The 57428-nt window shown below is 67.0% G+C and carries 47 protein-coding genes (1 of these 47 running past the window's edge); 10 read left to right on the top strand and 37 right to left on the bottom strand.

All coding sequences use genetic code 11. From position 1 onward, the window contains the following. The 7 genes from ACFRJ8_RS21955 to ACFRJ8_RS21925 all read right to left on the bottom strand — a co-directional run. A protein-coding gene (locus ACFRJ8_RS21955) for an EAL domain-containing protein (protein WP_377988481.1) crosses the window boundary here: on the bottom strand, window positions 1–963 show its 5' portion. Its footprint begins 915 nt before the window's first position; only the first 963 of its 1878 coding nucleotides appear in the window; the start codon lies at window positions 961–963; its stop codon lies off the left edge, out of view. 297 nt (window positions 964–1260) lie between these two features. Then, window positions 1261–1665 carry a hypothetical protein gene (locus tag ACFRJ8_RS21950; RefSeq protein ID WP_377988480.1) on the bottom strand — a complete coding sequence of 135 codons (405 nt, stop codon included), beginning with the start codon at window positions 1663–1665 and terminating at the stop codon, window positions 1261–1263. Beyond that, complete coding sequence (locus tag ACFRJ8_RS21945; RefSeq protein ID WP_377988479.1) at window positions 1644–3605, bottom strand: multicopper oxidase domain-containing protein; 1962 nt, start codon at window positions 3603–3605, stop codon at window positions 1644–1646. The genes ACFRJ8_RS21950 and ACFRJ8_RS21945 overlap by 22 nt, the downstream gene beginning before the upstream one ends. Beyond that, window positions 3602–4309 carry a hypothetical protein gene (locus tag ACFRJ8_RS21940; RefSeq protein WP_377988478.1) on the bottom strand — a complete coding sequence of 236 codons (708 nt, stop codon included), beginning with the start codon at window positions 4307–4309 and terminating at the stop codon, window positions 3602–3604. Before ACFRJ8_RS21940 ends, ACFRJ8_RS21945 begins: the two co-directional genes overlap by 4 nt. Before the next feature lie 83 nt (window positions 4310–4392). After that, entirely contained in the window at window positions 4393–6528 is a 2136-nt protein-coding gene (locus ACFRJ8_RS21935) for a putative bifunctional diguanylate cyclase/phosphodiesterase (RefSeq protein ID WP_377988477.1), read from the bottom strand. Between the two features lie 104 nt (window positions 6529–6632). After that, on the bottom strand, window positions 6633–8966 hold the full coding sequence (locus ACFRJ8_RS21930; RefSeq protein ID WP_377988476.1) for an EAL domain-containing protein: 2334 nt from the start codon (window positions 8964–8966) through the stop codon (window positions 6633–6635). Between the two features lie 254 nt (window positions 8967–9220). Further along, window positions 9221–9703, bottom strand: coding sequence for a sensor histidine kinase (locus ACFRJ8_RS21925; RefSeq protein WP_377988475.1), 483 nt, complete (start codon window positions 9701–9703; stop codon window positions 9221–9223). Window positions 9704–10132: 429 nt separating this feature from the next. Here ACFRJ8_RS21925 and ACFRJ8_RS21920 point away from each other — a divergent pair, with 429 nt between their 5' ends. Continuing rightward, window positions 10133–10405 (top strand): hypothetical protein, encoded by a 273-nt coding sequence (locus tag ACFRJ8_RS21920; RefSeq protein WP_377988474.1) that lies wholly within the window; start codon window positions 10133–10135, stop codon window positions 10403–10405. Between the two features lie 213 nt (window positions 10406–10618). Then, complete coding sequence (locus tag ACFRJ8_RS21915; RefSeq protein WP_377988473.1) at window positions 10619–11488, top strand: oxidoreductase; 870 nt, start codon at window positions 10619–10621, stop codon at window positions 11486–11488. Between the two features lie 35 nt (window positions 11489–11523). Here the strand turns inward: ACFRJ8_RS21915 and ACFRJ8_RS21910 are convergent, their stop codons facing one another. The 4 genes from ACFRJ8_RS21910 to ACFRJ8_RS21895 form a co-directional block, all read right to left on the bottom strand. Beyond that, a complete protein-coding gene (locus tag ACFRJ8_RS21910) occupies window positions 11524–11904 on the bottom strand; it encodes a nuclear transport factor 2 family protein (RefSeq protein ID WP_377988472.1) in 381 nt (126 codons plus the stop codon). A 308-nt stretch (window positions 11905–12212) separates the two neighbouring features. Further along, window positions 12213–13385 carry a glycosyltransferase family 4 protein gene (locus tag ACFRJ8_RS21905; protein ID WP_377988471.1) on the bottom strand — a complete coding sequence of 391 codons (1173 nt, stop codon included), beginning with the start codon at window positions 13383–13385 and terminating at the stop codon, window positions 12213–12215. A 410-nt stretch (window positions 13386–13795) separates the two neighbouring features. After that, window positions 13796–14035, bottom strand: coding sequence for a hypothetical protein (locus tag ACFRJ8_RS21900; protein ID WP_377988470.1), 240 nt, complete (start codon window positions 14033–14035; stop codon window positions 13796–13798). Window positions 14036–14101: 66 nt separating this feature from the next. Beyond that, window positions 14102–15538: a flotillin family protein gene (locus ACFRJ8_RS21895; RefSeq protein ID WP_377988469.1), complete on the bottom strand. Its 1437-nt coding sequence runs from the start codon at window positions 15536–15538 to the stop codon at window positions 14102–14104. Window positions 15539–15859: 321 nt separating this feature from the next. Here ACFRJ8_RS21895 and ACFRJ8_RS21890 point away from each other — a divergent pair, with 321 nt between their 5' ends. Further along, window positions 15860–17353, top strand: coding sequence for a phenylacetate--CoA ligase family protein (locus ACFRJ8_RS21890; RefSeq protein WP_377988468.1), 1494 nt, complete (start codon window positions 15860–15862; stop codon window positions 17351–17353). Window positions 17354–17368: 15 nt separating this feature from the next. On the opposite strand, the gene ACFRJ8_RS21885 is transcribed toward ACFRJ8_RS21890, so the two are convergent. From ACFRJ8_RS21885 to ACFRJ8_RS21840, 10 genes are all read right to left on the bottom strand, one after another. Further along, complete coding sequence (locus tag ACFRJ8_RS21885) at window positions 17369–18313, bottom strand: HNH endonuclease (protein WP_377988467.1); 945 nt, start codon at window positions 18311–18313, stop codon at window positions 17369–17371. Between the two features lie 39 nt (window positions 18314–18352). Continuing rightward, window positions 18353–19567, bottom strand: coding sequence for a serine hydrolase domain-containing protein (locus ACFRJ8_RS21880; RefSeq protein ID WP_377988466.1), 1215 nt, complete (start codon window positions 19565–19567; stop codon window positions 18353–18355). Between the two features lie 124 nt (window positions 19568–19691). Continuing rightward, window positions 19692–20036, bottom strand: coding sequence for a ferredoxin (gene fdxA / locus ACFRJ8_RS21875; protein WP_377988465.1), 345 nt, complete (start codon window positions 20034–20036; stop codon window positions 19692–19694). Between the two features lie 6 nt (window positions 20037–20042). Continuing rightward, complete coding sequence (locus tag ACFRJ8_RS21870; RefSeq protein WP_377988464.1) at window positions 20043–21536, bottom strand: aldehyde dehydrogenase family protein; 1494 nt, start codon at window positions 21534–21536, stop codon at window positions 20043–20045. Window positions 21537–21589: 53 nt separating this feature from the next. Continuing rightward, window positions 21590–22378, bottom strand: coding sequence for an SDR family oxidoreductase (locus ACFRJ8_RS21865; protein ID WP_377988463.1), 789 nt, complete (start codon window positions 22376–22378; stop codon window positions 21590–21592). Further along, window positions 22378–23310, bottom strand: a complete 933-nt coding sequence (locus ACFRJ8_RS21860) for a dihydrodipicolinate synthase family protein (protein WP_377988462.1) — start codon at window positions 23308–23310, stop codon at window positions 22378–22380. The genes ACFRJ8_RS21865 and ACFRJ8_RS21860 overlap by 1 nt, the downstream gene beginning before the upstream one ends. 56 nt (window positions 23311–23366) lie before the next feature. Further along, a complete protein-coding gene (locus ACFRJ8_RS21855) occupies window positions 23367–24188 on the bottom strand; it encodes an enoyl-CoA hydratase-related protein (protein ID WP_377988461.1) in 822 nt (273 codons plus the stop codon). Further along, a complete protein-coding gene (locus ACFRJ8_RS21850) occupies window positions 24185–25459 on the bottom strand; it encodes a CaiB/BaiF CoA transferase family protein (protein WP_377988460.1) in 1275 nt (424 codons plus the stop codon). Before ACFRJ8_RS21850 ends, ACFRJ8_RS21855 begins: the two co-directional genes overlap by 4 nt. Next, complete coding sequence (locus ACFRJ8_RS21845; protein ID WP_377988459.1) at window positions 25456–26838, bottom strand: FAD-dependent oxidoreductase; 1383 nt, start codon at window positions 26836–26838, stop codon at window positions 25456–25458. The genes ACFRJ8_RS21850 and ACFRJ8_RS21845 overlap by 4 nt, the downstream gene beginning before the upstream one ends. A gap of 215 nt (window positions 26839–27053) precedes the next feature. Beyond that, window positions 27054–27662, bottom strand: a complete 609-nt coding sequence (locus tag ACFRJ8_RS21840; protein ID WP_377988458.1) for a helix-turn-helix domain-containing protein — start codon at window positions 27660–27662, stop codon at window positions 27054–27056. A gap of 583 nt (window positions 27663–28245) precedes the next feature. On the opposite strand from ACFRJ8_RS21840, the gene ACFRJ8_RS21835 reads away from it, so the two are divergent. Both ACFRJ8_RS21835 and ACFRJ8_RS21830 read left to right on the top strand, forming a co-directional pair. Continuing rightward, a complete protein-coding gene (locus ACFRJ8_RS21835; RefSeq protein WP_377988457.1) occupies window positions 28246–29553 on the top strand; it encodes an MFS transporter in 1308 nt (435 codons plus the stop codon). Window positions 29554–29669: 116 nt separating this feature from the next. Beyond that, window positions 29670–30122: a hypothetical protein gene (locus tag ACFRJ8_RS21830; protein ID WP_377988456.1), complete on the top strand. Its 453-nt coding sequence runs from the start codon at window positions 29670–29672 to the stop codon at window positions 30120–30122. Between the two features lie 299 nt (window positions 30123–30421). Here the strand turns inward: ACFRJ8_RS21830 and ACFRJ8_RS21825 are convergent, their stop codons facing one another. Further along, a complete protein-coding gene (locus ACFRJ8_RS21825) occupies window positions 30422–30907 on the bottom strand; it encodes a DUF4383 domain-containing protein (protein ID WP_377988455.1) in 486 nt (161 codons plus the stop codon). Between the two features lie 154 nt (window positions 30908–31061). On the opposite strand from ACFRJ8_RS21825, the gene ACFRJ8_RS21820 reads away from it, so the two are divergent. Beyond that, entirely contained in the window at window positions 31062–32381 is a 1320-nt protein-coding gene (locus ACFRJ8_RS21820; protein ID WP_377988454.1) for a DUF6350 family protein, read from the top strand. A gap of 59 nt (window positions 32382–32440) precedes the next feature. Here ACFRJ8_RS21820 and ACFRJ8_RS21815 read toward each other — a convergent pair whose 3' ends face one another. Then, on the bottom strand, window positions 32441–32872 hold the full coding sequence (locus tag ACFRJ8_RS21815; RefSeq protein ID WP_377988453.1) for a hypothetical protein: 432 nt from the start codon (window positions 32870–32872) through the stop codon (window positions 32441–32443). A 39-nt stretch (window positions 32873–32911) separates the two neighbouring features. Between ACFRJ8_RS21815 and purN the strand changes: the two genes are divergently transcribed. Both purN and ACFRJ8_RS21805 read left to right on the top strand, forming a co-directional pair. Further along, on the top strand, window positions 32912–33490 hold the full coding sequence (gene purN / locus ACFRJ8_RS21810; RefSeq protein WP_377988452.1) for a phosphoribosylglycinamide formyltransferase: 579 nt from the start codon (window positions 32912–32914) through the stop codon (window positions 33488–33490). A gap of 287 nt (window positions 33491–33777) precedes the next feature. Then, complete coding sequence (locus ACFRJ8_RS21805) at window positions 33778–34743, top strand: hypothetical protein (RefSeq protein ID WP_377988451.1); 966 nt, start codon at window positions 33778–33780, stop codon at window positions 34741–34743. A gap of 147 nt (window positions 34744–34890) precedes the next feature. Here ACFRJ8_RS21805 and ACFRJ8_RS21800 read toward each other — a convergent pair whose 3' ends face one another. Continuing rightward, window positions 34891–36243: an MFS transporter gene (locus tag ACFRJ8_RS21800; protein ID WP_277528109.1), complete on the bottom strand. Its 1353-nt coding sequence runs from the start codon at window positions 36241–36243 to the stop codon at window positions 34891–34893. A 151-nt stretch (window positions 36244–36394) separates the two neighbouring features. On the opposite strand from ACFRJ8_RS21800, the gene purH reads away from it, so the two are divergent. Next, complete coding sequence (purH, locus tag ACFRJ8_RS21795) at window positions 36395–38080, top strand: bifunctional phosphoribosylaminoimidazolecarboxamide formyltransferase/IMP cyclohydrolase (protein ID WP_377988450.1); 1686 nt, start codon at window positions 36395–36397, stop codon at window positions 38078–38080. 1169 nt (window positions 38081–39249) lie between these two features. On the opposite strand, the gene ACFRJ8_RS21790 is transcribed toward purH, so the two are convergent. After that, entirely contained in the window at window positions 39250–40257 is a 1008-nt protein-coding gene (locus ACFRJ8_RS21790) for a trypsin-like serine peptidase (protein ID WP_377988449.1), read from the bottom strand. A gap of 245 nt (window positions 40258–40502) precedes the next feature. Between ACFRJ8_RS21790 and ACFRJ8_RS21785 the strand changes: the two genes are divergently transcribed. Continuing rightward, window positions 40503–42725, top strand: coding sequence for an NADP-dependent isocitrate dehydrogenase (locus tag ACFRJ8_RS21785; protein ID WP_377988448.1), 2223 nt, complete (start codon window positions 40503–40505; stop codon window positions 42723–42725). A 175-nt stretch (window positions 42726–42900) separates the two neighbouring features. Here the strand turns inward: ACFRJ8_RS21785 and ACFRJ8_RS21780 are convergent, their stop codons facing one another. The 12 genes from ACFRJ8_RS21780 to ACFRJ8_RS21725 form a co-directional block, all read right to left on the bottom strand. Further along, entirely contained in the window at window positions 42901–43485 is a 585-nt protein-coding gene (locus ACFRJ8_RS21780) for an SRPBCC family protein (protein ID WP_377988447.1), read from the bottom strand. A gap of 214 nt (window positions 43486–43699) precedes the next feature. Further along, window positions 43700–44182: a mucin-associated surface protein gene (locus ACFRJ8_RS21775; protein WP_377988446.1), complete on the bottom strand. Its 483-nt coding sequence runs from the start codon at window positions 44180–44182 to the stop codon at window positions 43700–43702. 47 nt (window positions 44183–44229) lie between these two features. Next, complete coding sequence (locus ACFRJ8_RS21770; protein WP_377988486.1) at window positions 44230–45465, bottom strand: serine/threonine-protein kinase; 1236 nt, start codon at window positions 45463–45465, stop codon at window positions 44230–44232. Window positions 45466–46087: 622 nt separating this feature from the next. Then, a complete protein-coding gene (locus ACFRJ8_RS21765; RefSeq protein ID WP_377988445.1) occupies window positions 46088–47434 on the bottom strand; it encodes a hypothetical protein in 1347 nt (448 codons plus the stop codon). A 140-nt stretch (window positions 47435–47574) separates the two neighbouring features. After that, window positions 47575–48645 (bottom strand): Gfo/Idh/MocA family protein, encoded by a 1071-nt coding sequence (locus tag ACFRJ8_RS21760; RefSeq protein WP_377988444.1) that lies wholly within the window; start codon window positions 48643–48645, stop codon window positions 47575–47577. A 248-nt stretch (window positions 48646–48893) separates the two neighbouring features. After that, entirely contained in the window at window positions 48894–49601 is a 708-nt protein-coding gene (locus tag ACFRJ8_RS21755; RefSeq protein ID WP_377988443.1) for an ABC transporter ATP-binding protein, read from the bottom strand. A gap of 2 nt (window positions 49602–49603) precedes the next feature. After that, entirely contained in the window at window positions 49604–51010 is a 1407-nt protein-coding gene (locus ACFRJ8_RS21750) for an ABC transporter permease (protein WP_377988442.1), read from the bottom strand. A 290-nt stretch (window positions 51011–51300) separates the two neighbouring features. After that, complete coding sequence (locus ACFRJ8_RS21745) at window positions 51301–52401, bottom strand: substrate-binding domain-containing protein (RefSeq protein WP_377988485.1); 1101 nt, start codon at window positions 52399–52401, stop codon at window positions 51301–51303. Between the two features lie 65 nt (window positions 52402–52466). Continuing rightward, a complete protein-coding gene (gene mmsB / locus ACFRJ8_RS21740) occupies window positions 52467–53735 on the bottom strand; it encodes a multiple monosaccharide ABC transporter permease (protein ID WP_377988441.1) in 1269 nt (422 codons plus the stop codon). A 54-nt stretch (window positions 53736–53789) separates the two neighbouring features. Further along, window positions 53790–55346, bottom strand: coding sequence for a multiple monosaccharide ABC transporter ATP-binding protein (gene mmsA / locus ACFRJ8_RS21735; RefSeq protein WP_377988440.1), 1557 nt, complete (start codon window positions 55344–55346; stop codon window positions 53790–53792). Between the two features lie 130 nt (window positions 55347–55476). Further along, window positions 55477–56667, bottom strand: a complete 1191-nt coding sequence (locus ACFRJ8_RS21730) for an ROK family transcriptional regulator (RefSeq protein ID WP_377988439.1) — start codon at window positions 56665–56667, stop codon at window positions 55477–55479. A 71-nt stretch (window positions 56668–56738) separates the two neighbouring features. Further along, window positions 56739–57260, bottom strand: a complete 522-nt coding sequence (locus ACFRJ8_RS21725) for a gamma carbonic anhydrase family protein (RefSeq protein ID WP_377988438.1) — start codon at window positions 57258–57260, stop codon at window positions 56739–56741. Window positions 57261–57428 lie beyond the last annotated feature (168 nt).

The raw sequence follows: 57428 nt of genomic DNA, 5'->3' as shown, positions 1-57428 counted from the left end.
CGACTTCGAGGCCAGGCCCATGCTGACGCCGGGCCGGACCATGGAGCCGCCCACGCGCAGCGGCGCGTAGAGGGCCTCGGCGATCCGTTTGGCCACCGCGTCCGCGTTGAGGCACTCGGTCAGCAGCACCGCGAACTCGTCGCCGCCCAGCCGGGCCACGGTGTCGTGCGGGCGGACGCAGTTGCGCAGCCTGCTCGCCAGCTCCACCAGCAGCTCATCGGCCGCCGAGCGCCCCAGCACGTCATTGAGGTGCCTGAAGTCATCGAGGTTCAGCAGGAGGATGTCCACCGGATCGGGGCGGCGCAGGGCCGCGGCGAGCCGCTCGTTGAAGAGGGGCCCGTTAGGGAGCGCCGTGAGCGGGTCGCGGAGGGACCCGGCCTTGAGTTCGTCGTCGTGCTCGGCAAACGCCGCGGGAGCGGCGCTGCCCTTCAGTCCTCCAGAAACAGCGGTTCCCGCTGGACCAGGAGTAAGACGGCGGAGAAGGTCGCCGTTGAGGGGCCGGCCGGCGCTGTTGACACCGGGGTTCGTTCCAGGGTTTACCCCATGGTTCCCTCCGGGGTTCGCTCCGTGGTTCCCTCCATGATTTCCTGCGGGGCTCGCGCCGGCGGTGCCGCGGATCGAGAGGGCCACGGACGTTCCGGCGTCGGCCGTTCCTGCCGGGGCGGGGACAAGGGAGCACGTGATTTCGACCGGGAGTTCGGTGCCGTCGGCCCTGCGGCCCGAGCCGGTGAACTGGGGGCGGGCGCTGGTGGCCTTGCCCAGCGCGGCCAGGACACCGTGGAATTCCTCCCGCGAGGCCTCGGCCAGGAGCATGCTGTGGTCCGCGCCCATAAGCTGCGCCCTGGAGTAGCCGAAGAGCCGCTCCGCGGCCGGGTTGAGGAAGGAAATGGATCCGTCCGGGCCGACCAGCAAAAGTGCGTCCGGACTGTACTCCAGCAGTTGTTGTGCGAAACCAGCTTCCACGATGTCTAACAGCCCCCCAGGCAATGAATACGGATAGCGGACACCTTGCGGAGAGCAAAGCGCACTGCGCTGACTGAATCATATGCCGTGCCGGCTCACCGAACGTGATGGGCATCATGCCGCCACCAAATGTGTCGAACGCGCCAGACTTGAAGACCGACCCGGCGCCGCGACAGGGCAGCCAGCCGGCTACCCGGGCTGCGGTACGCCCGGCCGGCGGCGCGGTCCACGACGAGACGGTGACGATTAGACAGTGGCGACTGAACGGCGTCGAAAACGGCGTCGAAACGGCAACGACTAGACAACGATGATTGGAACCCTCCGGGTGAAGAGGACCTCCTCGGTGATCCAGTCCAGCAGGTCCACGGTGAGCCAGAACGTGCCGGCTGCCGGCGGGCGCAGAAGCATGTCGTAGCGTTCGGCGGCGCCGAAGTTGACCAGACTGGACCGCAGCGGGCTGGTGGCAGAAATCGGCACTGCCGGTCCGTTGGGGTTGGACGTGTCCCGGAACGGCCGTCCGTCGTGCGAGATGAGTTCAGCCATGGCAACCGGCTTGTTCGCGGAATCGGTGAAGCGCACGTTGACCGGGAAATAGTTGGCGTTTAGCAGCCGCAGCAGGGTGGGCTTGACGGCTCCTCCTGCCCTCTTGGCCCGGATGCGCTTAAGGCTGGTCGGGCCTTCTACTTTCGGGGGACGGGCCAATTCCCCGCCCAGCAGGTAGAAGTTCTTGGGGTTGAACTTGTCCAGTCCAACGTCCTCGCCCGAGAGCCCGGCGGCGTGGTTGAGCAGGTGCCAGCGGGGTCGACGGAATAAGGGACCAGGATGGTCTCGGTGTCGATGTCGTATTCCGGCCCGTCAACGAAGGCCCGCCTGGCGCCTTTGGTCACCGGAAAGGCCGGGTGGACCGGGGGGTCGATGATGAGCGGGCCGAACATGCCCATTTGTACGTGCAGCGTGGTGTTGACGTGGCAGTGGTAGAAGTACGTGCCGGAGGCACCCACGTTCGGGTTGCCGGGCTGCCCGCGTTCCGGCCGCCACTGGTAGGTGTAGCTTCCCGAGACCTCAAAGGAGGTGTGGCCGACGCCGTCGTTGCGTGGATCCGGCTCGATGCCGTGCCAGTGGATGGTGTGGACCTTCTTGCTCGGGAGGACTGTGCCGTGGAACAGTTGCCCCTCGGTGAGCCGGATCAGGGGTGCGGGGAAGATCCGCCCGGAGTTCTCGGTCTCGAATGTCCAGATCTCGAACTTGCCGCCGTCGTCGAACACCATTTCGCGGTTGAAGAACTTGAACTCCTTTTCCACGTCTGGATTCTGGCGGAACTCGGTTTCGGGGCTTCCCTCATGCATCTGATGGGAGCTGAAATCGACCTGGGTGCGGAAGAGTTCGTGCGGGGCGTCGCCGGTGCTTCCGGGCGGCGCTGCTACGGTCCAGTGGCCAACCAGGCCGCCGGGATACATGCCGCCCCTGGCTACCTGGGAGGGCTCGGCGTGGCAGTGCATCGGGTAGTCCCAGTCCTCGTTCCGGGCGTTCCACACCTCATCGATAACTTCCGGCGGCCGGCGCAGCGGGAGCATGGAGTCCTTGCGGTCCAGCGGGTGCATTTCGATGACGTCCTCCCACTGCTGCAGCACCACGTGCCCGTCCGCGTCAACGTTTCCGCCGGTACGCGGAAAGACGCCCCCGTTGCGGCTGACGGTCCAGAGGTGGTTTCCATGGAAGTGCAGCTGGTGGTGGACGACGCCGGCGTTGAGGAAGCGCATCAGCTGGCCGGTCCTCACGGTTCCTGCCCTGGCGCTCTGGCTGAAATTGCGGACGTCGACCTGCCGGGGCGAGCCTGACATCAGGGAGTCCTCTTCACGGACGCGGTTCAGCGCCTCGTCGGTGGACGCGGCCAGCGATTGGAAGCCGCTGCGGCCGTTGAGCGTGAAATACCGCGGAACCACAGGGGTCTTGTCGGGATCCACCGTTCCGTTGCGCGACGCGATGCCGGCCCAGACCGGGTCAACGTTGTGCAGCATCCACAACCACTGGCGTTCGAATTCCGGCCCTCTGGGCATGGGCAGCCACGGCGAGGCCGGATCCGTGACCAGCAAGGCGCCAAAGAGGCCCAGGACGCGCTGGACCGGGTCAGCGGTGGGATCGGCCGGGTCGGCGCCCGGATCGCAGTAAAGGTAGGTGCCTGCCTTGGGGGCCGGGAATACCAGGGTTTTGGTTTGACCGGGCCGGATCACGCCTGTGCCGACGTGGCTGTTCCCCGCTCCCGCGTTGAGGAACTGCAGGGCATGCGGCTGGGCCAGGTGGTTGGTGACGCGGAGGCTGATGGTGCTGCCAGTCTCGGCGATCAGCGTCCGGTCCGGGAAAAAGCTGGCCCAGAATGCGCGGCGGACCAGGAATTCCCCGGGATTGGCAGGGTCCTTGGCGGCGGGTGCCGGGCGTCCGAGCGGGGGAATGGTGGCCCTCAGGGGGTAGGTACGGCTCGCCACCACCGAACCGTTGCGCAGGAACACCCTCGGGCTGATCGTCAGACTGGGCTTGGGATCGTTCACCAGAGTCCGCCGGTCACCAAACCCCCGGTGGTAGACGCGGGTTCCGTCCACCATGGGCAGGAAGCCGTCATTGATGTGGATGTCGAGCGGGCTCATGACTTCACCTGGCTAACGGTCAGAGGCGGAAGGGGGAGGATGGCCGTGCCGTCGTGTTCCGGTTCCGCATACTCCAGTTCCATGGCGAGGGCGTCATGGGGTGCGAGGTAACTGATCCAGAGATGCTCTGTAGCCCCGGGTTCCACCGAGCCCAGGCCGTGGTCGAAGTCCTGGGGCGTGATGGTGGTTCCGGACGGGAGCAGCCGGAGGCGCAGTTGGCCGGGGCTGAAGAGCACGGGTTCGGGACTGGAGTTGCTGAGTTCAACCTCAAGCAGGACGACGTCGCCCCAAGTCTGGTTGAACGGCTGGGGCCAGCCGGGATCCTCCGGTGGTGCGCCGTCGTGATCGTGATCGTGGGACGTGGCGGGGAGGTTCGTCGAGTTCGCGGCCCGTTCGAAACTGCCTGTGACGGCCCGGTTCGGGCCTGCGGCTAGGGACCCGGGATCGTCGAGCAGGGCGGCTGCGCTTTCGAGTGACCGGAACGCCTGTTGGCCCTTGGCGTTCAGCCGGGCCAGGCGGCCGGCCCGGGCGACCGACAGAACGCCAAAGGCGGTATCCAGGTGCGTTGCGGCCTGTGGACCGCTTCGGGAGACGGCGCCATAGGTGCCGCCTGCCACTAGGAGGAAGGCGCCGCCCCCCACGATCAGTCCGAACTGGCGGCGGCTCAGGACTGGGCCAGAAATCAGGGGTGAGCGTGCATCCATGGCAGTGCCTCCACGTTGAGTTCGCGATAGGGCCCAATGGTGCTGACAGGGCCTTATGGAAAACTTGGGGAGTCCGGCGGAGCTTAGCCGGGCAGCGGCACGCCCTCGAGGTCAGCGATGGCCGCCACCGAGTTGCTGACGGCCCGGTGCCGGGCCGCCCCGGGTACCGGGCGGGAGAAGAGGAAGCCCTGCAGGGCATCGCAGCCATGGTCCATGAGGTAGCGGGCCTGGGCCGGTGTCTCGATGCCTTCGGCGGTGACTTTCAGTCCCAGGCTCCGGGCCATGTGGATCATGGAGGTGAGGATGGGCAGCTTTTCGACGCCGGTCTGCAGCATGGACACGAACGACTTGTCGATCTTCACCACGTCCACCGGCAGGTCCTGCAGGCGGCCCAGCGAGGAATAGCCCGTGCCGAAGTCGTCCAGGGCCACCCGGATGCCGGCCTCACGCAGGGTCTCGAGCTGGCCGATCACGTGGGAATGGGCGTCGAAGAACACGCTCTCTGTCACTTCAAGGACCAGCTGGCGCGGGTCCACGCCGCTCCACGCCGCAATGTCCAGGACGCGCTCGGCGAAATCGCGGTGCTGCAGCTGCACGCCGGAGACGTTCACGGCCAGGCTCCGGAACGGGTCCTCCCGGAGCCACGGGGCGAGCTCGGTGCAGCTGCGCCGCAGCACCTCGGCCCCGATCTCCCGGATCAGGCCGCTGCGTTCGGCGGTCTCGATGAAGTCGTCCGGCGGGATCAGCTCCCCTTCCCATTCCCAGCGGGCCAGGGCCTCGAACTGCACCACCTCGAGCCGGTCGCTGGAGATGACGGGCTGGTAGTGGACCGTGATCTGCCCCAGCTCCACCGCCCGCCGCAGCCCGGCCGTGAGCTGGGTGCGCTCCAGCAGCGCGGCCAGCATCTCGGGCCGGAAGTGCACGTAGCAGTTCTTGCCGGCCTCCTTGGCCGCGTACATGGCCAGGTCCGCCTGCCGCAGCAGCTCCGATGAGGTCTCTGTCCCGGCGTCGCGCGATGCCACACCAAGGCTCAGGCCCGGCCGCATGAGCGTCCCCTCGATGGAGACCGGGGCGTTCAGGGTGCTAACCACGCGCTGGGCCACGGCGTCGGCGTCCCGGCAGCCCACCAGCAGGACCACGAACTCGTCCCCGCCCAGCCGGGCGACGGTGCCGTGCGGCCCCACGCATTTCTGGAGCCGACGGGAAATCTCCACCAGCATCTCGTCGCCGGCATGGTGGCCCAGGACGTCGTTGACTTCCTTGAAGTCGTCCAGATCCAGGAGCAGCACGTGCACCGGTTCCGGGGTGAGCAGCGCGGCGGCGGCCCGTTCGTTGAAAAGCATCCGGTTGGCCAGCCCCGTGAGCGGGTCCTGGAAGGCCAGTTCCTTGAGTTTGCCCGCCTGCTCGGCCAGTTCCTCCATAGCGCGGCGCGCCTGGTCCTGGGCGCGCCGGCGTGAGGTGATGTCGCGGAAGTTCCAGATCCGTCCCACGATCGCGTCCGCCACCTTTTGCGGGCGCGAGTACAGCTCCACGGTGCGGCCGTCGGCGAACTCCAGGACGTCGTGGCTCTGCATCAGGCTGTCGGCGTAGAGCGCCGCGACTTTCTGCAGGAAGTAGTCGGGGTCCACCAGTTGGTCCGCGATGAACCGCACCAGCGCATTGGGGTCCTCGGCCGCGATCAGCTCCGGCGGCATGCCCCACAGCTTCAGGTACTGGTCGTTGATCCCGGTGATTTGGCCCTCGCTGGAGACCACGACGATGCCGTCAGACGTCGATTCCAGCGTGGCGTCCAGCAGGGAGACTGCCAGCCGCCGGCCGGAATCGGAGTCCTTGCGGTGCTCGGCGTCGCGGACGGCTACCGCCATGGCCGTGCCGGCGTCGACACTCACCAGCGAGCACGTGATCTCCATGGCGAGTTCCGAGCCGTTCCGGTGCCGTCCGACGGCTGCGAACGGCCGGCTCCCGGCCTTGCTCCTGCGGCCCAGCCGGCCAAAGACCCGCAGGAAACCGCCGCGGGCTTCCTCCGAGAGCAGGATGGTGTGCTGGACGCCGAGGAGTTCCTGACGCGGGTAGCCGAACAGTCGTTCCGCGGCCGAATTCACGAAGGCGATGGTCCCGTCCGCGGTCAGCAGCAGAAACGCATCAGGAGCCTGCTCCAGCAGGTCTTCACCAAATCCAGTTCCCACGACGATACCGGCCCCCAAGCGACGGAAGTTCATAGAGCGATGATGTTCCCGGCCGAGGTGCCCGGATGAATGCGTTTCCCTGAATCATAGGGTCCTTCGGCCCTGTGTCCAGGACATCGGCCACGGAGATTTGCGGGTCACCGGTTGCCGGGTACCCGAACGCCCTTCAGCGCCGCGATGGCCCGGGCCGCCCGGTCCAAAGCAGGCTGGAGCGCGGCCTCCGGCTGGGGACCAGAAAACAGGAAACCCTGCAGGCAATCACAGTCCAGATTCATCAGGTAGCCGGCCTGGGCGGCCGTTTCCACGCCCTCTGCCGTGACGGTAAGCCCCAACCCGTGGGCCATGCCGATCATGGCGTTCAGGATGGGCAGCGGTTCCGTGCCGGTGTTGATCATGGCCACGAACGACTGATCGATCTTCAGCGTGTCCACGGGCAGGCCCTGCAGCCGTCCCAGGGAAGAAAAGCCGGTGCCAAAGTCATCGAGCGCCACGCGGACGCCGGCCGTGCGCAGGCTCATGAGCTGCTGGATCACGTGGCAGTCGTCCTCGAAGAAGACGCTCTCCGTGACTTCCAGGACCAGCTGGCGCGGGTCCACGCCGCAGGATGCCGTCACGGCCAGGACCAGCTCGGCGAAGTCCCCGTGCTGCAGCTGGACGCCGGAGACGTTCACTGCCAGGGACCGGGAGGAGTCCTCTTCCAGCCAGCGCTTGAGTTCGGTGCAGCCGCGCAGCAGCACCTCGGTGCCGATCTCGACAATGAGGCCGCTGCGTTCGGCCGCTGGAATGAACTGGTTCGGCGGAACCAGCACGCCGTCGCGCACCCAGCGGGCCAGGGCCTCCACCTTCGTCACGGTCCCGCTCCCGGCGGAGACGATCGGCTGGTAGTGGACGGCGATCTGTCCGTTGTCCACGGCCAGCCGCAAGCCGGCCTCGAGGTCGTTGCGGTCTACGAGGGCCTTCATCATCTCCGGCTGGAAGCGCATGTACCGGTTCTTGCCGGCGTTCTTGGCGGCATACATCGCGACGTCGGCACGGCGCAGGAGCTCGGAGGCGTCCACGGCAGCCTCCCCAATGGAGGCGAGCCCCAGGCTGAGGCTGGGCCGCAACATGGTGCCATCGATCCATACCGGGAGGCGCAGCGAGTCGACGATCCGGGCAGCCACGGCCTCGGGCTCCGCCGAGTCGACCAGGAGCACCACGAACTCGTCGCCGCCCAGCCGGGCCACGACGTCGCTCGGCCGGAGGCAGGTGCGCAGCCGCCGGCCGACCTCAATCAGCATCTGGTCCCCGGCATGGTGGCCAAGGATGTCGTTGACTTCCTTGAAGTCGTCCAGGTCCAGGAGCAGGACGTCGACGGCGGTCCCGTGCCGGTCCGCGAGGGCTGCGGCGAGGCGGTCGTTGAACAGCTGGCGGTTGGACAGCCCGGTCAGTCCGTCCCGGAACGCCAGCGCCTTGAGCTGGGCGGACTGCGCGGCGAGATCTGCCATGGCCCGGGTGATCCGGTCCTGGGCAACCTTGGCCGCGGTCACGTCACGGAAGCTCCACACCCGTCCGACCACCTGGTCCGCGACTTTCTGCGGGCGCGAATAACGGTCAAATCTCCGGCCGTCGCGGAATTCCAGGATGTCGTGGCTTTCCGCCGAGGGATCGGCGTAGAGGGCCTCGACCTTTTCGACAAACTGGGCCGGGTCCCGCAACTGGTCCAGGACGAAGCCCATGACGGCCTCGTCGTCCCCGGTGGCCAGCATTTCCCGCGGGATGCCCCACATGGTGAGGAACTGATTGTTGACGCCGGCGATCTCGCCCTCGCTGCTGACCACGAGGATGCCGTCGGCAGTGGATTCGAGCGTCGCGCTCAGCAGCGACATGGCCTCGCGGAGGCTGTCATCGTTCTCTGGCCGGTGCGAGGTGTCCCGGACCGCGGCGATCATGTTCACAGCGCCATTGTCAGTGTCAGTGCCATTGCCGGCGCCGTCCCCGGTGCCTGTTCCGGTGACGAAAATGGATCCGGCTACCTCGGCCTGGAACTCCGTGCCGTCCCGCCGCACCCCGTAGGCCTCAACGGGAGCGGTGTCCGTGTCGTCGTCGACGGTTTGGGACTGGGAGTGGGCATGCGCGTCGCGGCGGAGGTTGAAGAACAGCCGCTCCAGCCCGTTCCGGAATCCCTCGGCCAGGAGGATGCGGTGGTCCGAGCCCACCAGCTCCCCGCGGTGGTACCCGAACATGCGCTCCGCGGCGGCGTTGACCATCCTGATGGTCCCGTCCTCGCCCACCACTAGCAGGGCGTCGGGGCTGGATTCGACCAGATCCCCATAGCCAGGCACCGCGCCGGAGATTTCCTCCGGAACTGCCGCGGGTGCTTCGCCGGAGATTTCCTCCGGAACTGCCGCGGGTGCTTCGCCGGAGATTTCCTCCGGAACTGCCGCGGGTGCTTCGCCGGAGATTTCCTCCGGGTACGACGACGCCGTCATCCGGCTACCGCCGTGCGAACCTGAGACCACCAACGAGACATAGAGAACCCTCCCATCGGGAAATCATAGGCGCCCGGAGGGTACAGGCCTTGTCAACACGTGGACTGGACGGGGCAGATCCCGATCGGCGCCCCCGCGGAAGGCCCAAACCCCCGGTTGCGCTATCACTTTTGGTGCTTAAAACCCAGGTTTAGCCGCCCTAAGTGATAGGGCAACGACGGGGGACTGGCGGTAGTAGTCGGCGCTCACGTCTGCTAGTCCAGTGGCAGGGTTACCGTCACACAGGTTCCCGCGGCGGCGGAGGAATCGATGATGATCTCTCCGCCGGCGAGGACCACGGCCGCTCGCATGAGGCGCAGTCCCATGCCGGTGTGCCGACCAATCATGGCTGCCGGCACATCGAAACCCCGGCCGTCGTCGGTCACTTTGAGTTGAACGCCGTGGCTCATGCTTTGGGTGACGCAGCCCAGCCGGACGGTCACAACCGAGGCCTGAGCGAATTTGTAGACATTGCTGAGGAGCTCCTGCGCCGCTCGGTACAGAAGAGTTGCGGATTGCCGGTCTACTTCCGTCCTGTGGTGCGGAGTCTCGAGATGCACCACGGTTCCGCGTTCGCGGAGGGGAAGCGTCAGGCGGTCAATTGCACCGGTTACCCCAAGAGCATGGAAGTCGACCGGGTGTGTATCGGTAAGGACGCCACGTACGGCGACGACTTCATCGCTTAGTAGTGATTTCATACTCTTACTGTGCGCTTGTGTCGTTGGGATTTTCTTATGCCGTGCCGCGGAGATTGAACCTTGATTCTGCAGGCCGCCCCCTAGAGATTTCGGCAGGTGTCGCAGCGGTGAGTATGCCTGGCTGTCAGCGTCCTCCAGTTATGGCAAATCCCTGACTGACGTCTGTTGAGTACCGATAATTGCGGCAGATTGGGATCTGTTGTGGATTCCCTGGCACTTGCCGTGAGGGTCTATGGGTCACCCTGACGCACGCCGCGGGTGAGCCCGCCGGCAGAACGTACGAAGGCTGCCGGGAGCGATCCTGGCCGCTTATTCTGGCTGCCTATCGAAGATAAGGCGGCCGTGGTAATTTCTGCTTGGATTAGGAGTTCCTCGTGCGATTGCCTTCCAATCCGGCTCCTGATACCGCTCTCGAAAGAAGAGGCAACGATGGCAACCCTATTGATCTTCCATGAGGTCGACGACGTCGACCACTGGCTCAGCTCGCCGCGACGCCAGGAACTCTTCGGACCTATGGGCATGACTGTTCGAACCTTTGTCGACCCGGAGAAATCCAACCGCGTCGGCCTGATCGTCGAAGTCCCGGAGATGGACACGTTCCAGCGAATGATGGAGTCCGAGGCCGCGGCGGACGCCATGAAATTCGACGGCGTACGCCGGGACACGATCCTGATGCTGGTCGAACCCGAGCCCAGCACCTGATCCGGGGACGTGGCGTTGGCGGGTCTTTGAGGAGCGCAGCCGCTCATCCCTGCAATCTGTCGCCGGTGGACGGCGCGTTTGGCCCGCCCACCGGTCGCGTGCGGGTGGCTGGCTTGGCACGCCCAGAAAAACCGCGGCTCCGTCCGGGCCACCGAGTCAGAGTTGAACAGCACGGGAACAGGGCGCGCGCTGCACACCGTCGAAAGGGCCGACATGGCATTAGGACAGTGTCCCGGGGGCACCTTCTCACTCTCGGAGGATCTCACGCTGACCCGTATGGGATACGGGGCGATGCAGCTCGCTGGCCCGCACGTGTTCGGGCCACCCGCTGACCGCGACGGCGCCCTCGCCGTCTTGAACCAGGTCGTGGGTCTAGGCATCAACCACATTGATACGGCCGACTACTACGGGCCCCACATCACCAACGAAATCATCAACGAAGCCCTTCACCCCTACGCAGAGGACCTTCATATCGTGACGAAGGTCGGTGCGCGTCGCGATACGGACGGGAACTGGCCGCAGGCTCTCTCACGCGACGAGCTCCGGCAGGCCGTTCACTCCAACCTTGCGAACCTCGGCCTCGACGTCCTCGACCTCGTGCATCTGCGGGTCGGCGGCTTTGAGAGTGCCACCCCCGGTTCAATCGCCGAACCCTTCACGGCCCTGGCCGAGCTGCAGCAGGAAGGGCTGATCAAACATCTGGGCCTGAGCACCGTCAACGCTGAGCAGATCGCCGAGGCGCAGCAGATCGCCCCTGTCATCTCCGTGCAGAACTTTTACAACATCGCCAAACGGGAGGACGATCCACTCGTGGATGCCCTCGCGGAGCAGGGTATCGCCTACGTGCCGTTTTTCCCCTTGGGCGGATTCACGCCGCTTCAGTCCGGCACCCTCAGGGATGTCGCCGGACGCCTGCAGGCACTCCCGATGGGTGTCGCCCTAGCGTGGCTGCTGCAACGATCACCGAACATCCTGCTCATCCCCGGCACGTCCTCACTCGCGCACCTCCGGGACAACGTTTCGGCTGCCGCCCCCGAGCTGCCGGCCGACGCGATCAAGGAACTGAACGCAATTGCCCAATAGCGACGTCTGAACTGACCCGGCTACGGATTTTCTGTCTAGATTTTTTCAACCCATTGGGCACGCCACTGTGGTGCGTCGAATGCCTCGCTCCAGTAGGCCGTCTCCTTGGCGATTTTGCCCTCGCGAAATTCAAAGATGAACACCGTTTCGTACTGTGGGCCGCCGTAATCCAACAACGCCTCGGCGACGACCAGGTCCCCGCCACTGGTCAGCCGGCGCGGGGTGATGGTTGGCAGTTGTGGGAAGGCGTTGTAGATTCCCCTCCTATTCTCGGCACCGCGCACGAGTTCTCCGGATTGTGGCCAGTGCATGACCGCGTCGTCATGAAATAACTCGTCCATGACCGCAACCTGACGGTCATTGATACAAGCGATCAGCCGGTTGACTACCTTCTCGTTCGCATTCGTTTCATCCACAGTCTTGACCTGATTTCTGGGGGAGCGCCTGCTTCTGCATTGGGCTCGTGTCTGGAGGGGCGGATGCGGCCCCTGTATGTCGTCTTCATGGTCGGAGGATCAGCCGATGGCGGCCAGTGCCCTAAGTCCCCCGTCCCGGACCTGCCCGGCCCAAGGCAGGCGGGAAGAACCAATTCCTGCCGGCCGGGCGGGCTTGACCTGCTCGCCCGGAGAGCACAGGCCTTGTCAACACGGTGGTGGGCGGGGCGGAGCCCGGTCGGGCCCGCGCGGGAGGCACAAACCCCTCGTTGCGCTATCAGTCTGGGTGCTCAAAACCCGGGTTTAGCCGCCCGGAGTGATAGGGCAACGAGGGAGGAGCGGGCAATCGAGGGCTCCCTGATCACGGCCTCGTAATGGCCCACGAGTTCGGCCCCGAGGACGGACCATGTCCGGCCCTGGACCGCGGCGTGCGCGGCGGCGGCAAACGCGCGGCGCTTGGCGTCGTCGCCCATCAGGTCCATCACCCGGGCGCGGAGCGCGGCGAGGTCGCCCGGCTCGTACAGCCAGCCGGTCCGCGAGTTCTCCACGAGGTCCAGCGGGCCGCCGCGGCCCGTGGCCACCACCGGCACGCCGGATGCCATGGCCTCCTGGATGGTCTGGCAGAAGGTCTCGAACTCGCCGGGATGGACGAAGAGATCGAAGGAAGCCACAGTGCGGGCGAGGTCGTCGCCGCCGAGGAACCCGGTGAAGACCGCCTGCGGCAGGGCAGCTTCCAGGGCGGCCCGCTGCGGCCCGTCGCCGACGATCACCAGCCGAGTCCCGGGAACATCAGCCAGCACTGCCAGATCCTCCACCTGCTTCTCGGCCGCCAGCCGGCCCACGTAGCCGATCAGGCGCTCGCCGCCGGGCGCCACCGCAGCCCGCCAGCCGGCGTCGCGCTTCCCGGGGTTGAACCGCTGGGTGTCCACGCCGCGCCGCCACATGTCCACGCGCGGAATGCCGCGGCCGCGGAGCTGGTTGAACGCGAAGGTGGAGGGGACCAGGGTGCGCGAGGCCAGCAGGTGGATCTGGTCCACCCGGTTCCAGGCCCAGTTCTCCAGGAACGGGACCCCGTAGCGGCCCGCGTAGCCGGGGACCTCGGTCTGGTAGATGGCCACCGTGGGGATGCCCAGCTGGTGGGCGGCCTGCGCTGCCCGCCAGCCGAGCACGAACGGGGACGCGAGGTGAACGACGTCGGGCGCGTACTCGGCAAGGATGCGCTTGACCCGATACACACCGCCCATCGCCACGCGGACGTTCGCATAGCCGGCCAGCGGGACCGAGGGAAGCCGGTGGATGTGGGCGCCATAGACCTCGTCCGGGACTTCCGTGGCCTGCGTGGACGGCGCGATCACCAGCACCTCGTCCCCACGCTCCTGCAGATGCTCCAGCACGCGCAGGATGGAGTGGGTAACCCCGTTCATGAGCGGCAGGAATGATTCGGCGACGATTGCGATCCTCACCCCTCCACGGTGCGGGCGGCGGTTTGCGGCCCGGGGGAGCGGGCGTGGCCGGCAGGGGAAGAGTGGGTTAACAGGTGGACGCGGTCAGGCGGGAACCGTCAAGAGGGAGGAAATGCGGGCAGGGTACGCAGGAAGGAGCGAAGTGCTGAACACCGTCAAAGGGCGTAGTCGACTGCGGCCATGCGTCCACGGCGCAAACCCAACGAAGCAGCGGTGCCGGACGGCATGACGAAAGACGAGCTATAGCGGATCGGGCCAGTTGCCGACCGGGTAGAGAGTACGGGTTGCAGGAACCATTAATACCCTCACGGCCGGGCAGCCACGCGCACGCTTATTGCCTTCCATCAGAAATACCTCCAGAGGCTACGGAACTTCAGAATACGCCCGCCGCCTCCCGGCGTCCAGAGTGCTCACTCGGCCTTAAGGACATCCGGAAGCTCGTCCACAAAAACGGTTTGCGGGGGTTCGAAATAGATCACCAGGACCTGCTCGCCCACTCCGAAGACGCTGCTCTTGTCGAACGGGTGCGCATGGAACGCGCTGGTCCCGCCGCGGACGGGCAGCATGACCTCGCCGATGGTGCCCGGGCCGATCCGACCCGTGACCCGCCCGATCTTTCCGGTCAGGCTCCGGTCAACATCCTTGTGCATCACAATCCCCGTACATCTGTACCCCTACGCCTCAGAATCCCCGCGCTTCCCCGCGCATGGCGGCCATTACGCCCCCGGAGCCTTCCCGTCCCGTTTGGCGGCGTCGCGGCTGTTCTTGAGCGCGCTGGAAAGTGCCGGGAGGTAGTCACCCACCTGTGCCAAAATCCCGCCGATCATCCGGTTGACCCCTTCGCCGCCGTTGAGGACGGTCATCTGGCCGACGTGTCCAAACGGCTCGGCGGCCGCCGCCACGATCGCCGGCATGTTCTCGGCGAGCTGCTGGGAGATGACGGCGTCCTGGTTGGTTCCGAGGGCTTCGGCGCGGGCCTTAATGCCTTCCGCCTCGGCCAGTGCCTTGGCCTTGATGGCGGAGGCGGCGGCATCGCCGCGGGCCTTCGTGGCGGCTGCCTCGGCCTCGCCGGTGACCTTGGTGGCGCCGGCTGCCGCCGCTGCAGCCGTCGCGTTCGCCTGGGCCTGCACCTCGGTCCGCCGGGCGTTGGCCGTGGCCTCGAGCTCGGTGCGCCGGGCCAATGCTTCGGCAGCGCTGATGTCCGCGGATTTCTGGCCCTCGGCATCAGTGCGCTTGGCATAGGCCCTCGCGTCGGCAGGCTTGCGGACGGTTGTCTGTAGCTTCTGCTCTTCCCGGTCCGCTTCCAGCTTGGCCACTTCGGTTTCCTGGACCACCACCTGCTGGCGCGCCGTCGCGTCCGCCAGCGGCCCGGCCTGGGCCGCGTTCGCCTTGGCGCGCTCGGCATTGGCCAGCGCCACGGACTGCCGGATCGCGGACACGCTCCGGGCATCGGCAATCAGGGCTTCGGCTTCGGCTTCCTTTTCCGCGGCCTCGCGGTTTCGGGTGGCCTCGGCGATGCGGGCCTCCATCTTGACCATGGCAATGTGGGGCTTGGCGATGTTCTGGATGTAGCCCGTGGGGTCTTGGAGGTCCTTGATCTGAAGGGAATCGACCACCAGGCCCAGCTTCTCCATTTCGACGCCGCTGGCGCTGCGCACCTGGGAGGCCAGCTTGTCGCGCTCGCGGATGATTTCCTCGACCGTCATGCTGCCGATGATCGAGCGCAGGTGGCCTTCGAAGACGTTGTACACCTGGCTTTCCATTTTGGGCTGCTGGCCCAGGAACCGCCGAGCGGCGTTGGCGATGAACGGCGGGGCATCTCCGATCTTGTAGATGACCACGCCGTCGACAATCACCTGGATGCCCTGGGAGGTCACGCAGGAGACCTTAAGTTCGGTTTCATTCAGCGTCAGGGACAGTGGCCGCACAGTTTGCAGGCCGGGCAGCACTAGGGCCCCCTTGCCCGTGACGATCTTGAAGTCCATCCCCTCCCGGGTTTCCAGCGTGCCGCGCGTTAGCCCGGAGATGATCAGGGCCTCGTTCGGTTCCGCCACCTTCCACATCAGCTTTGTTGCCACCCAGATGACGCCGACGACGGCGACCGCCCCCAGAATGATCGAAATGAGCGGATACAAAAATGACAAGTCCGGCATAACCAGGTCCTTTCACGGCGGTGGAAAAAGGTGTTAAGCAAAGCCCCAAACGATGCTGCTGGTAGTCCCCGGCCGGCCTGGTGGCAGGAATTCTCACGCCGCCCAGCCAGCTGTTGTACACAGTCTGTGGTGCTGCCTGCCAGTTAGTCCAGCAATTCGGCGGTGTCCGGGCATACGCCCAGGTTCCGACGGTGCCTAAAGCCCCTGTTGGCAACGGCCGAAGCCGTGCCAGCGTGGGAACGGGTGCGTCCGGAGTGCCCGCCCCGTGAAAGGGTCGTGAAAGGGTGATGGGTGATGCGCGGCTCTCCTCTCGGAACGCATATGACCGGGATCGCATGGGACATCTGGCGGGCCGGCCGGGCAAACCCGGACGCGATCGCCCGCCGGCAACAGGACCGGCTCGCCACGCTGGTTGAGTGCGCACGGTCCTCCTCGCCCTACTACCGCAGGCTGTACCGGGACGTGCCGGAGACGGTCAACGATCTGGCGGCGAATCTGGGGGAGTTGCCTCCGGTGGGCAAACGCGAGCTCATGGAGAACTTCGATGACTGGGTGACAGACCCGCACATCACGCTCGCCGGGCTGAAGAAAGACCTCCTCGGCGACGCCTCCCGCATCGGCGGCCTCTACCGCGGGCAGTACCTCGTGATGACGACGTCGGGGTCCACCGGGGAACCCGCGGTCCTGGTCCATGACCGGACGTCGCTGCAGGTGGCGAACCTCCTCGGCCCGATCCGTGAACGGCGGACCCTGATGACGGCTGCCGAGGCCCGGGCTTTTGTCCACCGGGGGCTGCGGGCCGCGGCGCTGGTGGCGGACGGGGACCACTTTGCCGGCGTCGTGCTGACTGAAGCGGCGAGGCGACGCAGCCCCCGCATCGCCGGCCGGGTCCGCGTGTTCTCCGTGCTCCGGCCGCTCCCGGACCTCTTGGCGGATCTCAACGACTTCCAGCCGACCGTGCTCTACGGCTATCCGAGCGCCTTCCTGCAACTGGGCATCGAACAGAAATCGGGACGGCTCAACATCCGTCCGGTCCTGGCCGTCGCGTCCGGGGAGGGCCTGGCAGCCGATGCCGGGGCGGAGATCGAGGCCGCCCTCGGCTGCCGGGTCAGCGTGCGGTACCTTGCCTCGGAGGCCCTCGCGTTGACCAGCCGCTGCCGGCAGGGGCTGCTGCATGTCAACGCTGACTGGAACATCGTGGAGCCGGTGGACGACGCCTTCCGGCCCGTCCCGGCCGGGGAACTCTCGCACACCGTGCTGGTCACCAACCTGGCCAACCGGGTCCAGCCGCTGATCCGCTACAACCTGGGCGACCGGGTGCAGGTAGACGCCAGTCCCTGCGCCTGCGGGAGCCCGTTTCCCACGCTGCGGGTGGAAGGTCGCAGCGGCGACGTGCTGAGCTTCGCTGCCGCAGGGGCGGTGGTGGACGGGCAAGCGTTGGACCGAAAGTCAGAGGCGGACGGGGCAGTGCTAGAGGGGACAGGGGTGGACGAGGCAGTGTTGGACGGTAAAGCGGTCGACGGAAAAGTCGCCGACGGAAAAGTCGTGACCGTGCTGCCGTTGGTGCTGGGCACGGTGATCGAGGAGACCGCCGGCGTCCGCCGGTTCCAGGCGATCCGCACCGGGCCGCGGTCGCTCACCGTGCGGCTCGAGCTCGGGCCCGACGCCGTGCCGGCTGCCGTGCAGGCGGCAGTGCGGGAGCGTCTGGGTGCGTTCTTCGCGGTCCAGGGCGCCGATGGCGTCGACGTCCGGTTTGCCGAGGAACCGCCCCGGCCGGACCGCAGCGGCAAGTTCCGGCAGGTGTGGTCCGCCTGAGAGCGTTGCTGCTATTTAGTGCTGGTTGAGGATCCTGCGGGCGTCCTGCTGGGCCTGGAGCTCCTTTGAGGTCAACGCCTGCCCGTTCAGGTAGCCGGCGGAGGCCATGGCCCGGCGCAGCTCCGCGACCGTGCGCGGCGTGGTCACACCGAGGTGCGCCATGGCGTGGCAGTTGGCGCAGAGCGGCACGAGGTCCGTGACGGGATCAAGTTCGTAGGTGCTGCCCAGCTGTGACACCGGGACAAGGTGGTGCACGGGAATGAAGTCCTTGCCGATGTCCCCGTACGCGATTTCAAAGGAGAACCCGCATACGGCGCAGCTGGTCCCGTGGTGGGCGATGCAGGCCCGGCGCGCGTCTGGGCTGTGCTCATACCGGTTCACCTCAACCCGACCGACGGCCACCGCCGGGAGGGTGCCTGGCACGGGCTGGGTGGGGTCGGCCCCTGGCTGCGGACCAAACTCTCGCCAGAGTCCTCGGAGCAGGGGCTCAAGGGACGGTTCGACGGCCAGCGCTGGGCCGTGGAGCGCTTCCCAGTCGAGGCCGGGCACGGTCTCCTGGAGGGCCGCTGGCGGGATCTGGTCTCCCGTGGGCAGCAGGCCGTCGAAGGCCACGCGGATGTAGAGCGGGGACCCGGCTGGTGCGGCGCTCGCGGCGTCCGGTGCCTGGAGTCGAGGAGCCGGCCGTTCCGAGACGACGACGCCGTGGCCGATGAGGCCGCGCCCGTGGCGGCCCTGGAGCACCAGCCACGCGTCCGCGCCGGAGGCGGCGGCATCCGCCAGCGCGTCCGCGCCGGAGGCTGCGGCGTCCGCCAGCGCGTCCGCGCCGGAGGCGGCCGCGTCCACCGTGGCGACCTCCCAGCTGGCCAGGAACCGGCCGGTTTCGGCGACCTCCTCCAGCACCGCCGGGTAGGTCCAATCGTTCCATTCGTCCGGGTTCCAGACGAGGATGATGGCTGTCATCTGCCCATTGTCGCAGTGTATGCAGCGACCGGCCGCGCGTTACCCCGGACTTCCTGCGGCGTTGTTGAGAGGCCCTGTCGGCCCGGTCTGGCAGGTGGCGTTGAGGGTGTCCTCCGCAACGGATTCCATTTGGTGCAGGATGCGGGTGCCCCCGGGCTGGAGCGGTTCCGGGGGGTAGGCCACGGCCATGGTGAGCTGCCGGGTTCCGTCCGCGCTGGTCATGGCAATGATGCCGTAGCCGGGCACATCGCCGGGATGGCCGTAGTAGAAATCGTTCGTGCAGAGGTCGTTCCAGCGGACCACCCCGAGTCCGTACCTCGCGTAGAGCGGGCTCTCCATTTGCGTGATCGAGTCCGGCTTGAGCAGCCGGTTCTGCAGCAGTGCGCGGTAGAAGGTGTTCACATCCGCCACGGAGGACACCATGCCGCCGGCGGCGTTGTCGATCTGCGCGGCCGGATAGGTGACGTCGAGTTGGTTGCGGCCCAGCGCGATGTACCCATGGACCATCGACGACGGCGGGGGCCCGGCGGCGGTCATCAAAGTCTCGCTCAGGCCCAGCGGCTGGATGATGTCGGTGCTGATCACCTCGCCGATCCGCCGGCCGCTCAGGTGCTCGACGATCAGCGCCAGGGCAATGTAGTTCGAGTTGGAGTACTCAAATCCCTGGGCCAGCTTCGCCTGCCACGAGATCCGTCCCGCCATGGCCAGCAGGTCCGCCAGGCTCACTTTGGTGGTCAGGGCTTGCCGCACCGTGGCCGGATCGAACAACGGCCCGTCCACGGACGGCATGCCGGAGCGGTGCTGCAGCAACTGGCGGACGGTGACAGGTCCCGGCGGGTGCATCACCTTGTTGAAGTCCGGCAGGTAAGTGCTGACCGGCGCATCGAGCTGCAGCTTGCCTTCCTCGGCCAGTTTGAGCACGCAGACCGCCACCATGGACTTGGTGATGCCGCCCACGTGCACGGGGTCCGTGATCTCGGCCCGGGAAGGGCTGGCCAGGTTTCGAACACCGTAGGCCGCGGACCACTGGTCCCCGCCCACGCGGATTTGGATGAGGACGGCCGGGGCGCCGGCGTCGAGCAATCTCCTGCTGAACTGTTCCAGCATGGTCCGGTAGCCGGAATCGGGCGACACCGGCTGCGTCGGCGGCTGCGGCGGCCCGGGACTGCATCCGCCCGTCGCCGCCGCGAGCACGACGGCGACGATCGCGGCCGTGAGCCGGCGGAACGATGCTCGGGTCCAGGCCACCGACATGATGGTCCTTCTGGCAGGTCGGGTTTGCAGTCGGCGTAGGAGGGCGCCCCTGGCCGGGCACCGTCCTGACCCTTGTGATGCTCCTCAGACGGACGGCAGGCGACTAGAGCCATAAGTCACGGGCTCAGCCGGCAGCCCCTGCCGTTTCCGGCACAGACATTGCGGGCGCGTCCGCCACCACAGGGTGGTCGCGGTGCAGGTTTCCGAGGGCTGAGGCGCCTTGCGGCGACCCCAGCTCCTCGAAAAACTCCACGTTGGCGCGCACGTAATCGGCCCACTCGTCCGGGACGTCGTCGGAGTAGTAGATCGCCTCCACCGGGCATACGGGATCGCACGCGCCGCAGTCCACGCACTCGGACGGGTGGATGTAGAGCGAGCGTTCACCCTCGTAGATGCAGTCCACCGGGCATTCGTCGATGCAGGCCTTGTCCTTCACATCCACACAGGGCTGGGCGATCACGTACGTCATGGCAGGCTACACACCCGTGTAGACGGTCTTGCCCCACGTGAAGAAGTCCAGCGCGGACTTCCCCTGTTCGCGGAACGTGTTGGTGGAGGAGTCCTTGACGCCGCCGAACGGCACGTTCAGGTCCAGGCCCGCCGTGGGACGGTTGACCTTGATGACCCCGGCCTGGGCGCGGGCGGCGAAGTCCGCGGAGAACGCCAGGGAATCCGTGCAGATGCCGGCGGTGAGGCCGTAGCGGGAATCGTTGATCGCGGCGAGCCCGGCCTCATAGTCCGGGACCTCGAGGACGGCCACCACGGGCCCGAAGATCTCCTCGGTCACGGCGGCGTCGTCGAAGGGCAGGTCGGTGAGGACGGCGGCCGGAAAGAGGAAGCCGGCGTCCGTGCCGCCGTCGTACGTCCCGTGCAGCAGCGTGGCGCCGCGTTCGACGGCGGTGCGCACCGCGGCCTGGTTCTGTTCGAACTGCTGGCTGCTCACCACGGCGCCCATCTTCGCGCCCTCGAGCCCGTCGCCGGCGGTGTACTGCGCGGCTTCCTCGGTGAGGGCTGTCAGGAAGGCGGCACGGATGCCCGGCGTGACGTAGACGCGGGACGTGGCGGTGCAGGCCTGGCCGGTGAGGCCGAACGCGCCGGCCGCCACCACCTGGGCGGCCTTGCGGGGATCGGCGTCGTCCAGGACCAGGACGCCGTTCTTGCCGCCCATTTCCAGCTGGACCCGGGCGCGGCGGGCGTTGAGGATCTCCTGCAGTCCGAGCCCCACGTTGGTGGAGCCGGTGAAGGACAGCCCGGCGATGCGGGGATCGCGGGCCAGGGCGTCGCCCACCACGCGGCCCTTGCCGTGGACCACGTTGAACACACCGGCGGGGAGTCCGGCGTCCTGCAGGGCGCGGGCCAGGTGCGTGGCGGAGAGCGGGGTGAGCTCGGCCGGCTTGATGACGACGGCGTTGCCGCTGATCAGTGCCGGGGCGGTCTTCCAGGCCGGGATGGCGATGGGGAAGTTCCACGGCGTGATGAGCCCGACGACGCCGAGCGGCTCGCGGCGGGTGGTGATGGTGGTGTCCGGCAGGCCACTGGGCAGCACTTCGCCGGTGGCGGCCCAGCCGAGGGAACCGAAGAAGCGGAGCACGTCGGAGGCGCGCTTGACCTCTCCCTTGGCCTCGGCCAGGGTTTTGCCCTCTTCCCGGACGAGGTCTTCGGCGATGGCAGTCTGGCGGTCCAGCAGCAGGTTCCCGGCGGCCATCAGGATGGCGCCGCGGGACGGGGCGGGCAGGGCTGCCCAAGCCGGCTGCGCGGCGGTGGCGGCGGTGATGGCGGCGTCGACGTCGGCGGCGGTGCCGCTGGGGGAGAGGGCGGCGAGCTCACCCGGGCGGGCCGGGTTCATCCGCTCGGTGTCCGCCCCGCCGAGCCACTCACCGTTGATGAGGTGCCGGGCGCTGATGAGGTCCCGCTCGGTAGCGGTGGCGGTCTGGGTCGCAGGTGAGGTGTCTGATGCTGTGGAAGTCATGGTGTTCCTTCGGGGAGTCGGAGCAGGGTGTGCTGAGGGTTCAGGGCCGGCGGTTAGAGCCCGCGGATGAGGCCGCCGTCGCAGCGCAGTGCCACGCCGGTGATGTAGGACGCCGGGGCGCTGCAGAGGAACGCCGCGGCGGCGCCGAATTCCTCGGGTTCGCCGTAGCGGCGGGCGGGGATGGTCTTGCGGGATTCGAGCTGGATGTCCTCGGGCGTGGTGCCGCGCCGCTTGGCGGCGGCCTGGTCCAGTTCCGCGACCCGGTCCGTGGCGATGCGTCCGGGCAGGAGCATGTTGACCGTGACGGCGTCCAATGCCACCTCGGCGGCGAGGGTCTTGAGGTAACCGGCCAGCGCCGCGCGGCCGGTGTTGGAGACGGCCAGGTTGGGCAGCGGCGCCACGACGCCGCTGGAACCGACGGCCAGGATCCGTCCCCAGCGCCGTTCCCGCATGCCCGGAAGGATGTGCGAGACCAGGGCATGGTGCGGTTTGACCAGCTGTTCGAATGCCGCGGCGATGTCGTCGGCGCCGAGCGTGGCGGCCGCGCCGGGCTTCGGTCCAGGACCGTTGAGGACCAGGATGTCGATGGGCCCGAGTTCCGCCACTGCCTGTTCGACGGCGGCGGCCACGCCTTCCGCGGTGCTCAGGTCTGCCTCGATGGCGACAGCTCCCGGCCCGTAGGCGTCCGTCAGCTCGGCGACGATCTCCTTGGCGCGGACCTGGCGCCGTCCGGTGATGGCCACCCGGACGCCTTCGGCCGCGAGGGCCCGGGCAATGGCGAGGCCGAGTCCGCCGGTGGAGGCGGCCACGAAGGCGGTCTTTCCGCTGATTCCGAGGTCCATCAGTTCCTCCCCGCCGTGGTGAGGCTGGCGGCCGGGTGCGGGCCGAGGGCCTTGGCGGCCTCGGCCAGATGCGTGCGCAACGCCGTCCGGAGAACCTCCGGGAAGGCCGCAGCCGGGGCCCGGACGCCGGCGTCGGCAATCAGTCCGCGCTGGAGCAGGCATTCCTTGCGGATGGCCAGTGCGATCTTGGCCTGCTGTTCGAAGTTGATCAGCGGCAGGTACGGCAGCAGGGCATCGCGGGCGGCCTCGTAGCCGTCCTTCTGCCAGGCCCGCACGCAGGCGATGAGCGCCTCCGGGTAGGAGAACCCGGTCATCGCCCCGGCGGCGCCGGCCATGAGCTCGTCCAGGAGCCCTTGGCCGCCGAGGCCGCCGAACACAGAGACGTCCAGGGCCGCGGTCAGGTGTGCGATCGCCACGGACGTGGGCGGGGCCTCGGCCTTGACCGCGGTGACGAAGCTGCAGGCCTGCACCACGGAGATTAGTGACTCGGTGCTGATGCTAACGCCGCTGGCCAGGGGGTAGTCCTGCAACACCACGTTGGCGCCGGTGGAGTGGTGAATGGCGTTCAAGTGCGCGATGACCACGCCGGGGTTGGCGGAGTTGGCCTGCACCATGACGGCCGCCAGCCGGTCCCCGGTGGCAGCCTGGATGGAACGGATCTCATCGACGGCCGTGCCGGTGTAGAGGGAGGTCACTCCCACCACGAGGGGCAGGCGCGTTTCCTCCATGACCACTTCCAGGACCAGGCTGCGTTCGGCCGCGGTCAGGGCGGCGGCCTCGCCGAACACGCCCAGGACCGTGAGGCCGGTGGCGCCGATCGACTCGTAGTAGCCCACGAGTCCGGCCAGGCTGTCCGTGTCGACATCCAGGGCGCTGCCCTGGAAGGGTGTGGCGACGACGCCCCACACGCCGGGTGTCAGTGACTCCCGCATTGGTTTCTCCTTCTAAGCTCTTGTTGTTCGAGCGGCTGTATATCTGGCGGTGGAGACTAGCGTCCCGGCCAGTGCGGCGGGCGCTTTTCCTGGAAGGCGCGGACGCCCTCGGCGGAGTCCTCGCTGTCCAGCGCCGCCATGAGGGCCGGGAGCCGGAGCCCGCGGGCCTCAGTGGCGGTCAGGTGCGCGGTCTGCGTGACCATCTGCTTGACTGCCCGGACGGAAGTGGGGGCGCAGGCCAGGATCTGGTCCAGCCAGCGCTGCACCGCGGCGTCGAGCTCATCCGCGGGGACCACCTCATTGACCAGGCCCATGGACTGCATCTCCGCGGCCTCGGCCTTGCGCCCGGTCAGGAGCATGCCCATCGCCTGGGTGTACGGGATCCGGCGCACCAGCTGGTGGATGCCGCCGTCGAGCGCCAGGCGCCCGACGCGCGGTTCCGTCAGCCCGAAGCGGGCGGTGTCCGCGGCGATCACGATGTCCGCGCCGAGCACGATCTCCATGCCGCCGCCGAGCGCGTAGCCGTTGACCCGGGCGATCACCGGGATGTCCAGGGTGGTGCGCAGGCTGAGCCCGCCGAAGCCGTTCGGGTCCAGGCCCGCCCAGTACTCGAGGCCGGTCTTGTCCACGGCGGAGGCGGACATGTCCGCGCCCACGCAGAAGGCCCGGGTTCCGGCGCCCGTGATGACCACGGCCCGGACGTCGGGATCGGCTTCAAGCTGGTCCCAGATTTCGTTGAGCCGGGCCTGGGCGGCGCCGTCGACGGCGTTGAGCACGTGCTGGCGGTCGATGACCACCGTGGCCACGTGGTTCTCGATGGTCAGGGTGACCTGGTCCACCGTCTGCTCTACTGTCTGCTCTACTGCGGCGGCGGTCATCGGAGCACCCCCAGCTGCTGCAGGCGCTCGATGGTCTCGGCGTCGAACCCGTTCTCCAGCAGCACCTCCACGTTGTGTTCGCCGAGCCGCGGTGCCGCCCGGCGGATGGTGGGCGGGGTGGCGGAGAGCCGGATCGGGGCGTTGAGCATCTTCACGGTGCCGACGCCGGGGTGTTCTGCCTCGACGATCATGCCGTTGGCGTGGGTCTGCGCATCGGCCAGGGTCTGCTCCAGGGTGTGCACGGGGGCGTTGAGCAGTCCCTTGTCCTCCAGCTGGCCGGTCCAGTACTCGGTGGTGTTGGTGGCGATGCGCTCGCGGAAGATCGCCTGCAGTGCCGGCTTGTTCTCGAACTGCTGCTCCAGGTTGGCGAACTCGGGCCGCTGCGTGAGGTCCTCGTCCAGGCCCAGGGCCTCGGAGATCCGGGCCAGGGGGTCCGGGGTGAAGCCGCCCACCATGCAGACGGCGCCGTCGGTGGTTTCGAAGACGCCGCTGAGCGGCATGGCGCCCCAGTTGACCTCGTAGCCGCGGTTGAGCTGCATGCACGCCTCCTGCATCTGCAAGTGCAGCATGGAGTCGTACATGGTCACCTCCACCTTCTGCCCGACGCCGGAGCCCTCCCGGGTGCGCAGTGCCAGCAGGATGCCCTGCATCAGGTGCATGCCGGTGATGTAGTCGCACAGCGTGGTGGGGTAGATGGACGGCTTCATGTCGTCCGATTCGCGCCGCCACATGACGCCGGAGTAGGCCTGGGCGATCGCGTCCTGGCCGCCCTTGTGCGAGTAGGGGCCCTCGGGGCCGAAGCCCGTGCCGGAGGCCCAGATGATGCCCGGGTTCTGCTCCTTGAGGTCCTCGTAGCCGAAGCCCATCCGCTCCATCACGCCGGAGCGGAAGTTGCTGACCACCACGTCCGCGTCGGCCAGCAGCCGGCGGAGCACGGCCTTGCCGTCGTCGGTGCGGGTGTCTACGGAGATGCTGCGCTTGTTCCGGTTGATGGACAGGAAGATCGGGTTGTCCTGGCCGTCCTTGTCCGGGAACGAGTTGCGGGAGATGTCCCCGGCGCCCGGGCGTTCCACCTTGATGATGTCCGCGCCGTAGTCGCCCAGCAGCTGGGTGCAGGACGGACCCATGAACACCTGGGTGAAGTCCACGATCTTGATGCCATCGAGCGGGAGCGGGGTGATGGCCGGTTCAGCTGCGGCGGCGGGGCCCGCCGTCGTGCCTTCTGCTGTTGAGCCGCTCGCGCTGAAGAGTTCGTCGATGACGGTGCTCATGCCCCCACCACCGCGTCCACGTCGAGGGTGGCGTTCGACGACGGGACGTCGCCCGGGTCCGCGCCGTGGCGGCGCATGCCCTGCTGGATGTCCAGCGCGGAGACGTCACGGACCAGGGTCCCGGTCTGGATCGCCAGCGCGGCGGCGACGCCGACGGCCTGGCCCATGGCCATGCAGGGCGGGATCTCGCGGGACATCTTCTGCGCCTCGGGGGTGGCGGAGTAGTGCCGGCCGGCGACCAGCAGCTGGTCCACTTCCTTAGGGAGCAGCGAGCGGAAGGGGTAGTAGTAGTCGCGGCCGCGGGCCACGGTGTCGGCGAAGTGGCGGCGGGAGGTGACGTCGTCCTTGGTCATGACGTACTCGCCTTCCAGCAGCCGGGTCTGGCGGACGCCCATCTGGGACGCGACGTCGAGCATGTAGCAGTTCTCGAAGCCGGGCAGGTTGGCGCGGACGTAGTCCACGGCCTCGGTGATGCGGTCCCGTGCGGCGAACTCGGCGGCGGTCATGTCTGCCGGGTCGACGCCGTCGAACCCGGTCATGTGCGGTGCGTTGCACCAGACCACACCGTCGATGGGGGTCTTGAGCCACCACAGTTCCCAGGCGCCGCCGAGGAGGCGCTTGATCTTGCGGTTGATGGCGCGGGCTTCCTTCGGGTTGGCCTGTTCGAAGGCTTCCGCGGCGTTGGTGTCCACGTTGCCGAGGCGGAAGACCAGCGTGGTGAGGTAGCTGTCCTTGACGTAGCTGGCGCCGGCCCGGGAGGCGACGTCGATGTCGCCGGTGGTGTCGATGACGACGTCGGCCATGAAGGCCTGCGGCCCGGACTTGGTCTCGCAGATGACGCCCTTCATGACGCCGTTGTCCACGATGGGGCGGGAGAACCAGGAGTGCAGGCGGAGGTTGACGCCGGCCTCGCGGACGAGGTCGTTGGAGACGCGCTTCCAGCCGTCGGGGTCGAAGGCGGCGGCGTAGCAGACCGGCTTGGGGGTGGTGTGCGAGTGGAAGTCGAAGGTGCCGTAGCGGCCCCACTTGTTCCACAGTTCCTCGGAAGTCTTGCGGTCATCGGCCGGCGGGACGATCGCCAGGCCCAGCTTCTGCAGGCGCTCGACGTACTCGGAGACGATGCCCGTGACGGTGATTTCCTGGCCGTTGATCATGTCATCCAGGACCAGCACCATGCCGCCGGAGGCGAGGCCGCCGAGGGAGGAGTAGCGTTCCAGCAGCGTGACCGAGGCGCCGGAGCGGGCCGCGGTGACGGCGGCGGCCACACCGGCGGGGCCACCGCCCACCACGAGGACGTCGGAGCGGGAGATGACGGGAGCGGTGAGGTCCGCCGTGGTGGTGCTGAGTTCCAGCGACGACATGGCTGTAGACGGGTTCATGGGGATCCTAACTTTTCCGGCGAAGTGCCGTTGGAGGGGCGGCCGGTGACGTAGAAGATGGTGCTCAGGAGGGGATCGCGGCGACGCTGACCGTGAAATCGACCCGGCAGAGGGTATGACGCAGCGCGGCCCGTTGCGGACCTGGCTGCGGAGTGTGGAAAAAGATCCGGCGGACGTATCCGGACCGGACGGCGACGGCGGCTAGAGCCGGCCGATCACCACGCGTGAGGTGCGTTAACCCAGATCGCTACGCAGACCTCTTCGTAGCTGTTTTTGTACCAGTGAGGCGTTTCCGAAGAGAAGGTGATCGAATCGCCTTCCTCCAGGGTGTAGCACTCGCCGTCCAGGAAGATGTCTTTCCGGCCGGAGAGAATGATGCCGAATTCCTCGCCGCTGTGCCGGAAAGGGGTGGCACTGGTGTCGTGGCCTGGCGGACTCACGATCCATTGGGCCTCCAGCGCACCGTTGAGGTCCGGGGTGAGCAGTTCATAGACCGCTTCACCCACAGACTTCTTGGTGACGCCTTTAAGGTTTCGCCGCTCGCCCTTGCGGACCACGGGGGACCTGGTTTCTTCCTGCCCGAGGAAGAACTTCCCTACGGGGATGTCCAGGCCGTGCGCCAGCTGTGCCAAGGTGGTGAAGGACGGATTGGCCAGGCCGCGTTCGATCTGGCTTACGATCGCCGGGCTGAGGCCGGTGATTTCCGAGAGCTTGGCAAGGGTCATTCCTTTGTCTTTGCGCATGTTGCGGACCTTGTTGCCTACGGTGGCAAGGAGGACGCTTGTGCCGGCTGGGGAAGATCCCGTGACGCTTTCGGTAGCCATGGTCCGACTTTCTCTTGGTGAGCTAACACACATAACTATAGTGAAAACTTTTAGCGAATCAATGGTTTTCGTAAAATTCTTTACTGTTTCCAGTGCCCTCCTGTCTGGACTAGCGGCATCGTCCGAGGTGAGGCCGTTTTTTCCACAGAACCATTGACTCTGTGAAGATCTTCAATATAGTTGTGTGAGCCGCACCACTTAGGGTTCGACGCTTAGCGGACGGGGATGGGGGCGCAACTACCTTCTGGCGGAAGGTGCGCCCGGCCCGCGTTCGTGATCGTTCCCTTGTACTGATGCAGTGGTATCTGCCAAGCCATCCGCAGACCTGATGTTGCCCGGTAAACTAGAGACGCGTTCCTTCGCGATCCGTCCCTTGTTGCCAAGCTGGATGGCCCGTTTGCATTCAATCGCTACGAAGAGGCACGCGTAGCTATCTGGGCTAACTCACCTCCCATGTGGTGAACCGGTCCCGCCCTGCGGACCAAGCCAAACGATAGTTTCGATTACCGACGGCCCCCACGAGGGCGTCCGCCGGTAATCCGTACCCTCCCGCGCCCCGAAGGCCGGGGGAAGGAAAAGTATCATGACTGACACTGTCGTCAAGATTGACGTAGAGAGCGGCCGGAAGTCCCGGCTCTCGCCGGAAGTACGCCGCGGGCTGCTGGGCCTCGGGCTCGGGAACACCCTCGAATGGTACGACTGGATGGTCTTTGGCCTCCTGTCGGCTTTCATCGGGCCAAAGTTTTTCCCGTCGCAGGACCCTGTTGCCGCGACGCTGAGCGCGCTTGCAGTCTTCGCCGTCGGCTTCGCGTTCCGTCCGCTGGGCGGAATCATGCTCGGTACCCTGGCCGACCGGATCGGACGACGCCGGGTCATGCTTTGGTCCATCATGATGATGGCCGGCACCACCCTGATCATTGCCCTGTGCCCCACCTACGACCAGATCGGTGCCGCCGCCGGCGTCATCCTGCTGGTCTGCCGCATCATCCAGGGCATCTCCACCGGTGTTGAAGCTCCGCTGTCCACAGCCCACGCGGTCGAACTCGTCCCCGAGGGGCGCGAAGGCTTTGTGGCCGGCATCATCTCCTTCTACGTCAACGCGGGCATCCTGCTCGCCTCGCTGGTCAGCTGGTTGTCATCCCTGATGCTCGGCGGAGCCGTCATGGCCGACTGGGGCTGGCGTGTGCCATTCATCGTCGGCGCGGCCTTCGGCTTCGTGGTGGTCTACCTTCGCCGGACTCTGCCGGAAACCATGAAGCCCGAAGAACTGGCGGAAAACAACTCCTCGAAAACGGTCTGGGGCGGCGTGCGCAAGCACTGGCTCAGCGTCCTGGCCATCACGTTCGTCGTCGGAGCAGCGCAGGCCTACAACTACGCCTGGAACACGGGCCTGCCGACGGCGGCCCGCAGCGGCTTCAAGGAAGACGCCACCGCTGTCTTCGCACTCACCACCGTTCTCGGCGTCGTACTGGTGGTGGGCAGCCTCATCATCAGCAAGGTGGCCGATGGCAAATCGATTTCCAAGTGGTTCCTGATCACCCGTGCGCTGTCCATCCCGTCGGTCTTCCTGATGCTGATGTACGTCAAGCCCGGCATTGCCGGCTTCGCTGCTGTGCTCCTTGGCGGTTCGGTGGTGCTGGTGCTGAACATGACCCTGTACAACGTGGTCACCAGCTCCCTCATGCCGAAGAATTGCCGCGGCGCCGGAACTGCGCTCGGATACGGCCTGGGCGTGGCGCTCTTCGGCGGCACGGCCTCCTACCTCCTGGTCTGGCTCCAGTCCCTGAACGCATCCTGGATCTTCCCCGTCTACGTGGCCGTCCTGTCGGCGCTCAGCATTGTCTTCTACCTGCTGGCCCGGAAGAAGAACGGCATCTTCATCGGCAGGTAAGAACCGGTCAGTGAGAACCTGCCGGCCTGCCGGTAAGAACGTGCCGGTAACAACACCAGGACTGAGAACGGAAAGTGGGAACCCTCATGGACGCGAGTCGCCCGGACGGAGGAGGCGTGGAGACAAAAGTGATCTCCTTTGACCTCAGCGCGTCAGACGTGGAGCTTTACGAGGCAGCGCGCGGGCTGTTGCTGACCGCCCATCACAGCGAGAACCACCGGGTGGCCGCGGCCATGCGCGGTGGGTCGGGGGCCATCTACCTTGGACTGCACATTGGCGCAAAGCGCATCAATGTGTGCGCCGAATCCAGCGCCCTCGCCAATGCCCGCATGGCGCAGGAGGCCTCAATCCACTCCGTGGTGGCCGTCAGCATGGACGGGCAGGGAGAACCCCAGGTCACGAACCCCTGTGGCCTCTGCCGGGAACTGCTGCGTTCATACGGAACCGAGACCTCCGTGCTGGTCGATGCCGAGGGCGAAGTGGGGAAGGTCCGGATCAAGGAACTGCTGCCATTTCCCTGGATGCGGGCCACGGAAACAGAGTGGGACACCCTTCCGCCCCGCGCGTAGGACAGCACCGCCTAGCACGTCGGCACTGGCGGCAAGCTGATTGCCGCGACGCTTAACAGCACCACGGAAGGCCGGGACCAAAAGTCCCGGCCTTCTTGCGTGCCCGGGTGCCGGCGTCGTCGTGCGTGCCGGACGTGTCGCCGTCGTGCGTGCCGCGCCGCCGCCGTCGTCGGAACCTGTGCAGAGCAAAACCGGGCACACAGAAAGCTGGTGCAGCCGCCGCGTTTCCGCTAAACCACTGCACCAGCAGGTAGTACGAATTTTCTGAATACTATGAAACGTTACTCATTCGCGGCTCCCTATGTCCCGGGGGTTGATGACCGGGTCTCTACGTCTTCTTCAAGGTGCCTCGTCATCAGCCAGCCTGCGCCGGCCATTACTATGCCCATTACCATGAAGGCCCAATTGTCCATGGTGTTCAGCGACAGGAAGTTGGCCGCCGAATCCACGCCGACGATGAAACCGTAAATGCTAAGGACGATGTACAGCAGACCGGAGCCCATGAGGAAATTCCGGGCGCCCAAGGCAGTCCGGGACATGGTCAGGCCGGTGGCGCCGATCGCGAGCTGAACGATGTTCAGCAACATCGATACCTGGAACAGGCCCAGGAACAGGGCCTTGGAATCAGGCCCGAAGAACCTCAGTTCGCTGTAGTTCGTAGTGATGCCGGGGATGAACCCCAAGATGCCCACGACGATCAGGACGATACCCACACCCATGCCAACGTTCTGTACATCTGTCCGACCAAAATGAACGCCGTGCGCATGGGGAGATGCGGTAGTCATTTTCTACCTCCAACCACTGATTGCGGACACTAACAATTTTACGACCCGGGTCTGGAAAAAGCGCCGGGAGGCCCGTACGGCGAATACCGCGGATCTGGGCAATGTGCCTGTCGGAAACCGGCCGGATGCCGGGCCCGTGGCACCATGGAACTCGATGAAACTGCGCGCTGATCAGACCGGACAACGTGGCCTTCCCATGCCCCTGTGGCTGCAGGGTGCACTCGAGTCCGCCCAGGCTGCCGTCATTTCCGCCTTGGTGGTGGTGGCACCGATCGTCATGGTCTGGGCCACGGCCGGATTCCAGCACAGCGGATTCGACGTTCTGGCCCGCCTGGCCGGCCAGGCCTGGCTGCTGATCCACGGCGTACCCCTGCTGCTGGACACTCCCGGCGCAGGGTCCGCCGCGTACCCGGAATCCGGCACGCTCTCGCTCATCCCGCTGGGTCTGACCCTCATTCCGTTCCTGCTCGCCTGGCGCGCCGGACGGCGCCTGGCCCGCGCCTCCTACACGGACCAGCTCTGGCAGGCGCTGCTCGGGTCCTGGCTGATGTACGCGGCGTTCGGGATCACCACCGGCTTCGTCTGCCGCGCGGCCGACGTCGGCATCAGCCTCTGGGACGCCGCGTTCATTCCCCTCATCCCGTTCGGGCTCGGCATGGTGGTGGGCGCGCGCCGCGAGGCAGGCTCGTGGAGCAGGCTGATCGGCGTCGATGCCGTGGCCTGGCTGTCCCGTACCAGCCAGCACTCCCGCTGGGCCGGCTCCTACCTGGGCTCGGCCATCAAGGCCGGCTCGGTGGCGCTGATGGCGAGCCTGGCGATGTCGGCGGGGCTGCTCGCCGTCGACCTCTTTATTCACTGGAACCTCGTGGTGGCCGTCTATGAAGGGCTCGACGCCGGCGCCATGGGAGGCGGCGTGCTCACCATTGTGCAGCTCGGCTTCCTGCCCAACCTCGTCGTGTTTGCCCTGGCATGGATCTCCGGCTCGGGATTCGCCCTCGGCGTCGGCTCGCTGGCCGGGCCGCTCGGGACCGCCGTCGGCCCGCTGCCGTCCGTTCCGGTGTTCGCCGCGCTGCCGTCGGGCTCGCTCGACTTCGGCTTCGTGGCCCTGGTGGTGCCGGCCCTGGCCGGGGCGCTGGCCGGCTGGTGGTTCCTGCGCGAAGGCGAAAACCACTTCGACGAATGGCTGTCCATCAAGATCCGGGCCCGCTGGTTTACCGCCGCGGCCTCCACCCTGGTGCTGGGTGCGGTGATCGGCTCCGTGGCCGGGCTGCTCGCGGCGGGGCTTGCCTGGCTGGCCCGCGGCTCGGCCGGCATCGGACGGCTGACGGAGATCGGGCCCGATCCGCTCAGCATGGCATTGTTCGTGGCCGCGGAGGTGGGGATCGGCGTCGTGATCGGCTATGCGGCCGGACCCTGGCTGGAGCGCCAGCAGAAGCTGCGCGAGGCGGACCTGGAGACGGTCAACAGCCGCTGACACTCTCTCTCTGATGCACTGCGAGGGCAGGGGGCTGGCGGAACCGTTTGGCAGGACCGCTAGCGCAGCTGCGTGGGCATGGAGTTCTCCAGTTGCGTCCGGCATTCCGAGGTGGCCTGCTGGGTCAGTGCGTGGCGGACGCACTGCTGGTAGTCGCGGATCTGGTTGAAGAAAAGCGTCGAGGCCAGGATCACCAGCAGCATCACCGCTGAGACCACCAGCCCCGAAATAGTGCCGAACAGGACCAGCCGCGATTCCTTGTATTTCGCCGCCCGGATCAGCACCACGATGCCCAGCACAATCGCGGTCGCCGTGAGCAGGGCCGTCAGCCACAGGTAGCTCACGTCGAGCTGGAAGACGAAGAAGGAGCCCAGGACCGCAACGATGAACAACCGGAACAGGGTGTGGGTCAGCCGCGTGGAATCTTGGACCGCCTGGGCGGGCGGATGCGGGCCCGGCTGGGGCTTGCCGGAGTCCGTGGGGGCATTCATGTTTTCCAGCCTACGCGAGCGGCCCCATAAGCTAGGACCATGCGCATAGTTGTCCTCGTTTCCGGCACCGGCTCCAACCTCCAGGCAGTTATCGATGCCGTTAAGTCCGGCGCGCTCGACGTCGAGATCGCCGCCGTCGGCGCCGACCGGCCGGGGACGTTCGGCGTGGAGCGCTCCGCCGCCGCCGGAATCCCCACGTTCGTGGTGGACTTCAAGGCGTACCCGGACCGGACAGCCTGGAACGCGGCCCTCACCGAGGCTGTGGCCGGATTCGCCCCGGATGTGGTGGTTTCCTCAGGCTTCATGCGGATTGTCAGCGCGGACTTCATCGAGGCGTTTGGCGGCAAATACCTCAACACGCACCCGGCACTGCTGCCGTCCTTCCCCGGCGCCCACGGTGTCCGCGACGCGCTGGCCTACGGCGTGAAGGTTACGGGCTGCACGGTGCACTGGGCCGACGCCGGCGTGGACACCGGTCCCATCATCGCGCAGGAAGCCGTGGCGATCGGGGACGGCGAGACCGAGGAATCCCTGCACGAGCGCATCAAAGTGGTGGAGCGCCGGCTTCTGGTCTCCACTCTGGCCTCCCTTTCAGCAGCCCAGCACGCCCCCGCCTAACTTCCCCCCTAATTCTTTCCGATGCGCTATCTCTTGGAGCGGTTCTCAGTCCTCAGAACCGCCTGAAGTGATAGCGCATCGAGTGGTGGAGGGGTGGGCGCGTAGCGGCTTTTCCGGCCAAACCAAGTAGTCGGAGCCGCAAAGTGAGTATTCGATCCGAAAGTCAGGTACTGCCGGGCCAAAGACAGGTATTTCCGCGCCGGTGCAAGCAGCGGAATGGGCCGTAGTCTGGCGCAGTCTCATTCATTCTTCGCATCTTCCGGGGGTTCTACGTGTCTCGATTCAGCATGGCCAAAACAAGTCCAAAAGTCCTGTGTCTCACTGCGGCGCTCGTTCTCGGAACGGGCGCCGTTTCTGCTGCCTTCGCGGCGACTCCAACGTCGGCAGGCGGGGAAATCAAGGGGTGCTTCAACAACAACAACGGCGGCGAGCTGCGGGTACTCCCGGCGGGCGCTTCGTGCGATTCCAAGAAGGAGACCGCGATCTCCTGGAACATCCAGGGCATCCAAGGGGCCACCGGTGCCCAGGGGATCCCGGGGATTGCGGGTCTTCAGGGTATCCAGGGGCTCCCCGGCCTGAAGGGTGACACCGGTGCCACGGGCGAGACCGGGGCCCAGGGTGAGAAGGGTGACACGGGTGCCACAGGCGAGACCGGTGCCACGGGGGCCACCGGTGAAACGGGTGCCCAGGGCGAGATCGGTGCCACGGGGGCCACCGGTGAAACGGGTGCCCAGGGCGAGAAGGGTGATACCGGTGCCACGGGCAGCACCGGCGAGACGGGAGCCGTCGGCGCTACAGGTGAGACGGGCGCCCAAGGCGTTCAGGGCGAGAAGGGTGATACCGGTGACAAGGGAGACACCGGCGCCACAGGCATTGCCGGGGAGACCGGCCTTCAGGGCGAGACGGGTGCCACCGGCGCTGTCGGCGCCACGGGTGCCACGGGCGCCGTCGGGCCGGTGGGCCCTGAGGGACAAATCGGCGCAACCGGCGCCACGGGCGCCACGGGCGCAACCGGTGCGGCCGCGTCGACGAGCGTCACTGTCGTATCGCGTACTGACACCAGCTCGTCGGTGACGGCCAGCTGCCCCAGCGGGCGCCTGGCGATGGGCGGCGGCTTCACCTACAGCACCGCTGCGAGCAACCAGGTGACCTCCAGCCAGCCCGCCCTCAACGGGTCAGGGCAGCCCGTCGGCTGGACGGTCGTTCAGACCAAGGCGTCCGCGCTGACGGTCTCCGTGACCTGCATCCAGTAGCCCGGCGACCGAACCACAGACGACGGCGCCCCTCACCTGTCGCAGGTGAGGGGCGCCGTCGTGATTTCCCCGATGCGCTATCACTTTGGGTGGCTCTCAGCGCTCAGAACCGCCCGAAGTGATAGCGCATCGGGGGGAGTGGGGGCGTTACTCGAGCCGGCGCTGCTTGGTTTCGGGGGCGAAGAACGCCATCCACAGCACGGAGATCAGCACGAGGCCACCGGCCAGCGCGAACGACGTCGCGAGGCCCAGTTCCGGCCACAGGAAGGCCGCGAAGACCAGCGGCCCGAACCCGGCGCCGAGACGGGAGAACGTCGAGGCCCAGCCGAAACCGGAGCCGCGGAGCTCCGTGGGGTACAGCTCGGAGACGTACGCGTAGAGCACCGGGATGGCCACCTGCACCACGAAGCCGAACACCAGGAGCCAGAACACCGCGGCCGTGGGGATGTCCACCACGATCGCCACAATCACCAGCGTCAGCGCGGACAGCGGGCCGGTGATCGCCAGGATCCACTTGCGGCCCACCCGCTCCACCAGCAGCGCGGCCACCACCACGCCGAGGAGCCCGACGGCGGCCATGGACGCCGTGGTCAGGAAGGCCTTGTACTCCTCGAAGCCGGCGCCGATCAGGATCCGCGGCATCCACGTCAGCGACAGGTAGTAGACCAGCAGGATGCTGAAGAACAGGGCCCACGCCGCCGTCGTGATCTTCCAGTTGAACTGCCACAGTGCGCGCAATTGCGTCCACGCGCTGCCGGCCGAGAGGCGGGGCGCGTCCTGCGGTGCGGGCAGGCTGTAGACCCGGGCCTCGGCGCCGGTGGCCTCGACCAGGCCGTCGATCACCTTCGCGGCTTCCTCGCGGCGGCCCTTGCGGATCAGGAACAGCGGGGATTCCGGCACGCTGCGGCGGATCCAGAACACCAGCAGCGCCGGGAGGACCATGACCAGCATGGTCAGCCGCCAGTCCGCGAACGCCGCGACCAGCCCGGCGGAGACGAAACCGCAAAGGGCCGCGCCGATCGGCCACCAGCCGTCCATCGCGGTGAGCACCCGGCCGCGCTGTTTGCGCGGGGTGAACTCGCCCACCAGCGCATAGTCCACCGGGATGCAGCCGCCCAGGCCGAACCCGGCCAGGAACCGGAACACGACGAACCACATGAAGTCGGGGGAGAACGCGCCGAGCACGGTGAAGATCGAAAAGATCAGCAAGGTTGCGGTGAACGCCTTCTTGCGGCCGATGGTGTCCGCGATGGTGCCCCAGACAAAGGCGCCCAGGGCCATGCCGATCAGGTTCGCGGTGCCGATCCAGGCGGCATCGCCCGGGCTCAGCGACCAGTGCTTGGACAGCAACGGAATGAGGATGCCGTTGAGGGTGACGTCCCAGGCATCGAACATGAAGCCCAGGCCGCCGATCAGGAAGATCCGGCCTTGGACCTTCCACCGCCACGGCAGCTCCTGGACCACCTGTTCGCCGCTGGGCACAGTGGTGTACGTGTTCATCTTGGCCTCCTGTGAAAACTCTACGTGGCCCGGCCGCGGCCCGGGGGTGCTTCACACTCCGGCGCGCGGGACGGCCCGGCGCCGGGACGCGATAAACTGGCCGCATCCCCACCACCCGCGGCCCCCGCCGCGTTATAAGACGGAGACTTTTGTGAGCTTCACGCAGCTTGACCGTGTATCCATCGACCGAGTTCCCATCCGCCGGGCACTGATTTCGGTCTACGACAAGACCGGTCTGGAGGAGCTCGCTCAGGGCCTGCACGCCGCCGGCGTCAAGATCGTCTCCACCGGTTCTACGGCCAAGAAGATCGCCGCCGCGGGCATCCCCGTGCAGGAAGTCGAGGAAGTCACCGGCTCCCCGGAAATGCTGGACGGCCGAGTCAAGACCCTGCACCCGCGCGTGCACGGCGGCATCCTCGCGGACCGCCGCGTCCCGGCCCACATGCAGACGCTGGAGGACATGGAGATCGAGCCCTTCGACCTCGTCGTCGTCAACCTCTACCCCTTCGTGGAGACCGTGAAGTCCGGTGCCGCACCGGACGACGTCGTCGAACAGATCGACATCGGCGGCCCCGCGATGGTGCGCTCGGCCGCGAAGAACCACGCCGCCGTCGCTATCGTGGTGGACCCGTCGTCCTACGGTGCCGTGGTGGAGGCGGCCGCCTCGGGCGGCTTTGACCTGAAGACCCGGCGCCGGCTCGCGGCCAAGGCGTTCGCGCACACCGCGGCGTACGACACCGCCGTGGCCACCTGGACCGCCAGCCAGTTCCGCGACGAGGACGGCGACGGCGTGATCGACTGGCCCGCCTACGCCGGCCTGGCCTTGGAACGCTCCGAGGTGCTCCGCTACGGCGAAAACCCGCACCAGCAGGCCGCGCTGTACGTGGACCGGGCCGCCCCGGCCGGCATTGCGCAGGCCGACCAGCTGCACGGCAAGGCCATGAGCTACAACAACTTTGTCGACGCCGACGCCGCCCTGCGCGCCGCCTTCGACTTCGCCGAGCCCGCCGTCGCCATCATCAAGCACGCCAACCCCTGCGGCGTGGCCGTGGGTTCCGCGTCCGCAGCGGACCCCATCGCCGACGCCCACGCCAAGGCCCACGCCTGCGATCCCGTGTCCGCGTTCGGCGGCGTCATCGCCGCGAACCGCACGGTTACCGCCGGCATGGCGCGCACCGTCGCCGGCATCTTCACGGAGGTCGTCATCGCGCCGGGCTTCGATGAGGAGGCCGTGGAGATCCTGTCCAAGAAGAAGAACATCCGCCTCCTGGCCCTCCCCGACGGATACGGCCGCTACCCGACCGAGTTCCGCCAGGTCTCCGGCGGCATGCTGGTCCAGGCCACGGACAAAGTCGACGCCGACGGCGACACCCCCGCGAACTGGACCCTCGCCGCGGGCGACGCCGCCGATGCCGCCACCCTGGCCGACCTCGCGTTCGCCTGGACCGCCTGCCGCGCAGCGAAGTCCAACGCCATCCTGCTCGCGGACAACGGTGCCGCGGTAGGCATCGGCATGGGACAGGTCAACCGGCTCGATTCCTGCAAGCTTGCGGTGGAGCGCGCCAACACCCTCGGCGTCACCGTGGAGTCCGACATCGACGGGGCTGGCGGGGCCTCCAACGCCGACGCCAGCGTTTCGCCGGAACGGGCCCGGGGCGCCGTCGCGGCGTCCGATGCTTTCTTCCCCTTTGCCGACGGGCTGCAGATCCTGATCGATGCCGGCGTCCGCGCCGTCGTCCAGCCCGGCGGATCCGTCCGGGACGAGGAAGTCATCGCCGCGGCCAACGCCGCGGGCATCACCATGTACTTCACGGGAGCCCGCCACTTCTTCCACTAGCCCGCCGGGCACGATGAAGCCGCACAAAGAAATGAAGCCCCACAAATAATGGACATGCCCTCCCTTCTCCGGAGGGCATGTCCATTTTTTGTGCCAACGAGTGGGTGCGTGGCCGGCCCGCGGAACATGCTCATTCTTTCCGCGGGACATGCTCAATTTTCGTGGCTAGGAGTGGGCATAAGTGGGATATGTCCAGGCTTCGGGGACTGGGGAGGGCATGTCCCGTGGGCTCTGGTCCTGGCCGGGCCAACCGGGGGACATGCTCATTCATCGCGGAGCATGGCGGCCAGTTCGGGCGGACATGCTCGTTCATGCCGGAGCGCCTAGAGGTAGCTCCGCGGGATATGCCCATTGTTCGTGGCTAGGAGTGGGCATATGGGGGATATGTCCAGGCCTCGGGGTGTGCCGGGGGCATGTCCCGTGGGCTCTGACGCTGGCAGACAGAGAAAGGGGACAAGTCCATTTTTTGTGCCAAGGACAGGGTGATAGCCGGCCCGAGGGACATGCCCATTCTTTCAGCGGGACATGCTCACTTTTCGTGGCCAGGAGTGGGCATAAGGGGAATATGTCCAGGCCTCGGTTACTGGGGAGGGCATGTCCCGTGGGCTCTGACGCTGGCAGGGCGAACCGGGGGACATGCTCTTCTTGGCGCGGGACATGCTCATTTATCGCGGCCGGCCGAGGGGCAGCCGCGGGACATGCTCCTTCTTCACGCCCAGGCCCGGACATAGGGGGTATATGTCCGGGCCTGGGCGGGTGGGGAGGGCATGTCCAGCGGTGGTCCGCCGTCGCCTATTGATGCCAGCGCGGGGCCACCGCGTCCTCCCCACTGCTGAAGAGGGGCCGCACTGACCCCACGCTGGGGTAACAAGGGTTGGGTAACGAGGCTGGGGAAACAAGGTCGGGGGTACACGAGGCTGGGGTAAACAAGGTTGAACAAACAGGGCTGGGCAACACGGCCGGGGTGCCCGCGCTTGGGATAGCAAGGTTGAACAAACAGGGCTGGGCAACACAGCCGGGGTGCCCGCGCTGGGGAAACAAGGTTGAACAAACAGGGCTGGGCAACACAGCCGGGGTGCCCGCGCTTGGGATAACAGGGTTGAACAAACAGAGCTGGGTAACAACCCTGCGTGCACGGGCCCCGCGGGTACGGGGCCCGTGCCCTCAGGCTAGGAGGCGGCCGCGGTGGTGTAGGCCTGCTGGATGACTGTGCCCCAGTACGGGCCGTACATCTTGGTGGAGTTGCTGCCGTAGCCATAGCTGTTGATGGAGTTCTGGTAGCCGGTAGAGCTGCTGCCAATGAACCACGGACCGCCCGAGGAACCGCCGGTCATGTTGCAGGGGATTCCCTGGGTGTTGAACTGCGGGTTGTAGGGATCGTTGGTGGCGGCGCCGGAGCAGCTCTTGAGGGATTCACCGTTGAAGGGTGCCGCGGCGGGGTAGCCATAGGACTTGTAGCTCAGGCCGCGGGCGGCGTTGAACTGCAGTCCGGAGCCGCCGACGACGTCGCTCAGGTACTGGCCGTTGAGGGTGGACATGACGGCGTAGCCGGTGTCGTAGGTCATGTCGCCCCCGGAGCTCCACTGGGTGGGGGCGTAGAGGGCCTTGGCCGTCCACATGCCGTACGGAGCCGCGCCGTTGAGGTAGGCCGGGACGAACGTGAACTTGGTGGCGAAGGCGCCCGGGCCCTCATTCACGCAGTGTCCGGCTGTGGAGACCGTGCTCTTGTTGGCGGAGGAGACCGAGTTGCCGGAGCAGACGTAGTTGGTCCCGCCGAGGGTGAAGAAGACCTTGCCGATGTGCTTGACGGGCGTCTCGCTCCCATTGGCCTTGGTCTGGAGCGCCTGGGACTGCAGCTTCGGTGCGGTCGCTTCGACCGTGCTTGGGGCGGCACCCTCCAGCGGTGCCGCCGCGGGCTTAGCCGCGGCCTTGCCATTGCGCTTCATGGCCTTGTCGGCCAGGACGTCGCCGGGAACGGCGTTGCGCATGCGTTCCGCGGTCCAGTAGCCGGCCGTGCCCGTTTCGGTGACGGTGTGGCTTGCAACATCGGAGGCGGAAAAGTCCGATGCCTTGACCGGTGCGGGGGAGGCGGTGGCCGCCCCCGCGGCACTCAGGGCCAGCAGTGCGGCGGCCGACAGTGTCAGCAGGCTGGTGGCCAGAGTCTTGGGTGTTCTCATGGTGTCCTAACCGGTGGAAATGCGGGGCGGCCGTTGGTTGGCGGCCGCTGGATGGAATGAAACTACGGCAATTTGACTAACCTGTAAAGTCTCTTGTCAATTCTTGTTATGCCGTGTTGGGGTGTCATGCATCCGCCCGCGTACGACGCCGGTAGGCACCAACGGGGGCACCTCGGGTAAGTTAGGGGTGTTGAGATAACACAAGATTCCGGAAATACCCAGACCTTCAGGGAGACGCCCGAGCAATGGCAAAGATTATCTATACCCACACCGACGAAGCGCCGATGCTGGCCACCTATTCGTTCTTGCCGATCATTGAGGCATTCGCCTCGACGGCCGGTGTGGAAGTGGAGACCCGCGACATCTCGCTGGCCGGCCGCATCATCGCCGCGTTCGGCGACTACCTCACCGAAGAGCAGCGCCTCAGCGACGCCCTGGCCGAGCTTGGTGCCCTTGCCAAGACGCCCGAAGCCAACATCATCAAGCTGCCCAACATCAGCGCCTCCGTGCCCCAGCTGAAGGCCGCGGTGGCCGAGCTCCAGGGCCACGGCTACGCGCTGCCGGACTACCCGGACAACCCCTCCTCGGATGAGGAAACGGACATCCGGTCCCGGTACGACAAGATCAAGGGCTCCGCCGTGAACCCGGTCCTGCGCGAAGGCAACTCGGACCGCCGGGCCCCGCTCTCGGTCAAGAACTACGCCCGCCAGAACCCGCACAGCATGGGCGCGTGGACTCCGGAGTCCAAGACCAACGTGGCCCACATGGAGGCCGATGACTTCCGCTCGAACGAGAAGTCTGTGGTGATCGACGCGGACACCAACATCAAGATCCAGCTCGTCAAGGAAGACGGCACGGTCAAGGTCCTCAAGCGTGCCTTCCCGGTCCTGGCCGGCGAGGTCATCGACGGCACCGTGATGCGCGCCGCGGCCCTGGATGCGTTCCTCGCCGCCCAGGTGGCCCGGGCCAAGGAGGAGGGCGTGCTGTTCTCCGCCCACCTGAAGGCCACCATGATGAAGGTTTCGGACCCCATCATCTTCGGCCACGTCGTCAAGGCCTACTTCGCTGACCTCTTCGCCACCTTCGGCGAGCAGATCGCCGCCGCCGGGCTGAGCCCCAACAACGGCCTGGCCTCCATCCTCAACGGCCTCGAGGACCTCCCGGAGGAGATCCGCGGCGACGTCCAGGCGGCCATCGAAAAGGGCCTCAACGATGGCCCCGAACTCGCCATGGTCGACTCCGACAAGGGCATCACCAACCTGCATGTGCCCTCCGACGTGATCGTCGACGCCTCAATGCCGGCCATGATCCGCAGCTCCGGCCACATGTGGGGCCGCGACGGCCGGGAAGCCGACACCCTCGCCGTCCTCCCGGACAGCAGCTACGCCGGCATCTACCAGGTGGTCATAGACGACTGCCGCGCCCACGGCGCCTTCGATCCCACCACCATGGGCACCGTCCCGAACGTCGGCCTCATGGCCCAGGCCGCCGAGGAATACGGCAGCCACGACAAGACGTTCGAGATCCAGTCAGCCGGCACGGTCCAGATCGTCGACGACGCCGGCACGGTGCTGATCGAGCACCAGGTCGCCCCGGGCGACATCTGGCGCGCTTGCCAGACCAAGGACGTGCCGATCCGTGACTGGGTCAAGCTGGCCGTCACCCGTGCCCGCGCCTCCGCCATGCCCGCCGTCTTCTGGCTGGACAAGGGCCGCGCGCACGACGCCCGGATGATCGCCAAGGTGGAGGAATACCTCAAGGACCACGACACCGAGGGCCTGGAGATCGCCATCATGTCCCCGGAAAAGGCCACCGCCTTCACGGTGGAACGCCTCCGCAAGGGCGAGGACACCATCTCGGTGACCGGCAATGTGCTCCGTGACTACCTCACGGACCTCTTCCCGATCCTGGAACTGGGCACCAGTGCCAAGATGCTCTCCGTGGTGCCGCTGATCAACGGCGGCGGCCTGTTCGAGACCGGCGCCGGTGGCTCCGCCCCGAAGCACGTCCAGCAGCTGCTCAAGGAAAACCACCTGCGCTGGGACAGCCTGGGCGAGTTCCTCGCGCTGGCCGTCAGCTTCGAGCACCTCGCCACCAGCACCGGCGACGCCCGCGCCCAGGTCCTGGCCGACACCCTGGACCGCGCCACCGGCACGTTCCTGCTGGAGGACAAGTCCCCGAAGCGCAAGGCCGGCGAGCTGGACAACCGCGGCAGCCACTTCTACCTGGCCAAGTTCTGGGCCCAGGAGCTGGCCCGCCAGAACGACGACGCCGAGCTCGCCGCGGCTTTCGCCGCCGTTTCGGACGCGCTGAACTCGAACGAAGGCACCATCACCGGCGAACTCCTGGCCGTGCAGGGCTCCGCGGTGGACATCGGCGGGTACTACCGTCCGGACGCGGCCAAGGCCTCAGCGGTCATGCGCCCGTCTACGACGTTCAGCGAAGTGCTTGCGACGCTGACCAAGTAGTCTCCGCCGCAGCGCAAGGCAGCATTCCGGCACCGCCCGGTTGGTCGCCACGTAAAACGCCCCGTCTCCCGAATGGGAGGCGGGGCGTTTTGCTGCCAGTCCGCAAAATGCAGGCCAGGCAGATCTGCGCAAACCTGCCAGATCAGCACAGTCCAGGCAGATCAGCCTGACTCGGTCAGCGCTGCTGGTCCTGGCCGAAGGGCGGCTCGGGGGCAAGGTCCGGATCGGCGTCCACGCGCTGGAAGGCAGGTTCCGTGCCGTAGTCCACTTCTTCCTGGAGCGGCACGGCGGTCGTGGCTCCCGGTGCGACGGGGTCCACGCGTCCGCGCCATCCGCCCGTCTCGGCGCCCCGCTCTTCGATAAACTGCTTGAATTTCTTCAGGTCGGCCGCAACCTGACGGGAATCAAGGCCTATGGCCGCGCCGATCTTTTCCGCAGCCGAGTCCGGCTCCCAGGTCAGCTCGACGTTCACTTTCGTTTCGGCGTCGCCGAGGGCATCGAACCAGACGGTGCCAGCGTTCCGTGGCTCGTCAATGCTTTCCCACGACACCCGCTGGTCCGGTTCCTGCGTGGTGATCCGCGCGTCGTACTCCCGCCGGACGCCACCGATGCTGGTCTTGAAATGGACAGTGGTGTCGTCCAGCTGACTAACGGATTCGACGCCGCTCATGAAGTGCGGAAATTCCTCGAACTGCGTCCACTGGTTGTAGGCCTGGCTCAGCGGAACATTGACTTCGATGGATTCCTGAACAGTTGCCATGCAGGCGTCACTCCTTCGATTGGCGGACGGCAGTCCGCGGTTCTTGTCGTTGACCGGCATAAAGCCGTTCCTCCACGCTAGCGGGCTTCCGCTGAAATAGTAAGCAGGCTGAGGATGGCGGCGGCGGAAGCGTCACGGTCGGTCTGCGGCCATGCCGACGCGTGTCGCGTACCAAGTATCCTGGAATCCGGTGCAGCAGCAGGTTACTCCTGCCTCACCCCTTGCCCTTCCCCTTGTCCTTCGATTTGCCCTTCGCGCTCCCGGTACCCTTGGCGGCCGGCACCGGGGCCGGAGCCGGAGCGACGGCGGCCGGTGCAGCCCGGGCGGCCGCCGCTGCTTGCGCGGCCGCTTGAGCCGCGGCAGCTTGTTTAGCCGAAGCTGTTTCCGCCGCCTTTCGGGCTGCCTCGGCCGCCGCCTGCTGCGCGACCAGGTCTGCCCGGACGGCGTCAATTGACGACTTGATGCTCTGGTGGCGTCTGAACGACACCTCGCCGCTCGCGGCGGCGGCATCCAAGCGGGTCAGCAGTTCGTCAAGGTGCTTCAGGGCGCCGGCGCGGTCATTGGCGGCTGCAGCCCGGCTGACGGCCAGGACCTGGGTTTGCAGTTGGCTGGCCGCGCCGCGGCCCAGCTCGGGGGCAGGACCGCATCCGGCCAGCGCCCCGGCGGCCAGCAGTCCTGCGAGGAGAGTTGCGGGCATCCGGTGCCTGGAACGGCTGCGGTCCTTCCTGGCTGTTCGCGGAGGGCTCACGGTTCCACGCCCTTCTGCAGATCCTTCAGATGATCGCCGAGCGGCCCCGTGACGGTGGGGTAGGGAACGACGTCGGGGGCGGCAGGGGCGGACAGGGTGAGCGCAACCGTTGCCGCGACAGCAAGAATTGCCAGCACAGCGAGCAACAGGGCCACGCGAGTGCGGAGCCGGGCCCGGCGGAACCATGCGGCTCCGCGGTTAAGCGAGGGACGGTGGCGCGGCCGGGGCGGCAAAGCATCCGGGTCCAGCCAGTTCAGGGGGCGAGTCCCGGCCGTCGCCGTCGCCGCAGCCGCCGCTTCGGGCCGGGGCCGGCGGGGCCGTCTTGCCGGCGGGGCCGGGAGTATCCGCGTGGGTTCCGCATTGACGGGCCCCGGCAGGGAATCTGGGGAAACGAGGGCCATCCGGAAGGCTGCCTCAAGTTCGGTGGCCGAGGGGCGGTCCAAGGGCTCGAGGACTGTCATGGCCTGGATGAGGCGGGCCCACTCTCCGGGCACGGCGTCCGGAATGACCGGCGCCCGGTGCAAGCGGGCCACGGCGGATTCGACGGCACTGCCCGGGTACTCCACTTCGCCCTTGAGGCATTCGAGCAGGACGAGGCCCAGGGAGTAGATGTCACTCGCCGGACCGAGGTCGGCGCCGCGGGCCTGTTCCGGACTGAGATAGGCGGCGGTCCCCACCATGGTTCCTGTGGCTGTAAGCCGGGTCCCGTCGATGATTCGGGCGATGCCGAAGTCTGTGAGCTTGGGCCGAAACGGCTCTCCCGGCCGGACCGGCACCAGGAGGATGTTGGCGGGCTTGATGTCCCGGTGGACGATGCCGAGGCCATGGACGTAGGCGAGGGCGTCGGCGATCCCGGCGCCGACGACGGCCAACTCGTCCAGCGGCAAGGGGCTGTGGCGAATCCGGGTCCGCAAATCCTGGCCGTCCACGAGCTCCATGGTCAGGAAGGGCCGGGGCTCCTCGGGAATCCGGGTGTCCGTCCCAGCGTCGAACAGCGTCACCAGGCTTGGATGGTTCAGGGTCGCCAGCAGTTGGATCTCTGCTTCCTGCCGGCGAAGCTCGTCAGGATCGGCCGATTGAGGTGCGAAGAGTTTCAGGGCAACGTCCCGGCCAAGGTTCAGGTCCTTGGCGGTGTAGACCGAAGCCATGCCGCCCCGGCCAATCACTTCCCCCAGCTGATAGCGGCCGCCCAAGGGCTCGGCCGTGACGCTGTTGGGCGAACTGTCCACAATGTCCCCATACCTTCCGTATGCGCACTGGCGGCGCTCCTAAAGAATGATAAGGGCAATTAGTATCGGCTTCTGTTCAGCGAGGCTGATCTGTTCACTGCGGAAGATCTGTTCAGTGCATCAGATCTGTTCAGTGTGGCAGATCTGTTCAGTGCGGCAGACGCGTCCGGCCCGGCAACGAACCGCATTGCCAGGCCGGCCGCTCACCCGCAGGCGCCCTTCCGCCAGAGCCAGAGCATGCCGTTCGGTCCCCCAGCGGACCCAACGACCTCGCTCCGGCGGTGAGACGACTCGACGGGAGCAGTGGCTTGCGTTACGGCGGGCGGGGTTTGCAGCCGGGCCGCGGTTGCGGACCGCAGCGCTCAGGGTACGCGGGAGCGCGTCGTCCCCGGGTCCGGCCTACTCGTGCCCGGACTGACGCGGACAGGGAGGGCGCAGGCCGTGGTTGGCCAGACGAGGCGGGCGAGGGCGGTGGCGGCGCTGACCGGGTCAGGCCGGCGGGAATTGGGATACCGGAAACCGGGGGGTGGACGGTCGAGTCCATGAGGGATTCTCCTGGGTGACTGTTAGCGGGCGGCCAAGGCAGCCCGACGGGCCGTGCTCTGTGGAGGCAGAGACGGCACGACTAGTCAGGAGAAGAACCGGGATCAGCGCAAACGGCTGCGTACTCGTGCTGGAGCGGGCCGCCGATGGGGTCGGCCACGACTGTGGGCAGGTAGAAGAACAGGCTGGGCATCCATGCAGCTGTTCCTGCAGGCCCGTTGGAGGAATTCCCGCTACCGGACCCCGAGCCAGGGGCAGGCGGGAGTGCTTCCGGCGCTGGCAGGCCCGTGCCGCCATGCCACGGGCTCGGGCCTGGGCTGCCGGAGGGAACCGGCTGCGTGCCAGTCCCTGCAGGGGGTGCAGCCGGAGGCGCAGAGCCAAGCCGGACAGGTGCCGCAGCCCGGGGCTCAGGCATCAGCCAGGCGTAGTCGACCGGAGCGATCAGGGGACGGTATGCCTCGAAGGGACGGGCCGCACCGGGACCGGAGGAAACAAGCGACGGCTGCTGCTGCGGTCCGGTTGCCTTGGCGGTGCCTGCTTTTCCCGTGCCTATTTTTCCGGTACCAAGGGCAGTGCCAGCCGTCGTCAGTGCGCCGTCGATGGCTGCCGGTGTACCCACTGGGGCACCGCCCGGAACGACGCCGCCTGGCGGCACGGCCGCGGGGCCGCCGGGCAGCGGGCCAGCCGGATCAGGAACCGGAAGCGTGGGGTCTACAACCGGCGGAACAACGCCGGGATCCGGTGCCGCGGGTGGGACAACGACCGGCGGTGTAACCACCGGCGGGTCAACCACAGGTGGGACAACCACCGGCGGGTCAACCACGGGTGGGACAACCACCGGGGGATCCACGGCCGGTGGAACTACCACCGGCGGGTCCACCACCGGTGGTTCAACAACGGGGTCCGGGACGGCAGGATCCACACCGGGGATGCCGGGGTCCACCGCGGGCGGGGTCACTGCAGGACCGGGGATGCCGGGGTCCACCGCGGCTGGAACCGGGTCGGGTGTCGAGGGCCCCGTGGCGGACGGTGGAGAATCCGGATCCGGAGCCGTGGAGCCCGGATCTGCCTGAGCGGGCAGGTCAGCGTCGGCGGGGGCGACGTCCGAGACATCCGGTCTCGGGCCCGGCACAGCACCAGCGGACCACGTTGCCGCCGGTGCCGGAGCGATATCCACGGAGGCCAGGCCGTCGAGGGAGGGAACAGGGAGGTCGTCGGCGTTCCTGCACTCGGCGGCCGCGGCTCTGTTGCCGGCGTCGTCGGCCGTTCCGGCTAGCGTGCATGTGTCATCAGCCTGTGCGGCCGCGCCGGAAAAGGTCAGCCACGCGGCACCGGCGACGGCGGCAAAGAGCACGCGGCGCAAGGGGCGCATGGGGTGCACGCGGCGCGGGGTGCGGCACGCGCGGGAGGACGCTGCTGCTGGATCCATGCGCGCACCCCCGCTCCCCGACGACTGGACGATTGCCTACAGGGTAAGTCGGCCCCAACGGGAGAGTCCAGAGCGGAACCGAAACTGTAGGCATACCGAGACCCACGGAATCTTCCCGGGCCCGTGTCTGCGGGAGGTGGTCAGTGGACGTCGTTCGGGTAGGTCACCCCGAGTTGCGCGCGCACACCGTCGAAAAGCCGCATGGTGTTCAGGGAGTCCTCCAGCGGCATGACCGGACTCTCGGTGAGTCCATGCTGGATGCACCGCGTGACCTCGCGCAGTTCGTAGGTGTAGCCCCGCCCGACCACAGCAAACTGCTCGGTCCTGGGATCGTCGAAGCCGATCCTGACCTGCAGGTCCTTGGGGTTGTTGATGGAACCGGACGTCTGGAGAAATCCCTGGCTGCCGGCGACGGTGGCTGTGCGCGGCCCGTGCGCCAGCAACGAGGACGTCAGCTGGGCCTGCGCGCCGTGGTGGTAGCCCAGCGTCAAGGCATTCTGCGCGTCCACGCCTTCATCATTGAGCCAGCCGGTGGCGCTGACGGTTTGCGGGAACCCCAGGGTGCCAAGGGCCCAGAGCAGCGGGTAGACCGTCAGATCCAGCAGGGCGCCGCCGCCATCCTTGGGCGCCCAGAGCCGGGAGGCGGGCGAATATGGTGCTGGGAAGCCGAGATCCGCACCCACCCACTTGACCGCGCCGATCTCGCCCGAGGCAGCGATCTCGAACGCCCGCTGCATGCTGGGCAGGAACCGGCTCCACACCGCCTCCATCAGGAACAGGCCATTTGCCCGGGCCACGGCAATCAGCTCGGCGGCTTCCCGGGCGTTGACGGTGAGGGCCTTCTCGCACAGCACATGCTTGCCGGCGTTGAGGGCCGCAAGGGCGATCTCGTGGTGGTGGGCGTGTGGGGTGGCGACGTAGACGACGTCGACGCCGTCGTCGGCGAGCAGGCGGGCATAACCGCTCACGCCTTCCCGGTCACCATAGGCGCGCACAAAACCGTAGTCGGCCGCGAACGCGTCGGCCGCCGCCTGGGTGCGGGAGCTGACTGCATACAGTTCCGCATCCGCCAGAAGTTCCAGGTCGCGGGTGACCGCGGCAGCGATCCCGCCAGTGGCGATGATGCCCCAGCGCAGCCGGGCGCCGGTGGCTGTGCGGGGATCCTGGTCCGGCTGGCTAAACAGCCACGGCTTCGCGATGAGGTCAGACATGGTGCCATCCTCTCACCCGGGGGCGGACGGGCCGCTGTGTTGCGGGCCCCGGCACGTCGGAGGTTCGACGTCGGCGCGTCAGCGCTGGCGGTTCAGCGCCGAAGGTTCAAAGCAGGAAGTTCGGGTCAGTTGGTTCGACGCCGGAGCTGCGGGCGGGCCCCCAAGGCCCGCCCGCAGTCCTGGCGCCGGAGCGGCGCCAGCGGCGCCGGCGCCGGAGTGGCGCCGCCGCAACGACGCCCGGGCGGACCTCAGCCGGTCAGGGCCGCCGTCGCGCGGGTCCGGGCCGGTTCCTCGATGAGCCGGCCCTGCTGGAGCCGGAAGCGCCGGTCCGTTTTGTTGGCCAGGGCGCGGTCGTGGGTGACCACCAGGATGGTGGTGTTGTGGTCCCGGCTGAGCGTGCTGAGCAGTTCGATGATGTGCTCGCCGGTCTGCTCATCCAGGTTGCCGGTGGGTTCATCGGCCAGGATCAGCTTGGGTTCGTTCGCCAGCGCCCGGGCAATCGCCACCCGCTGCTGCTCGCCGCCGGAGAGCCGGTTGATGCGCCGCACGTGCTTGTCCGGATCGAGCTGGACCTGTTCGAGCAGCTGCCGGGCCCGCTCGGCCCGGGCGGCCTTGCGCATCCCGGCAAACTCCATCGGCAGCATCACGTTGTCCACGGCCGAGAGATTCGGGATCAGGTTGAACTGCTGGAACACGAATCCGATGTCCCGGCGCCGGTAGTTGGTCAGCTTCCCGTCCGGCATGCTGGCCAGGCTCACGCCGTTGACCACCACATCGCCGCTGGTGGGCTTGTCCAGCGCACCGAGCAAGGAGAGCAGGGTGCTCTTGCCGCTGCCGCTCTTGCCCACGATCGAGGCCAGCGTGCCCTGTTCGAGCTCGAAGCTGACGTCGTTGACCGGCTTGATGGTCCGGTCGCCGGACTTGAACGTGCGGACCAGGTTCTTGACTTCGATCATGGCTACTCTCCTCGGAGGACTTCGATGGGACGGATGCGGGCGGTGAGCAGGGCCGGGACGAGGGCGCCGATGATGGCGACGCCGAACACCGCGGCGATGCCCGCGGCAATGACGCCGGGGGAGGCGCTCGCCGTCACGGAGGTCAGCAGCTGGCTGGCCCCGCCGAAGGGTCCACCCTGGCCGCCGGGGAAACCGCCGGGGCCGCCGCGCTGTCCGGTGGCCGCCGTCGTGCTAGTGCTTGAGCTGATCAGGGCGCTGGCAATGCCGCCGCTGGCGAGGGAGGCGACGGCGGCGCCCATCACGCTGCCTAGGGCCACCAGCACGAGGGCCTCCAGCACAAACTGCAAGCCGATGGTGCGGTTGGGGGCGCCGATGGCCTTCAGCACGCCGATCTCGCGGCGGCGTTCACGGACCAGCATGACCATGATCAGGAGGATGATCAGCCCGGCGGTGCCAAGGGCAGCGACGAAGGCGATGAAGGAAATATTCTTGACGCTGTCCAGCGAGCTGACGGCGGTCTCAAGGTTCCGCTGGCCCTGGGTGACGTCGGCCTTGTCGGAGCCGAGCGCCGTCTGCAGGGCGGTCTTGGCGGCGTCGACGTTTTCCATGCTGTTGACCGTGACGATCATGGTGGAGAGCTCGCCCGGCAGCGCGGCGAGGGTCTGGGCGGTCGGAAGCGTCACGTAGAGGGCATTGTTGCCGAAGGCGGTGCCGGCGTCGAACAGGCCCTGGACGGTGAAGGTCTTGTCCTGGATGGTGAACGTCGAGCCCACTTTGAGGCCGTTCTTCTCCGCCAGGGTGGTGCCCAGCAGGGCGCCGGTGGACGCGGCGGTGTAGTTGCCCAGGCCGGTGCCTTGCGTCAACTGCAGCGCCTTGCCGGTGGAGTCCACCTCGGCGCCAATGCCCGTTGCGGTGATGGGCAGCGAGAATGCGGGGGCGGCCGCGGTGGTGCTTCCGGTGGTGCCGGTAGTGGCTTGGTTGCGGTTGCCGAGCGTGCCGGCGTCGACGGCGGCCGTGAGGCTCGTGGTGACGGACGTGGCCGACTGCCCGCCGGGGCCTCCCTGGCCTGTCCGTCCGGACGCCGCCTCGGCGGCAACCTCAGCGGCGTTGCGCAGGCGCAGTGCCTTGGTGCCCACCACGCTGCTGACGTTGGGGACGGCCGCCGCTGTGGCCACCTGTGCCGAGGTCAGCGGCTCGCCGCCGCCCTCGAAACCCTGGCCGCCGGCCGGGTTCACGGTCAGGACCGTGCCCACCGAGGCGTTCAGCTCGGCCACCTTGCCGGTGACGGCCTGATTGGCCACGAGCATGGCCAGGGCAAGCCCTATGGCTACGGCCAGCACGGCCACCACAGCCGCCGTCCTGACCTTGTTTCGAAAGGCGTTGCCTACACTCCGGGCAAGAACGCTCACGGTACTCCTAATTTTTCTGGGGTGTCACTTGGGTATCTCTTGCCGGACCCGATGCCCGGCGCTGGTCCCACAGTGGTACGGCCCGCTGTGCGAACCTCCCGCCGAAGCTATGTCTCCGCTGTGAAGCCGACTGCCGCAGGCTTCCACCAAGGTCAGAGCCAGCGCGATACGCCCACCCAAGAGTCCCGGCCAACGCAAGAGCCCCGCCAACGCAAGAGCCCCGGCCCTCCCTTGCGGGGGAGCCGGGGCTCTGTTGCCTGGCGCGCGACTGGCGCGTGCCGGGGCGGGAACTACTTGGTGATCGGTCCGAGTACCGGATCGTTCTCGTACGCCGTCTTGACGTTGTCCTTGGTCACGATGACCGGCTCCAACAGGTACGCCGGGACAGTCTTGACCTTGTTGTTGTAGGACTTGTCGTCGTTGATCTCCGGCTTCTTGCCTGCCTGGATGTCGTTGACCATGACGATCGAGTGCTCAACGAGCGCCCGGGTGTCCTTGTTGATGGTGGAGTACTGCTCGCCCGCCATGATGGACTTGACCGACTCAACCTCGGAGTCCTGGCCGGTGACAACCGGGATCGGCTTGCCGGCGGCCTTGACGGAGGTGATGATTGCGCGGGCCAGGGTGTCGTTCGGGGACAGCACGCCGTCGAGCGGGGCGGTGCCGTAGGTTCCGGCGAGCAGGGTGTCCATGCGCTTCTGGGCGTTCTCGGCCTTCCAGCCCTGGGTCACGGCCTGTTCGAAGGTCGACTGGCCCGAGAGAACCTTCAGGGTGCCGTCGTCGATCTTCGGCTTCAGGACGCTCATGGCGCCGTCGAAGAAGACCTTCGCGTTGGCGTCATCCGGGGATCCGGCGAAGAGCTCGATGTTGTACGGGCCTTCCGGCTTCTTGGCCTTCATGCCGTCCAGCAGCGCCTTGCCCTGGAGTTCACCGACCTTGAAGTTGTCGTAGGCCACGTAGTAGTCCACGTTCGGGGTGTTCAGGAGCAGACGGTCGTAGGCGATGATCGTGGCGCCGGCGTCCTTGGCCTGCTGGAGCTGGGTGCCCAGCTGCGCACCGTCGATGGCGCCGACGATGATGACCTTGTCGCCCTTGGTGATCATGGCGCTGATCTGGTTCTGCTGCTCCGAAACGCCGCCGTTGGCGAACTGCACGTCCGGCTTGTAGCCAGCCTTGGTGAGGCCGTCGTTGAACAGCTGCTCCGCCAGGACCCAGTTTTCGGAGGTCTTCTGCGGAAGTGCGACGCCGATCGAGGAGCCCTTCGGGAATGCTTCGCCCCCGGTGGTTGAACCGCCGGTAGTCCCGGTGTCGGAACGGCCGCAGGCTGTCAGCGCCAGTGCCGCAATAGCAGCGATTGCTGCTGCCTTTCCTGCTTTACCAATCATTCGCATTGCTTGGTTCACTTTCTTTTGGTGGTGTGCGGAGAAATCGGGGAAACGTGGACCAGGGGAGCCGCTCAGGCTCCCTTGGAGATGACCTCTTTAGTGGACGTGGTCTCGTCGGCCTTGATCTCGTTGCTTCGGCTGAAGTTCTTCATCATCAGGCCGACGATCGACCTCTTGCCCTGGGACTTGTTGTAGACGTCGAAGGCGACGGCGATCAGGAGCACCAGGCCCTTGATGATCTGGGTTAGGTCGGCGCCGACGCCGAGCAGCTGCAGTCCGTTGTTCAGCACGGCCATGACCAGGCCGCCGATGATCGAGCCGATCACGGTACCCACGCCGCCGGTGACCGCAGCGCCGCCAATGAACACAGCCGCGATGGCGTCCAGTTCCCAGCCGACGCCGTCGAACGGGCCCGAGGCGGTGGAGCGGCCGACGAAGATCATGCCGGCGAGGCCGGCCAGGAAGGACATGTTCATCATGACCAGGAAGTTGACCTTCTTGGACTGGACGCCGGAGAGCTCGGCGGCGTGGCGGTTGCCGCCGACCGCGTAGATGTGGCGGCCGATGACGGTCCTGGAGGAGATGAAGCCGTACACGAGGATCAGGACGGCCAGGATCAGGCCCGGCACCGGGAAGGACGTGCCCGGCCGGCCGGTGGCGAAGAGGTAAGTGGCGTAGAGGATGGCGCCGCAGATCAGGACCAGTTTGAGGATCATGACCCAGGCTTCGGGGACCTCGGCGCCGAGCTTCTTGGCGTTGCGGCGGGACCGGATCTCGCTGAAGATCACGAACGCGACGGCGAGCAGGCCAATGAGCATGGTGGGATTGTTGTAGCCGGTATTCGGGCCGAATTCAGGCAGGTAGCCGGAGCCGATGTACTGGAAATCCCCCGGGACCGGGATGGTGTTCGACTTGCCGACAAACTGGTTGGCGCCGCGGAAGATCAGCATGCCCGAGAGCGTGACGATGAACGCTGGAATGCCAACGTAGGCCACCCAGAACCCCTGCCAGGCCCCGATCAAGACTCCCAGCCCCAGGCCCATCAGGACGCCGATGTACCAGGGCAGTCCCCAGTCGCGGATGAAGAGGGCCACGCAGACGCCCACGAAGGCCGCGACGGAGCCGACGGAGAGATCGATGTGGCCGGCGATGATGACCAGCACCATGCCGATGGCGAGGATCAGGATGTAGGAGTTACCGTTGAAGAGGTTGATGACGTTGCCCGACGTGAGCGTGCGGCCCTCCGTGAAAATCTCGAAGAACACGATCAGCGCAACCAGGGCGAAGATCATGCCGAATTGGCGGGTGTTGCCGCCAAAGAGCTTCTTGAGCGCGTTCATTGTTTCAGTCCTTGTGTCCGGGGTGTTCGGATTGTTCTGGTTGGTCCCAAAGGGTCAGGCGGTTTTGCGGGCGGATGTCATGAGTTTCATGAGGCTTTCCTGGCTGGCTTGGTCCTTGTCCAGCACGCCGGTGATGGCGCCTTCGAAAATCGTGTAGATCCGGTCCGAGAGGCCCAGCAGCTCGGGCAGTTCCGAGGAAATGACGATCACGGCCTTGCCCTCGTTGGCCAGCTTCTGGATGATGCCGTAGATCTCGTACTTGGCCCCGACATCGATCCCGCGGGTGGGCTCGTCCAGGATCAGCACGTCCGGGTCGGTGAACATCCACTTCGCCAGCACGACCTTCTGCTGGTTGCCGCCGGAGAGCTTCGCGACGCCTTCCTCCACGGAGGGCGTCTTGGTCCTCAGCGACTTCCGGTATTCCTCCGCGACGGCGTATTCCTTGTTCGCATCCACCACGAAGCGCTTGCTGATCTTGCGCAGGTTCGCCGAGACCGTGGTGGCCTTGATGTCGTCGAGCAGGTTCAGGCCCAGGGACTTGCGGTCCTCCGTGACGTAACCCAGCCCGGCGTCGATCGCCTGGCGGACGCTCTTGAGCTGCAGCTCCTTGCCGTCCTTGTAGACATGGCCGGAGATGAAGCGGCCGTAGGAGCGGCCGAACACGGACCGGGCCAGCTCGGTGCGCCCGGCTCCCATCAAGCCCGCGAACCCGACAATCTCGCCGCGGCGGACGAAGAAGCTGGAGTTCTTGCACACCAGGCGGTCCTGGATCTGCGGGTGCCCGACGTTCCAGTTCTTTACCTCGAAGAGGACGTCGCCGATCTTCGGCTCGTGGTCCGGGAACCGGGATTCGAGCGTCCGGCCCACCATGCCCTTGATGATGCGGTCCTCGTCGACGCCGTCGGCTACGACGTTCAGGGTCTCGATCGACTTGCCGTCGCGGATGATCGTGATCTCATCCGCGATCTGTTCGATCTCGTTGAGCTTGTGCGAAATGATGATCGAGGTGATGCCGCGGCCCTTCAGGCCCAGCATGAGGTCCAGCAGGTGCTGGGAGTCGGACTCGTTCAGCGCGGCCGTGGGTTCGTCAAGGATCAGGAGCTTCACCGACTTGTTCAGGGCCTTGGCGATCTCGACGAGCTGCTGCTTGCCGACGCCGATCTCCTTGATCGGGGTGTCCGGGTCCTCGCGCAGCCCCACCCGGGCCAGCAGTTCGGTGGACCGCAGCCGGGCCTCGGCCCAGTCGATCACGCCGCGCTTGGTGGGCTCGTTGCCGAGGAAAATGTTCTCCATGATCGACAGCTCGGGGATGAGCGCGAGTTCCTGGTGGATGATCACGATTCCGGCGTGCTCGCTGGCCCGGATGTCCTTGAACTCCTGGACCTCGTTTTGGTACACGATGTCGCCGGTGTAGGTGCCGAAGGGGTAGACCCCCGAGAGCACCTTCATTAGGGTCGATTTCCCGGCGCCGTTCTCACCGCAGATGGCGTGGATCTCGCCGGCCTTCACCCGCAGGCTCACATCGGCCAAAGCTTTAACGCCGGGGAATTCCTTGGTGATGGAGCGCATCTCGAGGATTAGCGGATCACTGTGCGTGTTGAGGGACGTCATCTGCCCTTACGCCTCCAATGCATGACTTCGTTGTCCGCCCCTGCAAACCGCAGGGCCGTCTGATGGAAAAGTAAACTGGATCACGCCCTTGTCGTCAAGTCTTTAACGCAACAGCGGGATAACGAAATGGTTAGTTTCGCCGGATTCCGGCGTGTTGGAAGACCAAAGCGGTGGCCCCGAGGGCCTCGGCCCGGTCGCCCAGGGAGGACATGGTGAGGGTGGTTGTCTCGCCGACCACCGGCACCGCGTGGCGGATTAGGCCGCGCCGGATCGGGTCCAAAAGGAGGTCGCCGAGCCCTGCCAGCGGCCCGCCCACCACGATCACTTCCGGGTTGATCAGGTTTGCCACGTTGCCGAGGGCGCGTCCGACGGCGAGCCCGGCGTCGTCCACTACGCGGAGCGTCGCGGAGTCCCGTTCCAGGGCTTTGCGGACGATGTCCCCGGGCGCGAGCGGCCGGTCCTCGCCGCGGCTCAGGAGCTCGATCATGGTGGTGGTGGAGGCTATGGTTTCCAGGCAGCCACGGTTCCCGCAGCGGCAGATCAGCCCGTGCTCGTGGATTGTGGCGTGGCCGATTTCGCCGGTGATGCCGACGTTGCCGTAGTAGGGGATGCCGTTGAGGATCAGCCCCGCGCCGATGCCCGAGCCGATCTTGAGGAACATCAGGTTGCTGATTCCGCTGTGCGGGCCCCACGTGACCTCGGAGAGGGCGCCCAGGTTGGCGTCGTTGTCCACGAATACAGGCAGTTCCAGCGCTTCTTCGAGGCGTTTGAGGATATTGATGCCCACCCATTCGGGCAGAATCGCGCCCTGCGCGACGGTGCCGGTGCGGCGGTCGATGGGGCCGGGAATTCCGACGCCGGCTCCCACCAGGGCGCTGCGCTCCACGCCGCTGTCCGCCAGCAGCCGGTCCAGCACGCCGACGGCGGCCTGGATGCCCTCCTCGGCGTGGTGGCCCAGGGGCAGCAGCACTGACTGTTCGGCGATCACGTGGTAGCTGAGCGAGGCCAGCACGACGCGCAGGTGGCGCCGGCCGAAGTCGATCCCGACGGCGACGGCTCCGTTGCTGTTGAGCCGGACGTTCAGGGCGCGCCGGCCGGAACTGGTGATGGGTTCAGTGGAGGCCAGCCCGGCGTCCTGCATGATCTTGACGATGTTGGAGACGGTGGCCGTTGAGAGGCCGGTCTGGCGGGCCAGCTCGGCCTGCGTGGAAGGGCCCGCGAGGAGGCATTCGATGATCCGCTGCTGGTTTAGATGCCGGAGGGCGGACTGCGATCCGGGGTTCTTGGTTCGGCTCCTCGTTGAGCGCGTTGGTGAGGGCATGCTATGAAGCGTGACGCATCAGCGGCTTGTAGTCAAGAAGTTAACGCATTGATAACGGCCGCGCCCGTTCCTCAGGCGTTGTGGAGTTCGCGGTGCGCGCGTGCCAGTTCCTGGTAGTGGTCGGCGTTGTGCTGGACGCCCGCGAACTCCTCGTCGCTGAGCTCGCGCCGGACCTTGGCCGGAACTCCGGCCACCAGCGAGCGGGGCGGGATGACAGTGCCCTCCAGTACCACGGCGCCGGCGGCGACGAGGGACCCGGCACCGATCACGGCCCCGTTGAGGATGGTGGCGCTCATGCCGATGAGGCAGTCGTCCTCGACGGTGCAGCCGTGGACCACGGCGCTGTGGCCCACACTGACCCGCGCGCCGACCGTGCAGGGGAAGCCGGGGTCCGCGTGCAGCACCACGTTGTCCTGCAGATTGCTGCCGGCGCCCACGGTGATGGCAGCGGTGTCGGCGCGGACGGATACACCGTAGAAGGCGCTCGAGTTCTCGGCCAGGGTGGCGTTGCCGATCACGGACGCCGTGGGCGCGATGAAGGCGGAGTCATGGACGGCCGGAGCGGTGCCGGCGAATGCGTAGAGGGGAGCCATGCAACCAGCCTAGGACACCTCCCCGCTGCTGCCCCCCAATCCCGTTGCGCTATCACTTGTAGCTGCTCTGAGCGGGCGGTTTCTGGCGGTTATCGCAACAGGAAGGTTCTGATCATCTCATTGGGGGTGCGGAAGGCGAAGCGCTGGCGGGGTCGGTCGTTGAGTTCG

The organism is Arthrobacter sp. NPDC056886 (assembly GCF_042788715.1).
In the GTDB taxonomy this organism is placed as follows: domain Bacteria; phylum Actinomycetota; class Actinomycetes; order Actinomycetales; family Micrococcaceae; genus Arthrobacter.
Note: the sequence above shows the minus strand (reverse complement) of the source record. Positions and strands in the feature narration are given on the sequence as shown.

Excerpts from the sequence above, each read along its gene's own strand:
- ACFRJ8_RS21945 (WP_377988479.1), bottom strand. The coding sequence starts at position 3,605 with ATGAGCCCGCTCGACATCCACATCAATGACGGCTTCCTGCCCATGGTG.
- ACFRJ8_RS21940 (WP_377988478.1), bottom strand. The coding sequence starts at position 4,309 with ATGGATGCACGCTCACCCCTGATTTCTGGCCCAGTCCTGAGCCGCCGC.
- ACFRJ8_RS21935 (WP_377988477.1), bottom strand. The coding sequence starts at position 6,528 with ATGAACTTCCGTCGCTTGGGGGCCGGTATCGTCGTGGGAACTGGATTT.
- ACFRJ8_RS21930 (WP_377988476.1), bottom strand. The coding sequence starts at position 8,966 with ATGACGGCGTCGTCGTACCCGGAGGAAATCTCCGGCGAAGCACCCGCG.
- ACFRJ8_RS21925 (WP_377988475.1), bottom strand. The coding sequence starts at position 9,703 with ATGAAATCACTACTAAGCGATGAAGTCGTCGCCGTACGTGGCGTCCTT.
- ACFRJ8_RS21920 (WP_377988474.1), top strand. The coding sequence starts at position 10,133 with ATGGCAACCCTATTGATCTTCCATGAGGTCGACGACGTCGACCACTGG.
- ACFRJ8_RS21915 (WP_377988473.1), top strand. The coding sequence starts at position 10,619 with ATGGCATTAGGACAGTGTCCCGGGGGCACCTTCTCACTCTCGGAGGAT.
- ACFRJ8_RS21900 (WP_377988470.1), bottom strand. The coding sequence starts at position 14,035 with ATGCACAAGGATGTTGACCGGAGCCTGACCGGAAAGATCGGGCGGGTC.
- ACFRJ8_RS21895 (WP_377988469.1), bottom strand. The coding sequence starts at position 15,538 with ATGCCGGACTTGTCATTTTTGTATCCGCTCATTTCGATCATTCTGGGG.
- ACFRJ8_RS21890 (WP_377988468.1), top strand. The coding sequence starts at position 15,860 with ATGACCGGGATCGCATGGGACATCTGGCGGGCCGGCCGGGCAAACCCG.
- ACFRJ8_RS21885 (WP_377988467.1), bottom strand. The coding sequence starts at position 18,313 with ATGACAGCCATCATCCTCGTCTGGAACCCGGACGAATGGAACGATTGG.
- ACFRJ8_RS21880 (WP_377988466.1), bottom strand. The coding sequence starts at position 19,567 with ATGTCGGTGGCCTGGACCCGAGCATCGTTCCGCCGGCTCACGGCCGCG.
- fdxA (WP_377988465.1), bottom strand. The coding sequence starts at position 20,036 with ATGACGTACGTGATCGCCCAGCCCTGTGTGGATGTGAAGGACAAGGCC.
- ACFRJ8_RS21870 (WP_377988464.1), bottom strand. The coding sequence starts at position 21,536 with ATGACTTCCACAGCATCAGACACCTCACCTGCGACCCAGACCGCCACC.
- ACFRJ8_RS21865 (WP_377988463.1), bottom strand. The coding sequence starts at position 22,378 with ATGGACCTCGGAATCAGCGGAAAGACCGCCTTCGTGGCCGCCTCCACC.
- ACFRJ8_RS21860 (WP_377988462.1), bottom strand. The coding sequence starts at position 23,310 with ATGCGGGAGTCACTGACACCCGGCGTGTGGGGCGTCGTCGCCACACCC.
- ACFRJ8_RS21855 (WP_377988461.1), bottom strand. The coding sequence starts at position 24,188 with ATGACCGCCGCCGCAGTAGAGCAGACAGTAGAGCAGACGGTGGACCAG.
- ACFRJ8_RS21850 (WP_377988460.1), bottom strand. The coding sequence starts at position 25,459 with ATGAGCACCGTCATCGACGAACTCTTCAGCGCGAGCGGCTCAACAGCA.
- ACFRJ8_RS21845 (WP_377988459.1), bottom strand. The coding sequence starts at position 26,838 with ATGAACCCGTCTACAGCCATGTCGTCGCTGGAACTCAGCACCACCACG.
- ACFRJ8_RS21840 (WP_377988458.1), bottom strand. The coding sequence starts at position 27,662 with ATGGCTACCGAAAGCGTCACGGGATCTTCCCCAGCCGGCACAAGCGTC.
- ACFRJ8_RS21835 (WP_377988457.1), top strand. The coding sequence starts at position 28,246 with ATGACTGACACTGTCGTCAAGATTGACGTAGAGAGCGGCCGGAAGTCC.
- ACFRJ8_RS21825 (WP_377988455.1), bottom strand. The coding sequence starts at position 30,907 with ATGACTACCGCATCTCCCCATGCGCACGGCGTTCATTTTGGTCGGACA.
- ACFRJ8_RS21820 (WP_377988454.1), top strand. The coding sequence starts at position 31,062 with ATGAAACTGCGCGCTGATCAGACCGGACAACGTGGCCTTCCCATGCCC.
- ACFRJ8_RS21815 (WP_377988453.1), bottom strand. The coding sequence starts at position 32,872 with ATGAATGCCCCCACGGACTCCGGCAAGCCCCAGCCGGGCCCGCATCCG.
- purN (WP_377988452.1), top strand. The coding sequence starts at position 32,912 with ATGCGCATAGTTGTCCTCGTTTCCGGCACCGGCTCCAACCTCCAGGCA.
- ACFRJ8_RS21805 (WP_377988451.1), top strand. The coding sequence starts at position 33,778 with ATGGCCAAAACAAGTCCAAAAGTCCTGTGTCTCACTGCGGCGCTCGTT.
- ACFRJ8_RS21800 (WP_277528109.1), bottom strand. The coding sequence starts at position 36,243 with ATGAACACGTACACCACTGTGCCCAGCGGCGAACAGGTGGTCCAGGAG.
- ACFRJ8_RS21790 (WP_377988449.1), bottom strand. The coding sequence starts at position 40,257 with ATGAGAACACCCAAGACTCTGGCCACCAGCCTGCTGACACTGTCGGCC.
- ACFRJ8_RS21785 (WP_377988448.1), top strand. The coding sequence starts at position 40,503 with ATGGCAAAGATTATCTATACCCACACCGACGAAGCGCCGATGCTGGCC.
- ACFRJ8_RS21780 (WP_377988447.1), bottom strand. The coding sequence starts at position 43,485 with ATGGCAACTGTTCAGGAATCCATCGAAGTCAATGTTCCGCTGAGCCAG.
- ACFRJ8_RS21775 (WP_377988446.1), bottom strand. The coding sequence starts at position 44,182 with ATGCCCGCAACTCTCCTCGCAGGACTGCTGGCCGCCGGGGCGCTGGCC.
- ACFRJ8_RS21765 (WP_377988445.1), bottom strand. The coding sequence starts at position 47,434 with ATGGATCCAGCAGCAGCGTCCTCCCGCGCGTGCCGCACCCCGCGCCGC.
- ACFRJ8_RS21760 (WP_377988444.1), bottom strand. The coding sequence starts at position 48,645 with ATGTCTGACCTCATCGCGAAGCCGTGGCTGTTTAGCCAGCCGGACCAG.
- ACFRJ8_RS21755 (WP_377988443.1), bottom strand. The coding sequence starts at position 49,601 with ATGATCGAAGTCAAGAACCTGGTCCGCACGTTCAAGTCCGGCGACCGG.
- ACFRJ8_RS21745 (WP_377988485.1), bottom strand. The coding sequence starts at position 52,401 with ATGCGAATGATTGGTAAAGCAGGAAAGGCAGCAGCAATCGCTGCTATT.
- mmsB (WP_377988441.1), bottom strand. The coding sequence starts at position 53,735 with ATGAACGCGCTCAAGAAGCTCTTTGGCGGCAACACCCGCCAATTCGGC.
- mmsA (WP_377988440.1), bottom strand. The coding sequence starts at position 55,346 with ATGACGTCCCTCAACACGCACAGTGATCCGCTAATCCTCGAGATGCGC.
- ACFRJ8_RS21730 (WP_377988439.1), bottom strand. The coding sequence starts at position 56,667 with ATGCCCTCACCAACGCGCTCAACGAGGAGCCGAACCAAGAACCCCGGA.
- ACFRJ8_RS21725 (WP_377988438.1), bottom strand. The coding sequence starts at position 57,260 with ATGGCTCCCCTCTACGCATTCGCCGGCACCGCTCCGGCCGTCCATGAC.